This is a genomic window from Lentzea sp. NBRC 105346 (assembly GCF_030269605.1).
Lineage (GTDB): Bacteria > Actinomycetota > Actinomycetes > Mycobacteriales > Pseudonocardiaceae > Lentzea.
In genome coordinates this window covers 1-43,762 of the sequence record NZ_BSTQ01000031.1, presented here as the reverse complement: position 1 = coordinate 43,762, position 43,762 = coordinate 1, and the positions used below count along the sequence as shown (strand labels likewise).

General features: G+C 69.1%; 46 protein-coding genes and 1 pseudogene. 29 read left to right on the top strand and 18 right to left on the bottom strand.

Annotation, left to right across the window (positions count from 1 at the left end; all coding sequences use genetic code 11):
- Window positions 1-441 precede the first annotated feature (441 nt).
- Complete coding sequence (locus QSK35_RS41250) at window positions 442-2,838, bottom strand: ATP-binding protein (RefSeq protein WP_285753700.1); 2,397 nt, start codon at window positions 2,836-2,838, stop codon at window positions 442-444.
- Between the two features lie 123 nt (window positions 2,839-2,961).
- Here QSK35_RS41250 and QSK35_RS41245 point away from each other — a divergent pair, with 123 nt between their 5' ends.
- On the top strand, window positions 2,962-3,174 hold the full coding sequence (locus tag QSK35_RS41245; protein ID WP_285753698.1) for a hypothetical protein: 213 nt from the start codon (window positions 2,962-2,964) through the stop codon (window positions 3,172-3,174).
- Window positions 3,175-3,178: 4 nt separating this feature from the next.
- Here the strand turns inward: QSK35_RS41245 and QSK35_RS41240 are convergent, their stop codons facing one another.
- The gene (locus QSK35_RS41240; RefSeq protein ID WP_285753696.1) at window positions 3,179-6,040 is read right to left on the bottom strand and encodes a CHAT domain-containing protein; all 2,862 of its coding nucleotides are present in this window, start codon (window positions 6,038-6,040) and stop codon (window positions 3,179-3,181) included.
- Window positions 6,033-6,572 carry a hypothetical protein gene (locus QSK35_RS41235; protein ID WP_285753695.1) on the bottom strand — a complete coding sequence of 180 codons (540 nt, stop codon included), beginning with the start codon at window positions 6,570-6,572 and terminating at the stop codon, window positions 6,033-6,035. Before QSK35_RS41235 ends, QSK35_RS41240 begins: the two co-directional genes overlap by 8 nt.
- A gap of 113 nt (window positions 6,573-6,685) precedes the next feature.
- Between QSK35_RS41235 and QSK35_RS41230 the strand changes: the two genes are divergently transcribed.
- The 7 genes from QSK35_RS41230 (at window position 6,686) to QSK35_RS41200 (ending at window position 11,189) form a co-directional block, all read left to right on the top strand.
- Window positions 6,686-6,844 (top strand): hypothetical protein, encoded by a 159-nt coding sequence (locus tag QSK35_RS41230; RefSeq protein WP_285753692.1) that lies wholly within the window; start codon window positions 6,686-6,688, stop codon window positions 6,842-6,844.
- Window positions 6,841-7,332 (top strand): hypothetical protein, encoded by a 492-nt coding sequence (locus QSK35_RS41225; RefSeq protein ID WP_285753690.1) that lies wholly within the window; start codon window positions 6,841-6,843, stop codon window positions 7,330-7,332. Before QSK35_RS41230 ends, QSK35_RS41225 begins: the two co-directional genes overlap by 4 nt.
- Window positions 7,333-7,472: 140 nt before the next feature.
- Window positions 7,473-8,477, top strand: a complete 1,005-nt coding sequence (gap, locus tag QSK35_RS41220; protein ID WP_285753688.1) for a type I glyceraldehyde-3-phosphate dehydrogenase — start codon at window positions 7,473-7,475, stop codon at window positions 8,475-8,477.
- Window positions 8,478-8,488: 11 nt separating this feature from the next.
- Window positions 8,489-9,658: a phosphoglycerate kinase gene (locus tag QSK35_RS41215; protein ID WP_285753686.1), complete on the top strand. Its 1,170-nt coding sequence runs from the start codon at window positions 8,489-8,491 to the stop codon at window positions 9,656-9,658.
- The gene (tpiA, locus tag QSK35_RS41210) at window positions 9,658-10,446 is read left to right on the top strand and encodes a triose-phosphate isomerase (RefSeq protein ID WP_285753684.1); all 789 of its coding nucleotides are present in this window, start codon (window positions 9,658-9,660) and stop codon (window positions 10,444-10,446) included. Before QSK35_RS41215 ends, tpiA begins: the two co-directional genes overlap by 1 nt.
- A gap of 92 nt (window positions 10,447-10,538) precedes the next feature.
- The gene (gene secG, locus QSK35_RS41205; protein WP_285753682.1) at window positions 10,539-10,778 is read left to right on the top strand and encodes a preprotein translocase subunit SecG; all 240 of its coding nucleotides are present in this window, start codon (window positions 10,539-10,541) and stop codon (window positions 10,776-10,778) included.
- A 66-nt stretch (window positions 10,779-10,844) separates the two neighbouring features.
- Window positions 10,845-11,189 carry an RNA polymerase-binding protein RbpA gene (locus tag QSK35_RS41200; protein WP_285753681.1) on the top strand — a complete coding sequence of 115 codons (345 nt, stop codon included), beginning with the start codon at window positions 10,845-10,847 and terminating at the stop codon, window positions 11,187-11,189.
- Between the two features lie 127 nt (window positions 11,190-11,316).
- Here the strand turns inward: QSK35_RS41200 and QSK35_RS41195 are convergent, their stop codons facing one another.
- Window positions 11,317-12,174, bottom strand: a complete 858-nt coding sequence (locus QSK35_RS41195; RefSeq protein ID WP_285753680.1) for a hypothetical protein — start codon at window positions 12,172-12,174, stop codon at window positions 11,317-11,319.
- A gap of 166 nt (window positions 12,175-12,340) precedes the next feature.
- Here QSK35_RS41195 and QSK35_RS41190 point away from each other — a divergent pair, with 166 nt between their 5' ends.
- The 3 genes from QSK35_RS41190 to QSK35_RS41180 are packed head-to-tail and all read left to right on the top strand — an operon-like array spanning window position 12,341 to window position 14,863.
- The gene (locus QSK35_RS41190) at window positions 12,341-13,015 is read left to right on the top strand and encodes a hypothetical protein (RefSeq protein ID WP_285753678.1); all 675 of its coding nucleotides are present in this window, start codon (window positions 12,341-12,343) and stop codon (window positions 13,013-13,015) included.
- Entirely contained in the window at window positions 13,012-14,613 is a 1,602-nt protein-coding gene (locus QSK35_RS41185; protein WP_285753676.1) for a serine/threonine-protein kinase, read from the top strand. The genes QSK35_RS41190 and QSK35_RS41185 overlap by 4 nt, the downstream gene beginning before the upstream one ends.
- 13 nt (window positions 14,614-14,626) lie before the next feature.
- Window positions 14,627-14,863 (top strand): hypothetical protein, encoded by a 237-nt coding sequence (locus QSK35_RS41180; RefSeq protein ID WP_285753674.1) that lies wholly within the window; start codon window positions 14,627-14,629, stop codon window positions 14,861-14,863.
- 264 nt (window positions 14,864-15,127) lie between these two features.
- On the opposite strand, the gene QSK35_RS41175 is transcribed toward QSK35_RS41180, so the two are convergent.
- The 7 genes from QSK35_RS41175 to QSK35_RS41145 all read right to left on the bottom strand — a co-directional run bounded on the left by QSK35_RS41175 (window position 15,128) and on the right by QSK35_RS41145 (window position 22,899).
- Window positions 15,128-16,867, bottom strand: coding sequence for an IucA/IucC family protein (locus QSK35_RS41175; protein ID WP_285753672.1), 1,740 nt, complete (start codon window positions 16,865-16,867; stop codon window positions 15,128-15,130).
- Complete coding sequence (locus tag QSK35_RS41170) at window positions 16,857-18,125, bottom strand: lysine N(6)-hydroxylase/L-ornithine N(5)-oxygenase family protein (RefSeq protein ID WP_285753670.1); 1,269 nt, start codon at window positions 18,123-18,125, stop codon at window positions 16,857-16,859. Before QSK35_RS41170 ends, QSK35_RS41175 begins: the two co-directional genes overlap by 11 nt.
- On the bottom strand, window positions 18,122-18,703 hold the full coding sequence (locus tag QSK35_RS41165; protein ID WP_285753668.1) for a GNAT family N-acetyltransferase: 582 nt from the start codon (window positions 18,701-18,703) through the stop codon (window positions 18,122-18,124). The genes QSK35_RS41170 and QSK35_RS41165 overlap by 4 nt, the downstream gene beginning before the upstream one ends.
- Complete coding sequence (locus QSK35_RS41160) at window positions 18,700-20,280, bottom strand: IucA/IucC family protein (RefSeq protein WP_285753665.1); 1,581 nt, start codon at window positions 20,278-20,280, stop codon at window positions 18,700-18,702. The genes QSK35_RS41165 and QSK35_RS41160 overlap by 4 nt, the downstream gene beginning before the upstream one ends.
- Window positions 20,277-21,650, bottom strand: coding sequence for a pyridoxal phosphate-dependent decarboxylase family protein (locus tag QSK35_RS41155; RefSeq protein WP_285753663.1), 1,374 nt, complete (start codon window positions 21,648-21,650; stop codon window positions 20,277-20,279). Before QSK35_RS41155 ends, QSK35_RS41160 begins: the two co-directional genes overlap by 4 nt.
- A 163-nt stretch (window positions 21,651-21,813) precedes the next feature.
- Window positions 21,814-21,990, bottom strand: a complete 177-nt coding sequence (locus QSK35_RS41150) for a DUF397 domain-containing protein (protein WP_285753661.1) — start codon at window positions 21,988-21,990, stop codon at window positions 21,814-21,816.
- A 6-nt stretch (window positions 21,991-21,996) separates the two neighbouring features.
- On the bottom strand, window positions 21,997-22,899 hold the full coding sequence (locus QSK35_RS41145) for a helix-turn-helix domain-containing protein (protein WP_285753659.1): 903 nt from the start codon (window positions 22,897-22,899) through the stop codon (window positions 21,997-21,999).
- Window positions 22,900-23,049: 150 nt separating this feature from the next.
- Between QSK35_RS41145 and QSK35_RS41140 the strand changes: the two genes are divergently transcribed.
- From QSK35_RS41140 to QSK35_RS41105, 8 genes are all read left to right on the top strand, one after another.
- A complete protein-coding gene (locus QSK35_RS41140) occupies window positions 23,050-23,265 on the top strand; it encodes a hypothetical protein (RefSeq protein ID WP_285753657.1) in 216 nt (71 codons plus the stop codon).
- 172 nt (window positions 23,266-23,437) lie between these two features.
- Window positions 23,438-23,848 carry a DUF948 domain-containing protein gene (locus QSK35_RS41135; protein WP_285753655.1) on the top strand — a complete coding sequence of 137 codons (411 nt, stop codon included), beginning with the start codon at window positions 23,438-23,440 and terminating at the stop codon, window positions 23,846-23,848.
- Window positions 23,845-24,111 carry a hypothetical protein gene (locus QSK35_RS41130; protein WP_285753654.1) on the top strand — a complete coding sequence of 89 codons (267 nt, stop codon included), beginning with the start codon at window positions 23,845-23,847 and terminating at the stop codon, window positions 24,109-24,111. Before QSK35_RS41135 ends, QSK35_RS41130 begins: the two co-directional genes overlap by 4 nt.
- A 54-nt stretch (window positions 24,112-24,165) precedes the next feature.
- A complete protein-coding gene (alaS, locus tag QSK35_RS41125; RefSeq protein WP_285753651.1) occupies window positions 24,166-26,835 on the top strand; it encodes an alanine--tRNA ligase in 2,670 nt (889 codons plus the stop codon).
- Window positions 26,822-27,307 (top strand): Holliday junction resolvase RuvX, encoded by a 486-nt coding sequence (ruvX, locus tag QSK35_RS41120; RefSeq protein WP_285753616.1) that lies wholly within the window; start codon window positions 26,822-26,824, stop codon window positions 27,305-27,307. Before alaS ends, ruvX begins: the two co-directional genes overlap by 14 nt.
- Complete coding sequence (gene mltG, locus QSK35_RS41115) at window positions 27,304-28,530, top strand: endolytic transglycosylase MltG (RefSeq protein WP_285753614.1); 1,227 nt, start codon at window positions 27,304-27,306, stop codon at window positions 28,528-28,530. The genes ruvX and mltG overlap by 4 nt, the downstream gene beginning before the upstream one ends.
- Window positions 28,530-29,339, top strand: coding sequence for a shikimate dehydrogenase (locus QSK35_RS41110; RefSeq protein ID WP_285753612.1), 810 nt, complete (start codon window positions 28,530-28,532; stop codon window positions 29,337-29,339). The genes mltG and QSK35_RS41110 overlap by 1 nt, the downstream gene beginning before the upstream one ends.
- 307 nt (window positions 29,340-29,646) lie before the next feature.
- Window positions 29,647-31,218: an HAL/PAL/TAL family ammonia-lyase gene (locus QSK35_RS41105; RefSeq protein WP_285753610.1), complete on the top strand. Its 1,572-nt coding sequence runs from the start codon at window positions 29,647-29,649 to the stop codon at window positions 31,216-31,218.
- On the opposite strand, the gene QSK35_RS41100 is transcribed toward QSK35_RS41105, so the two are convergent.
- From QSK35_RS41100 to QSK35_RS41090, 3 genes are read right to left on the bottom strand one after another with little or no spacing between them, the layout of a single operon-like run.
- Window positions 31,215-31,580: a hypothetical protein gene (locus QSK35_RS41100; protein WP_285753608.1), complete on the bottom strand. Its 366-nt coding sequence runs from the start codon at window positions 31,578-31,580 to the stop codon at window positions 31,215-31,217. The genes QSK35_RS41105 and QSK35_RS41100 overlap by 4 nt on opposite strands.
- A 17-nt stretch (window positions 31,581-31,597) precedes the next feature.
- Window positions 31,598-32,926, bottom strand: coding sequence for a sensor histidine kinase (locus tag QSK35_RS41095; protein ID WP_285753606.1), 1,329 nt, complete (start codon window positions 32,924-32,926; stop codon window positions 31,598-31,600).
- A gap of 26 nt (window positions 32,927-32,952) precedes the next feature.
- Window positions 32,953-33,621, bottom strand: coding sequence for a response regulator (locus QSK35_RS41090; RefSeq protein WP_502881786.1), 669 nt, complete (start codon window positions 33,619-33,621; stop codon window positions 32,953-32,955).
- A gap of 90 nt (window positions 33,622-33,711) precedes the next feature.
- On the opposite strand from QSK35_RS41090, the pseudogene QSK35_RS41085 reads away from it, so the two are divergent.
- Window positions 33,712-34,221 (top strand): annotated as a pseudogene (locus QSK35_RS41085) (phosphatase PAP2 family protein); the annotation flags it as partial.
- Window positions 34,222-34,392: 171 nt separating this feature from the next.
- Here QSK35_RS41085 and QSK35_RS41080 read toward each other — a convergent pair.
- The 3 genes from QSK35_RS41080 to QSK35_RS41070 are packed head-to-tail and all read right to left on the bottom strand — an operon-like array spanning window position 34,393 to window position 36,722.
- Window positions 34,393-34,656: an HPr family phosphocarrier protein gene (locus QSK35_RS41080; protein WP_285753703.1), complete on the bottom strand. Its 264-nt coding sequence runs from the start codon at window positions 34,654-34,656 to the stop codon at window positions 34,393-34,395.
- Window positions 34,657-34,677: 21 nt separating this feature from the next.
- Window positions 34,678-35,964, bottom strand: coding sequence for a PTS transporter subunit EIIC (locus tag QSK35_RS41075; protein WP_285753603.1), 1,287 nt, complete (start codon window positions 35,962-35,964; stop codon window positions 34,678-34,680).
- On the bottom strand, window positions 35,961-36,722 hold the full coding sequence (locus tag QSK35_RS41070; RefSeq protein WP_285753600.1) for a GntR family transcriptional regulator: 762 nt from the start codon (window positions 36,720-36,722) through the stop codon (window positions 35,961-35,963). Before QSK35_RS41070 ends, QSK35_RS41075 begins: the two co-directional genes overlap by 4 nt.
- A gap of 112 nt (window positions 36,723-36,834) precedes the next feature.
- Between QSK35_RS41070 and QSK35_RS41065 the strand changes: the two genes are divergently transcribed.
- The 9 genes from QSK35_RS41065 to QSK35_RS41025 are packed head-to-tail and all read left to right on the top strand — an operon-like array spanning window position 36,835 to window position 42,873.
- The gene (locus QSK35_RS41065; RefSeq protein ID WP_109641667.1) at window positions 36,835-37,071 is read left to right on the top strand and encodes a PTS sugar transporter subunit IIB; all 237 of its coding nucleotides are present in this window, start codon (window positions 36,835-36,837) and stop codon (window positions 37,069-37,071) included.
- A complete protein-coding gene (locus QSK35_RS41060) occupies window positions 37,068-37,523 on the top strand; it encodes a PTS sugar transporter subunit IIA (RefSeq protein ID WP_285753596.1) in 456 nt (151 codons plus the stop codon). Before QSK35_RS41065 ends, QSK35_RS41060 begins: the two co-directional genes overlap by 4 nt.
- Before the next feature lie 15 nt (window positions 37,524-37,538).
- A complete protein-coding gene (locus tag QSK35_RS41055) occupies window positions 37,539-37,718 on the top strand; it encodes a hypothetical protein (RefSeq protein ID WP_285753595.1) in 180 nt (59 codons plus the stop codon).
- Window positions 37,719-37,768: 50 nt separating this feature from the next.
- Complete coding sequence (gene aroC / locus QSK35_RS41050; protein ID WP_285753594.1) at window positions 37,769-38,965, top strand: chorismate synthase; 1,197 nt, start codon at window positions 37,769-37,771, stop codon at window positions 38,963-38,965.
- Window positions 38,962-39,465, top strand: coding sequence for a shikimate kinase (locus tag QSK35_RS41045; protein WP_285753593.1), 504 nt, complete (start codon window positions 38,962-38,964; stop codon window positions 39,463-39,465). Before aroC ends, QSK35_RS41045 begins: the two co-directional genes overlap by 4 nt.
- Window positions 39,462-40,571: a 3-dehydroquinate synthase gene (aroB, locus tag QSK35_RS41040; protein ID WP_285753592.1), complete on the top strand. Its 1,110-nt coding sequence runs from the start codon at window positions 39,462-39,464 to the stop codon at window positions 40,569-40,571. The genes QSK35_RS41045 and aroB overlap by 4 nt, the downstream gene beginning before the upstream one ends.
- Complete coding sequence (gene aroQ, locus QSK35_RS41035; RefSeq protein WP_285753591.1) at window positions 40,568-40,996, top strand: type II 3-dehydroquinate dehydratase; 429 nt, start codon at window positions 40,568-40,570, stop codon at window positions 40,994-40,996. Before aroB ends, aroQ begins: the two co-directional genes overlap by 4 nt.
- The gene (locus QSK35_RS41030; RefSeq protein WP_285753590.1) at window positions 40,993-41,397 is read left to right on the top strand and encodes a VOC family protein; all 405 of its coding nucleotides are present in this window, start codon (window positions 40,993-40,995) and stop codon (window positions 41,395-41,397) included. The genes aroQ and QSK35_RS41030 overlap by 4 nt, the downstream gene beginning before the upstream one ends.
- A 9-nt stretch (window positions 41,398-41,406) precedes the next feature.
- Window positions 41,407-42,873, top strand: a complete 1,467-nt coding sequence (locus QSK35_RS41025) for a glycoside hydrolase family protein (protein WP_285753588.1) — start codon at window positions 41,407-41,409, stop codon at window positions 42,871-42,873.
- Here QSK35_RS41025 and QSK35_RS41020 read toward each other — a convergent pair.
- Complete coding sequence (locus QSK35_RS41020; protein WP_285753585.1) at window positions 42,837-43,259, bottom strand: B-4DMT family transporter; 423 nt, start codon at window positions 43,257-43,259, stop codon at window positions 42,837-42,839. The two genes, QSK35_RS41025 and QSK35_RS41020, sit on opposite strands and share 37 nt — an antisense overlap.
- Between the last annotated feature and the right edge of the window lie 503 nt (window positions 43,260-43,762).

Here is a 43,762-nt window from a genome sequence, read left to right as displayed (position 1 = left end):
GGCAGCCACATCCGAGACCCCAGGTCAAGCGAAAAGCGTGCTTGACCTGGGGTCTCGGATGCGGCAGGGCTTCGCCTGCGATGCGACGGGAGGGGCCCACCACCGGGTGGTTGCGCGCTGCGCGCGCGGTGTACCTGGCGGTTCCGTGCGTGGTCGCTTCCTTGGCTGGCGGTTCCGTGCGTGGTCGCTTCCTTGGCTGCCGGTTCCGTCGTGGTCCTGGTCCCGTGGCTCGCGCTTCGCGCATCGTGTGGTGCGCGCGAGTCCTACGTTCCCGACCCCCGAGCTGTACGTTCCCGCACCGCGAGTCCACCTTCGAGCGCGCGAGTCCTCAGTTCAGCCAGCCCCGGCGAGTCCTCACTTCACGCTGCGTGTTGCCCACTCCGCCCCTGCGTGTTGCCCACCCAACCCCGCGAGTCGTACGTTCCCGACCCCCGGCCCCGCCTACTGCGTGTTGCGGCCCGCCCACACGGCCAGCTGGGCGCGAGACCCCAGCCCCAGCTTCGTCCGCACGTGCGTGACGTGTCTGGCCACCGTGTGCGGCGAAATCCCCAGCCGCTGCCCGATCTGCCGATAGGTCAGCCCCTCGGCCACCAGAGCGGCGATGTGCCGTTCCCGCTCGGTGATCCGCTCGTCGCGCTCGACGGGACCACCCAGAGGCCGCTCGGTCAGCGCGTAGTCGACTGCCTGGTACATGGTCATCCGGCGACCGCTGGACTCTGCGGCGCGGATTCGTCCGGGGGCCATCCTGGTGCGCAGGATCGACCACCCGGCGTCCAGCTGGTCGCGCCAGTAGGGCTCGGGCAGGTAGTTGAAGCGGTTGCGCACGACTGCGGCCGTCGTTAGGAGGCTGAGGGCGCACACATCGTCGGCGGCCGTGCCGACCAAGGCCAGCGCCAGGCCCTCCAGGTCGTAGAAGAGGTTGGTGGGGTGCTCGGTGCTGCACGCCAGGCTTTCGTGGAACAGCTCCAAAGCGCTCTCGAAGTCGTTGCGCGCCAAGGCGATTGCGCCTGCGGTGTGCAGTTGCGGGTTGAGCATGTGCTGGGGGCCGTGTTCTCGCGTCAGCCAGATGGCCTCGGACACCAGAGGGGCGGCCTCGTCCGCGCCGCCGTGCTGGAGTTTCGTCCACGCCAGGGAGTTCAGGATGACCGCGACCGCTAGTTGGTCGCCGATGCCTCGCACCAGGCCCAGTGCCTCGTCGAAACGGGCGTAGCCGCCTGCCAGGTCGCCGAAGTAGCAGTCGGCGGACGCCAGGACTTCCAAGGCGCGCGCCATGGTCGCTGGACGGTTGAAGGTGCGTTCCAGGTTGTAGGAGATGCTCGCGTAGCGGTGGCACTCCTCCCAGTTGCCGCGCGCGCGGTAGTGGCCGGCGCCTACCTGCGCCAGCAGGCTGCGGTACTGCGGGGGGACCGCTGGTTCGACGAGGGCCTGGTTGAGAAGTTCTACGTGGACGCCTCGTGGTTTTTGGGGCGACGCGGACCACGCGGTGGCTGCCACGGCCAGGGCGTGGTGTGGCCAGTCGCCGGTGGCGGCTGTGCGGGCTATTGCCACGTCCAGGACGCCCAGGTGGCGGTCCAGGCGGGCTACCACCTCGGCCGCGGGATCGAAGCACGTGACCTCTGGCTCGATTACGCGGGTCACCCAGTCGACTATGTGGTCGTGCACGATCGGGACGTCGCCCGCTGCCTCCGCGCGTTCCAGGCAGAACAGGCGGATCGACTCCAGCTGGCGGAACATCGTCGGGCCGCGCGACGTTCGGTCGGCTACCAGTAGGGACTTGGCCTCCAGGGACGCCACCAGGTCGAGGGCGTCGGGTACGCCGATCGCTGACGCGGCCAGGTCCAGGTCGAACGGCACGCCCAGGACCGCGAGTCTGCGGCACGCCTGCTGCTCGGGCGGGGTTAGTAGGTCGTAGCTCCACTCGATGGCCGCGCGCAGGGTGCGGTGGCGGCTGTCCGCCTCGCGCGGGGCCGAGGTGAGCAGATCCAGGCGGTCGCCCAGGCGCGCGAGCATGTCGGCGGGGGAGAGTAGGGCGATCCGGCGCGCGGCCAGTTCTATGGCCAGCGGCATGCCGTCCAACCTGCGGCAGAGCGCGATTACGTCCGCGGCGTTGTGCTCGGTCAGTTCGAAGGTGCGGTCTACGGCGTTGGCGCGGTCGCGGAACAGACGGACCGCGTCGCACCTGGCTGCCAGGGCGGCGTTGACCGGCTCGTCGGCGTCCGGGAGTTCCAGCTCGGTGACCGCGAAGACCTGTTCGGCTGCCAGGTTGAGGCTTTCGCGGGACGTGACCAGCACGCGCAGCCGGGGACACCCGGCGAGCAGTGCGGCTACCAGGTTCGCGACACCTTCCAGTAGGTGTTCGCAGTTGTCGAGCAGCAGCAACATCTTCTGGTTCGCGACGGCCGCGGCTACGCCTTCGGCCACCGGCTGGTTGGACGGCACGCGCACGTCCAGGGCCGATGCGACCACGTGCCCGACGCGGTCCGGGTCGGTCGTCGTCGCCAGACCGACCCACCACACGCCGTCCGGGTAGTCCTTGCGCGCGCGGTCCGCGAACTGGACCGAAAGTCGCGTCTTGCCCGCGCCCGCTGGACCGACGAGGCTGATCAGGCGGTGTTCGGAGCTGAGTCTGGTCAACGCGGTGAGCTCGGCGCGCCTGCCTACGAACGTGTCCAGCGGCGTCGGCAGACCGCCCGTCGCGGCGGCACGGTGCTCGCCGGCGCGCGTGGTCGTGCGTTCGCGGTAAGCGCGCTGGCGGCACGCGTTCGAGCAGTAGCGTCTGCCGCCCGCCGCGTCGCTGATCTGCCTGCCGCACGTCTCACAGGCGGCCGTTGCCGTCATGCGGCTGAACCTACCGTTCGTAACGGGCCGTAACACCCGCTGTTTCGGGGTATTGCCGTCGCGAAAGCCCAGTCGACATGATCGCGGAGAGCTGCCTGCCGCCACCCGAACGGAGGTACGGCGATGACTGTGCAAGCGACAACAGCTGTTCCCTGTGTCGTCCCGGAAGACGATCGCGACGTCGTCAACGAGTGGGTTTCCCGCATTCTGGAAGTCGTCCGGCCCGAGACCGAGGCGGCTGACCCGGCCGAGGCGTGCCGCACCGCGGCGGAGGCCGCGGAGGAGTTGAGCGCCTACCTCTGGATCCTCATTCGCAGGCACCGGCGAACGGCCTGACGCGCTACGGCGCTCCGAAGACGTGGAAGACGTCGGTGTAGAGCCGCGCGTTGAAGGGATGGTCACCCGGTGGCAGCAGCGCGTGCGGCCCGAGCGCGGCGAGCGCCTCTTCCCGGGTGGTCCGGCGGAGCCGGGTGCGCGCCATCGCGAGAACGACGCCCAGATCGGTCTCCTGGCCGAGACCGCCGGCCCACACGTCGTAACAGAACCGCACGAGCAGTGATGCGGCCGCGTCGTCCGCGGGCCACATGCTCGCCATCACCGATCGGCAGCCTGCGACCAGCAGCGCGTTCGGCAGCCCGGTGAGCTCACCGCCCGCGTGCAGGCGCGGAACACCGGACTCGCACGCGGACAGCACGGCCAGCGCGCAGCGCGGCAGGCTGAGCCGGGTGAGGCACTCGGCGACCGTCACCACTCGATGACAGCCGGGCGACGGCTCTGGACCCAGCCTTCCCGTTTCCGACAAGTAGCGGGCGAACAGGCCCCGATCGCTCGTGTCCCGTGTCGCCAGGAAACCCGACCAATACGGGTTGGCCCCGAAAAAGAACCCGTGCCCGCTGACGTGCAGCACCGCGCACTCGCGTGCCTCGGCGAACAGCTCGCTGGTGGACTTCGGTTCCGTCACGCCGCCGCGCGCCGCCCGGACCGCCGCGACCTCACCCGGCGCGAACGTCAGGTCACCGGTTCGGTCGGGCACCACGACGGTCGGGCCGTGCACCGCGCGGTCCCGTTGGACGCACAGCTGGAGCATCGCCACCGAGGGCGCGAGCGTGACGCCGCGGATCGACGGCACCTCGTCGGCGAGCGACCACCACGGCAGGAACACGAGCTCTTCGTGCGGCACGACCGTGAGCCGTTCCGGTGCCACCTCGCGCAGTGCCAGCACGATGCCGCCGAGCTTCGCCCGCGCACCCGCCCACAGCCGATCGACCGCGTCCCGGCCCGCCGCGCCGTCTTCCTCGTCCGCCCACACGGAGTTCGTCACGCCGGCGACGAGCTGGTGACGTTCCTCCGCGGACCACTCGGCGTAGCCGCCGGTGTAGTTCAGGTCGTCAGCGGGGCCGTGCGCCAGCGACCACGATACGTAGTCCGTATCCGCGTAGAGTACGAGCACGGCGGAACCCGCGCGCGCGGTCGCCCGCAGGGCCCGTCTCGTCGTGAGCTCGTAGTTGGTGCCTTCGAGCGTCAAGGACCCGGCCGATGGATCGAGTTCGCGCAGCAGTGCGGACCGTTGCCCTGCCAGCTCGTTCATCCGCGCGCTGGTTAGCGTCCCACCGATGTCCCTCAGCTCCAGCTCGACGTCGACGGCACGCAGCTGCCGCAGCAGGGGCTCGGTCTTCTCGGCGCCGTAATTCAGCTCTTCCAGCACCCATTCGGTGGTGTTCCTGGATCTGGCGAGCTCGGTGACGGCGATGAACGACGGGTGGTCCTCGGCGCGCACCATGGTGTGCGCGTGGAGGTCGAGGAGCCCCGCGAGGCCAGCCAGCATCTCCTGCCGGTGGTGTGACGTCTTCGCGGCGTGCCAGATCTGCGGGATCAGCGCAATCGCGCCATCCAGCACGGTGATCGCGTCGAGGTGGCGGTCGTGGTCGATGTACAGCTGGGCCAGGGTTCGGCACAAGTTGACCGTGAGCCGATAGCGCCGGCCGAGGTTGGCGATCCGGATGGCCTCGATGATGATCGATCTCGCCTCGTCGAACCTGCTCGTGTGGCTGCCCGCGATGGCGAGTGAGTTGGAGACGCTGAGCTCGACGTCGACCTGGCCGGACTCGCGCGCCTCGGCCAGCACCTGGTGCCCCAGCGCCCACACCTGTTCGTACTGGCGTGCAGCCAGGAGCCGCAGCACCTCGTCGTTGGACACGGCCGAGTCCGCTTCCTCGGGCACGTACTGGGCGTCGTCGACGAAGCTGGCGAACAACTCGGCGCGCTTGCGGCTCTTCGCCGCCTCGTCGGTGAGCCCGAGGTGGGGCGCGAGATCAGCCGCCTCCCTTAACCGAGTGATCGCGCGCCGGTCGTCCCCGCTGAGGTGATAGGTCATCGCGAGGTCGCGCAACGCCTCGACGGCGCGGGCGTCACCCGAGGCGAGGAACCGGGTCACGACTTCCAACTGGACGCGTTCGGCATCGGCGTAATGCCCCAGTCGTCCGGCGATCCTGCCGAACGCCTCGAGGTAATTCTCCAACCCGACCAGTCGCTGGCGGCGGTCGCGTTCTTCCTCTTCGGTGAGGGAACGGCGCAGCTCGACGGCGGCGGTCATGGCCCTGATGGCCTCCGTGGCACGGCCGTCGTGTTCGGCGAGCATTCCTTCGAGCAGCAACGCGAACGCTTCGATTCCGCGCAGGCCCGCTTCTGTGGCCACCTGCCGCAGATCGGGCACCCAGCCGCGAAGCTCCTCCCAGTCGCCGTCGGCGCGCAACGCGTACGTCAGCATCTGTACGAGCTCGGCGTCGAGGTCGAGCTCGTGATCGTCCGCTCGACGGCAGTCGGCGATCGCCTTCCGCAAAACGTCGATGGCGTCGAAGTGATCGTCCACCTTGATCAGGACCGAGGCGACTCCGTGATAGCCGGTGGCTCTCGCGAGCGGACCGTCGACCAGGGCGACCACGTCGGCGGTGGCTCGGGCGAGCAGCTGCGCGTGCCACGGATTCTCCGCGGCCGCCTCCATCGCCGTGTCGAGCGCCCGGTTCACCGCCTCCACCAACGCGTTGTGCCGGTCCCGCCAGTCGAAGTAGTGATCAAGGTCGTGGAAGCCCGGCTTGAGATAGGCCTTCACCATGGGCGGGTTCCGGACGCGGTTGCGGAACTCCGAGAGCGTCATAGCGCCTGCTGCCACCGAATCCAACAGCGTCGCTACGTCGTCAGCCACGGTTCTGGAGTTTCTCGAAACAACGTTGGCACATCAGCATATCGCCTGCCGGAATCTGCACTTCTCCGTTGCTGAATACTAGGTTCGAGACCATGTATCCCTCACCGCGGCGCAGGGGATCGGAACAGCCATCACAGATCGCGTCGGCCTCGTCACGATCTCGCCACCAGTCGCGTGCGGCCTGCCGCTCGGCGGCTCCGGCCGGGGCCGCTCGCCGGGGCTGCGGTGCCAGCCGATCGAGGTAGGGGGCGCCGCCGACCTCGTCCGCGCACTTCACCACAATCTCGACGAGGTCGCGGTCACCGGTGGCGAGCTGATGGGCGATGGCGACCACGGCAGCGGGCTGCACGTACCCCGGCATGGCCGCCGCCTTGCGACACGCCAATTCGACGTACTGCCTGCTGTGTTCGGGATTATCCCTGACCAATTCCTGCAGGCGGTCCATATTGAATTCGATGCGGCCATCGTCGTGCCGCTCGCCGAACGAGTACATCGCATCGATGAAGTCCTGGAGACTGCGTTCTGCGGGCATGCGTCCTCCTCGATGGACAGGCCGCCACAGTCGCAGCGGAATCCTATGCCGCCTGCGAAAAAGGGACTAGACTCAGCCGGTCACGGGTTGGCAGCGGGCAATAAGGATTGGCTATGGCCGAGGAACCGAGAAACGTGCCGGAACCGATGTCGGAGCCCGACGAGGAGCAGCCCCTTGACCCGCTGAGCCCGTTCCCCAGGGGAAAGCGCCGCGTGTTCCGCAGGATCTCGCCGATCACCGAGGAGCGCGACACCGCTGGGGAAGCGCCGTGACGGAGCCCGCCGGCAAGGAGTACGCCGTCGCGGTCAAGGAACTCGTCGACACCGAGGCCAAACGTCGCGACTCACTGGAGAGCCGGGCGGTGGCCGTCGTCAGCGTGTCCGGCACGCTGCTGACGTTGCTGCTGGCCTTGTCCGCCGCGACGCGCGGCAAGGACGTTCAGCTCGTCGGCGGCGGCCGTGCGTTTGTCGTCGTCTCGGTGCTGGTCTTCGTCGTGGCCGCCGCGGCGGCGATCGGCGTCTACGCGCCGCGGGTGGCGACGACGATCGACGTCGGCCGGCTGCGGGACGAGGTCCGCGCGCACTGGTCCGATGACAGCGGCTGGGGGTTGAAGCGGGTCACCGGTGAACGGTTGCACCAGCTGGACGAGCTCCAGCGGACCAACGACACGAAGGGCAAGTGGTTGCTGGGTGCCGTGGTCGCTCAGTTCGCTGGGGTCGTGCTCGTGGCCGTGGCGGTCGCGATGACGCTGACCGGCTGAATCACGCTGCTCCGGACGGAGTATCGCAGACCTTGGGGATCTTGCTCGATAAAGAGATTCGCGCGGCCTATGTGACCAGCGCCTCCGTCCGGCAGATAGGGTGAGCTCGTCATCGCCAACGAGCATCAAGGAGACCCGCCGTGACGGTTCGCGTAGGTGTCAACGGCTTCGGCCGCATCGGCCGCAACTTCTTCCGCGCTGTGCGTGCTGGTGGACACGACATCGAGATCGTCGCGTTCAACGACCTCGGTGACGTCGCCACCATGGCGCACCTGCTGAAGTACGACAGCATTCTCGGTCGTCTCGACGCGGACGTGCAGGTGACCGACGAGGGGATCTCCGTCGACGGCAAGGTCATCAAGGCCCTGGCCGAGCGCGACCCCGGCAAGCTGCCCTGGAAGGACCTGGGCGTCGACGTCGTCGTCGAGTCCACCGGCTTCTTCACCGACGCCGCGTCGGCCCGTAAGCACGTCGACGAGGGTGGCGCCAAGAAGGTCATCATCTCCGCGCCCGCCAAGGGCGAGGACCTGACCATCGTGCTCGGTGCCAACGAGGGCGCGTACGACGGCTCGCAGACCGTCATCTCGAACGCCTCCTGCACCACCAACTGCCTCGCCCCGCTGGCCAAGGTGCTGCACGACGCGTTCACCATCGAGCGTGGCCTGATGACCACCATCCACGCGTACACGCAGGACCAGAACCTGCAGGACGCGCCGCACAAGGACCTGCGCCGCGCCCGCGCCGCCGCGCTGAACATCGTGCCGACCAGCACCGGTGCCGCGAAGGCCATCGGCCTCGTGCTGCCCGACCTCAACGGCAAGCTCGACGGCTACGCGCTGCGCGTGCCGATCCCCACCGGCTCCGCGACCGACCTCACCGTCACGCTGAGCCGCGAGGTCACGCTCGACGAGGTCAACGCCGCGTACAAGGCCGCCGCCGAGGGGCCCCTCAAGGGCATCCTGACCTACTCCACCGACCCGATCGTGTCGGCGGACATCGTGACCGACCCGGCGTCCTGCATCTACGACGCGCCGCTGACCAAGGTCAACGGCAACCAGGTCAAGGTCGTCGGCTGGTACGACAACGAGTGGGGCTACTCCAACCGCCTCGCGGACGTGGTCAAGCTCGTCGCGTCCAAGATCTGAGGAAGCAGACGTTGAAGACTCTCAGCGAACTGATCGCCGAGGGTGTCGAAGGTCGGCGCGTGCTCGTGCGCGCCGACCTGAACGTCCCCCTCGACGGTGACAAGATCACCGACGACGGCCGCGTGCGCGCGTCGGTGCCCACCATCAAGAAGCTGGCCGACGCCGGCGCGAAGGTCATCGTCGCCGCGCACCTCGGCCGCCCCAAGGGCGAGCCCGACCCGAAGTTCTCGCTCGCGCCCGTCGCCACCAGGCTCGGTGAGCTGCTCGGCATCGAGGTGCCCCTCGCGCCGGACACCACCCAGCTCACCAACGGCGGTGTCGCGCTGCTGGAGAACATCCGGTTCGACCCGCGTGAGACCAGCAAGGACGACGCCGAGCGCGAGGCGTTCGCGGACGAGCTCGCCGCGCTGGCCGACGCGTTCGTGTCCGACGGCTTCGGTGTCGTGCACCGCAAGCAGGCGTCGGTCTACGACGTCGCGAAGAAGCTCCCGGCGTATGTCGGTGAGCTGGTCGAGGCCGAGCTGAAGGTGCTGCGCAAGCTCACCGACGACCTCGAGCGCCCGTACGTGGTCGTGCTCGGCGGCGCGAAGGTGTCCGACAAGCTCGGCGTCATCGCGAACCTGCTGACCAAGGTCGACCGGTTGCTCATCGGCGGCGGCATGGCGTACACCTTCCTCAAGGCCCAGGGCCACGAGGTCGGCAACTCGTTGCTGCAGGAAGACCAGCTGGAGCAGGTGAAGGGCTTCCTCGCCGAGGCGGACAAGCGCGGCGTCGAGCTCGTGCTGCCGGTCGACGTGCTGGCCGCCACCGAGTTCGCGGCGGACGCGGACTACGCGGACGTCGACGCGGCCGCGATCCCGGCCGACCGGATGGGCCTGGACATCGGCCCGGCCTCGCGCGAGCTGTTCGCCGCGAAGCTGGCCGACGCCAAGACCGTGTTCTGGAACGGCCCGATGGGCGTCTTCGAGTTCGACTCGTTCTCCGGCGGAACCCGCGCGGTCGCCGAGGCGTTGATCAAGAGTGACGCCTTCACCGTCGTCGGCGGTGGCGACTCGGCCGCGGCCGTGCGCGCGCTCGGCCTGCCCGAGGACGGCTTCTCGCACATCTCCACCGGAGGTGGCGCTTCCCTGGAGTTCCTGGAAGGCAAGGAACTCCCCGGCATCAGCGTCTTGGAGTCGTGATGGCGACGCGTCTGCCCCTCATCGCGGGCAACTGGAAGATGAACCTCAACCACCTCGAGGCCATCGCGCTCGTCCAGAAGATCGCCTTCTCGCTGCCGGAGAAGTACTTCGCCAAGGTCGAGGTCGCGGTGATCCCGCCGTTCGTCGACATCCGCAGCATCCAGACGCTGGTCGACGGCGACAAGCTGCTGCTCAAGTACGGCGCGCAGGACCTGTCGCAGCACGACAAGGGTGCCTACACCGGCGACGTGTCCGGCCCGATGCTCGCGAAGCTGGGCTGCCACTACGTCGTCGTCGGGCACTCCGAGCGCCGCGAGTACCACCACGAGGACGACGCGCTCGTCAACGCGAAGGTCAAGGCGGCGCTGCGGCACGGCGTCACGCCGATCTTCTGCCTCGGCGAGAAGCTCGACGTCCGCGAGGCCAAGGGCCACCTGGAGCTGTGCACGTCGCAGCTCGTCGCCGGCCTGGAGGGCCTGAAGGCCGAAGAGGTCGCGAAGGTCGTCATCGCCTACGAGCCCGTCTGGGCGATCGGCACCGGCCGTACGGCCAGCTCGTCCGACGCGCAGGAGGTCTGCGCGGCGCTGCGGGCCAAGCTCGCCGAGCTCTACGGCGAGGACACCGCGTCGACCGTGCGCGTGCTGTACGGCGGCTCGGTGAAGTCGTCGAACATCAGCGAGCTCGTCGCGCAGAAGGACATCGACGGCGCCCTGGTCGGCGGTGCGTCGCTGGAGGCGGACGAGTTCACCAAGCTGTGTGCGCTCGCCGCAGGCGGCCCACTACCCTGACCCGATAGTTTCCCACCCTTTCCCTACGGTTGCACACGTTCGGCAGTCGACCAGGTACTCTATGGCGTCGACTGTCTGACAGCGAGGAAGAAATGATCCTGTTCCTGCAGATCCTGTTGATCGTCTCCAGCCTGCTGCTGGTGCTGCTCGTCCTGCTGCACCGTGGGCGTGGCGGCGGCCTGTCCTCGCTGTTCGGCGGCGGTATGCAGTCGAGTCTGTCCGGATCCAGCGTGGTCGAGAAGAACCTCGACCGCCTGACGCTGTTCACCGGCGCGGTGTGGATCATCGCCATCGTCGGCATCGGACTGCTGGTCAAGCTCCCGACGGTCTGACCAGAGACAACAAAACAGAAGCCCTCCGGGGCTTGGGGTAACCACTTGGTGGGGGTGTAACGGTCGATGGCTGGTGGTAACGCGATTCGCGGTACCCGCGTCGGCGCAGGCCCGATGGGTGAGTCGGAGCGTGGCGAGTCCGCGCCTCGGCGTCGCGTGTCGTACTGGTGCGCGAACGGTCACGAGTCGCGTCCGTCCTTCGCGGTCGACGCGGAAGTGCCGGACAACTGGGACTGCCCGCGCTGCGGGTTGCCCGCCGGACGGGACGAGCAGACCCCGCCCGCGCCTCCGCGCAACGAGCCGTACAAGACGCACCTGGCCTACGTGAAGGAGCGGCGCTCCGACGCCGACGGTGAGGCGATCCTCGAAGAGGCTCTCGCCAAGCTCCGCCGGCAGCGCGAGGAGCCGTAAACCGGATCTCAACGCCACGAAGGGCGCCTTCCCTCGGGGAGGCGCCCTTCGCTATGTCTGCGGTCGAGTGCCGTTATGGCCACCTTTACGGACCTCAGGTCCGTAAAGGTGGCCATAACGGCACTTGTCAGATCGTCCGGCGCAGGCCGGTGAACTGGCGGCGGAGCATGGCGGCTCCGATCAGGATGAAGAACAGCAGCACGACCAGCGTGCTCGTCGTGCCGCCGGTCGAGCTGGACAGCGTGACGTCCACGTTCCCGAGCAGGACGATGCCGCACTCGGCCCGGATCGCGTGCCGGCCCGGCTCGATGGTCGTGAAGCGGACCGGCGCGGTGAAGTCGCCGTTGGTGTCCGCGACGGTCTTTCCGACGTTCTCGCCCATCGCCTTCAACGTCACCGGGGCGCCCGCCGGGCAGCCCTTGCCGGTGGCGGTCAGCGGGTCGCCCGGCTGGATGTTGTCCTTGTCCAGCACCAGGATCCCGTCACCGCCGTTCGGCGTCGACGAGGACGAGGAAGAGGACGACGACGAGCTGTCCGTGGTCGTGGTCGTCGACCCCGTGGTCGTGGTGGTCGTCGTGGTGACGCCGGGCGGGCGCGGGGTAGTGGTCGTGACGACCGGCGGCTTCGTGGTCGTCGTGGTGGTCACCGGCGGGGTGGTCGTCGTGGTCGTCGGCGGCACGATGACGGTGAACCGCGTCGTCGCCTTGCTGCCGGGACAGGGGGAGGCCTGCACGACGATCGGGAACGTGCCCGCGGGCGAGTTGGCCGGAATCGTGACGTTGCGCTGACCGGTCCCGCGCACCGAGGTGCCGGTGCCGAGCGACTGCTGACCGTTCCAGAGAATGACCACACTCGAGTTCGTGCAGTCCGGGTCGAACGTGAAGCCGGACCACGCGACGGTGGCGGTGCTCCCGGGCGCCCCGCTCGCGGGTTTGACCGTCGCCGAAGGCGGGGTCTGCGCGAGGGCGGGTGTGATCGTGAGCACGGTAACACCCGCTACCGTCGCCACGAGTACAGCTAAAGACCGCATACCCTCTCCCCGGATCCGAACGTAAGGTGCGCTAGTGAGACGTCGCGTGACTGGTGCAGGTTTACTGCTGTGCGCCGGAATTATGCTGCTTGCCCCGGCGGCTTTCGCACAGGGCGGGTCCGTGGCGTTGGAAGCCACAGTGGACGGTAAGCCGGTTGGAGCAACGACCCTCGTGCTCGACCCCGCGCAGACCCCCAAGATCTCCGTCACCGTCCGCAACAACACGGACACAGTGCAGCGGATCCGGACGGTCCGGCTGAAGGGCACCGCCCTGGCATTGACGTTCTTCGCTTACGACACAACGGTTCCGTTCGACGTGCCCGCGAAGAGCACCGCGACCCGCGGCTTCCAGCTGGACCTGGCCGACCTCGGCTCGCAGGCCATCGGACTGCTGCCGACGACGGTCCAGGTGATCAACCCGGACCGGGACGTGGTCGCCGAGGTCGAGGCGACCGGAGACGTGCGCGGATCGTTGTGGTCCGTGTACGGGGTGTTCGGACTGGCCGTGCTGGTGCTGACGATCCTGTCGTGGCTGGGCGCGATCATCGCGCTGGCGCGCAGGCGGCTGCCCGCGAACCGGTGGCAGCGCGCGATGCGGTTCCTGCCCGCGGGCATCGGCACCGGACTGGTCGCGGTGATCTCGTTGTCGGTGCTGCGGTTCATCCCGCCGTCGCCGACGGCCGAGGTGCCGTTCATCGTCGGCGCGGCCGGCGCGGCGCTGCTGCTCGGTTACCTCACGCCGCACCCCGGTGACGCACCGTCCGATTCAGACACCACGACCGTGAGGCTGCCGTGACCGCATCACCGAGCGTCGTCGCCGCGCTGCCGCAGTACGACATCGGCGGACAGATCGGCGAGGGCGGGATGGGCGTCGTCTACGGCGGCGTGCACCGTCCGCTCGGCCGTCCGGTGGCGATCAAGCGGCTGCCCCGAGCGGTCGCCGAGGACCAGCGGATGAGCGCCCGGTTCGAGCACGAGGCGCGTCTGCTGGCGCGCCTGGACCACCCGCACATCGTGCCGGTCTACGACTACGTGCGGGACCAGGGCGAGCACCTGCTGGTCATGGAACGCCTCGACGGCGGCACGGTGTGGTCTCGTTTCGCCAGTGAGGGCTACACCGCGCAGCAGTCGTGCGGCATCGTCCTGGCGGCACTGTCCGGTCTGCACGCGGCGCACGAGGCCGGTGTGCTGCACCTGGACGTGAAGCCGAAGAACCTGCTCTTCACCTCGTCCGGTGTGGTGAAGGTGGCCGACTTCGGCATCGCCCAGGTCGTCAGCGAGGGCGCCACCCTCGTCACCCACGCCGGCGCCGTCCTCGGCACGCCCGCGTACATCGCGCCGGAACAGGCGCTGGGCAACGCTTTGACCCCGGCCGCGGACGTCTACGCGACCGGCACGGTCCTGTACGAACTGCTGACGGGCGACCTGCCGTTCGAACGCGGCGGCGGCCCGCTGGCGTTGATCCAGAAGCGGGTGTACCAGGAGCCGCGCCGCATCGAGAACGTCCCGGAGCCGCTGGCCGAGGTCGTCATGCGCAGCCTCGTGCGCGACCCGTCCGGCCGCTACCGCAACGCCGAGACGTTCGCGATGGACCTGGCCGGCGCGGCGGCGCTGGTGTTCGGCCCGGACTGGCTGATGCAGCTCCGCCTGCCGGTACACCTGACGCCGCAGGTCGCGGCCTCCAGCACACACCCCGCGATGCGCCCGTCGCAGCCGCGCGACACCATGTCGATCACGCAGCACCGCATTCGCGCGACGATGGTCGAACCCGCGGCTCCCGCGGTGCATCTGAGCGACACGCTCGTGCCGGCCGCTTCGGTGATCAAGCCTTCTTCGCCGTCGGTGTTGTTCGTGGTCGCTGCTGTGGTTGCGGCTTTGCTGCTGGTTGCGTTGCCGTTTCTGCTGGGGGCGCGGGATTTGCCCGTCGTGCCGCAGGATTTGAGTCAGCCGATCACTTCCATTGGTGGCACGCACCTGAAGGTCACCGCTGCCGGGGTCACGCTCGCCGACGTCGATCGCACGGCTGAGGGGTACGTGTTGCCCGGCGCCGCTCGGTGGATCATCGGGGGAGCGGTCACCGCCACGGCCGACAAGGACTACCTGCTGGAACCCGCGCAGACTCCGATGCTCAGCATCATGGGGGCGGGGAGTGCGGTGCTGTTGTTGTTCACGCTCGCCTACCTGGAGTCCGTGTTGCGGGCGTTGCGGCGTCGGCAGGCTGGGACCGGTGCCGTTGTGCTCGCCGGGCCGCTCGGGTTCGGGCTCGGGGTGGCGGTGTGGCTGCTCGTCACCGTGTTGCTGCGCAACGAACCCACGCTCGGGCTCGCCGTGGCGTGCGGGGTGCTCGGGGCGGTCGCCGGCGTGTGTGCGGCGGTGGCGACAAAGCCATCGTGACGGGCGCGGGCCTGTGGCCATCGTGACGGGCGCGGGCCTGTGCGGGATGTGCGACCAGGCCGTCGTGGGTGCCGCCGGGCGCGTGCGCGGGCGGCGGCCGGGCCGTCGTGAGGATCACGGGCGGGCGCGCGTGTCCGTGGGCGTGTGCGCCGCTGCGGAGGCCGTTGTCAGTACCCGCGGGCGTGTGCGCCGCACTGGCTGCGAGCCCATCGCGAGTCTCGCGGGCGCGTGCGCGGGCGACGCGTCGTGAGGTCTCGCGGGCGCGTGCACTGCGGTGGTTGCGAGGCCGTCCTCAGTACACGCGGCGCGTGCGCCGCACTGGCTGCGAGACCGTCGTGAGGGGTCCAGGCCGTGGAGGCTGCTGTGTTGACGCAACGCTGCCCCCGCGCGCTTCCTTTTACGCTCAAGCGTACCGCCGGGGTCTGACAATTTTCGTGCATCGGGCCTGGATGCGGGTCCGGCACCCCCCGAACTGCACCCGAAACTGCACCCGAACGGCCTAGCGACCATCGACCTACCAGCCGTCGAGAGGTGCGACGGCCGGCGCCGTGTGCATCGGGTTGGGGACCTCGCCCGCCGACGGGATCGGCGGGCGTTGCGCCAGGTCACGGTACCCGAGCGTGAGCCGATAGCCATTCAGCGGGAATCGCGTGAACGTCGGACCGAGCAACGTGCCCGCATCCATGCGCGCGGCGAGGTGTGGGTGGCGCTTGCGGTAGGCCTCGATCTCGCCGCGGACCATGCCCCAGAAGTTGGCCTGACCAGTTAGAAGTTCTAACGGGCGGAAGACCCCTACAAGTAATGCGTCGACCAGGTACTGGCGCAAGACGTTCCAGTGTTTGCGGGGCAGCACCCGGTCGTGCGAGTCGGGTTCGAGACCGCGTTCGGGGATCCGTTCGACCGACACGTTGACGTCATCGACCAGGTCGTGGATCACCGCACGGACCGGCACACCGTCCGAGCAGACGATCGTGACGTTCTCGCCGTGCGGGTTCACCGTGATGCCGTACGTGTAGAGCACGTGCAGCAACGGCCGGAGCAGAACCCGCAGCAGAGCGGCCAGCCACTCCGATGTGGACAGTCCGGAGAGCCTGATGAACTCGCCGACCAGCGGAGCACCCGAGGGATCGGTGTGCAGCACGGCGGCCAGCGACCAAGCGGTGTTGCCCGGACCGATGTGCGGAGCGAGTGGTTCGCGCCAGATGCAGCCGAGCGTCTCCAGCCATTGGTACGGCACGTCGCCCGCCCGCGACAGGTGCGGGTGCCGCACGGTCACCGAGGCGTACTCGCCCAGCAGTCCGGTGCCCCACTCGGTGAGCAGCTTGTCGTTGGACCACAGGCCCTGCATCCATTGCGTCACAACGGGTGCGGACAGGCTGCAGTGTGGCGGGATGCCGCGGTACACGGCCGTGTTGAGGATTCGTAGCGGCAGCTTCACCTGCGCCGCCGAAGGACGATCCACATTGGACATGGTGCGCACGGACTGGGTCGGCAGGTACCGATCCGGCGACGAGCCCAGCTCGACCAGCCCAAAAGAAGCCAGCTGTGGCGCCCACAAAGTGCGGACCACGTGGTCGAGCTGCCACGGATGCACGGGGAGCCACACGTATGCGGCCGGATCGCGGCCGGCCTCGCGTAGCGTCTCGGTGAACCGGTGCCGCGTCGCCTCGTCGAGTTCCTCGGAAACGACTGACTGCTCGGACGAAGAAGACGTGCCCCGGAACTCGGCCAGGCCCCGATGTGCGGCCAGCCACGAAAGGCGGATCGGTGTCCGGGACTCCGGGGCGTAGCGCGAAACGTCCGAAGCAGAGAAACCGACGCGGCCCTTGTTCGCTACCAGCCACGGGTGGCCGGTGAGGTGGCCGTCCAACTCGATGTGCGACAACGACGTCAGCTCGGCGACCGAGATCGCGGTGGACGCCATGGCCACGTCCGCGGCCAGCGTGGACGTGATCTCGGACAGCCACCCGGCCGTCGTCTGACCGTCGATGCCCATGTGCCGGCACGCGTCCACTACGAACTGCTGCACGTCGTCGCATGGTTCCTCGACGTCGTCGCCGAGGATGCCGGAGGCCGCGCGGAACACCGAGCCGGGCTCGACCACCCAGCCGTCGAACGCCGTTCGCGAAGCAGAGAAACGATAGACGGAGTCGGAGAAACGCAACACGTAGCCCGGTTCCGGGACCAGGCGCTGTTCGAAGCAGAGTTCACCGATGATCTTCGCGAGCAACGCCTGTGAGCACTCACTCCACATTCGAGCCCTCCGGCGCGCCGAAACTGGTGAAAGCGGTTCGCTTGGGCAGCGGGTACACCTCGCGGCCGGTGATCGCGTTGAGGATTGCCGCGTTGCGCACGGCCCCGATGCCCAGGTCGGGCGCTGCTACGCCGTGGCTGTGCAGGTCGGCGTTCGCCACGAAGATCCGGCCGGTGACGGACGGGTCCAAATCGATGGAGTGGTCCAGCCCGACGACGAACCGGCCAAGCGAGTCGCGCTTGATCAGGTGCTCGATCGGTTGCAGGAACACGGGTTCGCGCTGCCGGTAGCCGGTGGCGGCGACCACCAGGTCGGTCGTGTGCTCGAACAAACGACCGGTGTCGCGATGTGTGCACGTCAGGACGACCTTGTGAGAGGAGACTCCGGCCGCGGTGACGGCCGTGCCCTGGCGTAGCTCGACATCGTTGAGATCGGTCAGCTCGCGCCGGTACAGCAGGTCGTGCAGCTCCTCGATGGTCTCCGAGGAGATCGCCTTGTAGTGCCGCCACTGCTCGGCGACCAGCGAGTCGCGGGTCGATTGCGGCAACGAGTGGAAGTGCCGCACGTACCCGGGCGTGGTCATCTCCAGCACCAGCTTCGTGTAGTCCAGCGGCGCGAACACCGGGCTGCGGGTCAGCCAGCTCACCCCAGGGGCGTTGCGGCGCAACAGGTCCAGCACCACCTCGGCGCCCGACTGGCCCGAACCCACCACCGTCACATGCCCCACGGACGGAACGCGATCCAGGTATGAGGCGCTGTGCAACAACCTCTCGGGCGGGAGTTCCTGCAACGCGGGAGGTATCCACGGCGTGGTGCCGATACCCAGCACCAGGTCGTGGGCGTGGAACGTGACGTCCTTGCCGTCGCCGCGGACAGCGGAAACGACGAAACCAACGCCGTCCCAGTGCACCGACGAGACGCGGTGCGAGAACCGCACGGGCAGCCGCGACGCCGCCCAGCGCAGGTAGTCCTCGTACTCACGACGCGTGGGGTGGAAGCGTTCGCGCACGTAGAACGGGTAGAGCCGGTCGGCGTCCTGCAGGTACGCCAGGAACGACAGCGGGTGCGTGGGCGCCACCATGGTGACCAGGTCGGCGAGGAAGCTGACCTGCAACGTCGCGTCGTCGAACATCAGTCCCGGATGCCAGCGCAGCTCCCGCGACGCCTCCAGCACCTCGACGGACACGTCGTCCACAGTGGACGCGAGTGCGGCCAGGCCGAGGTTGAACGGCCCGCAACCGATGGCCAGGACGCTCATCGCTTGCACACCATCAGGGCGGCGACCTTGTCCGGCAACAGGATCTCGTCCGCGATCACGAACCCGCCCGCCTGGAACGACTTGATGGCACGGGTGTTGCGCACGTCCGGCTCCAGGATCACCCGCGTGCAGTGCGGGTCGGCGTCGAACAACGCCTTGGTGAGCACGGGCAGCAACGCGCGCACGAGCCCGCGGTCGGTCATCGCCAGCTCGCCGATCGCGACGTGCAGGCCGATGTCGTGCGGCCGCGCCTGGTAGCACTGCGCGACGCGGTCGCGGGCCGCGCGGTAGACCTCCAGGTAGATGACCGGGTGACCGTCGCGCGCCACCAGGAACGGCCGGATGTCGTTGCCCGCCAGGTGTCCGCGCAGCTCCTGCTCCCACCGGTCCCGCGGCCACGCCTGCCGCCAGAACGCCGCGACGTGCGGTTTCTGCATCCAGCCGTGGATCAGGTCGAGGTGGAAGCCGTCGGGATCGACGAGCTTGGCGTCCCACGGCTTGGGCAACAGCAACGGCGCGGGCGGTGCGGGGGCCTCGACGCGGTTGCGGTACGAGTCGAGGTGGCTGACCGGCTTCACCTGGCCTCCAGGAGCGGGTTCGGGGTGTCCAGGTAGACCGACTGCGCGTCGAGCGGCGCCAGCACCTCGTCGATGCCCTGCAGCCGGGTGAGCAGGTTTCCCTTGCACGGCAACGTGGTCGCGCTCAGCCAGCGGCGGGCCAGGCGGTCGCCGTCGGGGCCGGCCTTCGCCAGCGCGGGCAGCGCATCCTCCAGCCGCGCCTTCAGAACACCGATCAGCTCGCGTTCGTCCGCCGCGCCGAACGCGCCGAAGCAGCCGATCGGTGCCAGCGCCTGGTTGCGCAGCAGGTAGTACGTGAGCCGGTCGTCGACGATCGCGTCGTCCACGACCGCGAGCTTCGAGTGGTCGGTGCCGAGGTGCGCCAACAGGCGGGGCAGGTGCGACGACGCGAGGTAGTAGCCCTGGTTGTCGCGGTACGCGCCGCCGGACGCGTCCTCGCGCACGAGCGTGTTCTGCTGGTGCGCCTCCAGCCCGATGCCGGTCTCCGCGTACAGCATCAGCATCGGCACGAGCACGTGGTCGGTGTAGTCCGAGATCCACCGCGCCGGATCCTCGACGATCCGCACGAGTTTGGGCGGTCCGGGTTGCGGCGCGACCAGCCCGGCCAGGCATCGCAGGTCGGTCAGCCCCGCGGGCACGTCGCGCACCGCGACGTCGAGCCCGGTGACGTCGCCGTGCTCGTCGACCGCGATCCACGACGGGTCGCGCACGATCTGGAACTCGGGGTGCGCGAGCATCGTGTCGGCGGCGTACCCGGTGTTCAGCAGCTCGTCGATCTCCATGCCGCGGCGCAGTTCGGTGGCCGTGGACTCACGGCGCGAGTTGGTGATCCGCAGGCCCAGCGACAGCTTCAGCATCACCGGCGCGCCCGGCCGGTACACCGTGCGCAGCGACGACGTCGGGAACCACTCGGGCCCGAACTCGCCGAGCGACTCGAGCAGGCCGTGTTCCAGCAACGACCTGATGCGCGGGCGCTGCACGAGGTCGTGCGCCTGCCACGGGTGCGCGGGCACCAGCACGCGCCCGTCGATGTGCCGCCCGGCGAGGGTGTCCATCAGCTTGTCCGCGCCACCGCCGAACGACACCACCGACGGGTCCGCGGCGAACCAGTGCAACGGGAACGACCCGCGCAGCTCCGGCGCGAACCGCGCGTTGTCGCGGTCGGAGATCCCGTCGCGGCTCTTCGGTGCCGGGTGGTGCAGGTGGCCCAGCAGCAGGCTCTGTTCGGCGTCGAGGAAGCCGTCCGCCGGTGGGGGAGCGGTGCGTTCCAGGAAGCCCGTGACGCGCCGGACCGACTCGGCCGTGCGTTCGACGAGATCCGCGGTCTCGCCGCCGAGTTCCTGTGCCACCAGGGCTATGGCCAGTACGGGATCCGCGGGTAAGTCGCCGATGCTGACTGGACCGAAGCGGTGCCAGCCCGTGGGGGACGAGTGCAGCACCTCGCTGTGCAGCGCCAATCCCGTCGACGGCAGCGCGACGGTGATCGGGCCGAGCGGCGCGGGTGTGTTCGTCTCCCGGACCCAGGCTCGGAGCAGGGCTTCCAGGTGCGCGTGTTCCGCATCGGCGCGCGGGGTCATGCGAGGCCCTCCTGTCGCAGCATGTCCTCCGAAACGGCGCCCGCGTGGCGCACCAGGCCGAGCAGCCGGACGAGGTCGTCGAAGGTCGTCGTGGGGTTGAGCAGGGTGAACTTCAGGCACGTCGCCTTGCCGACGTCGGTGCGGCCGACCAGCGCGACGCCGGTGCGCATGAGGTGGCGCCGCAGCTCGGCGTTCACCTCGTCGACGAGCTCGGGATCCGTTGCCACATAACGGAACACGACCGTCGTGAGGACGACCTCGCCGATCAGCTCGAACACCGGGTCGCCCGCGATCAGCTCGGCGGCGTGCCGCGCGAGCGCGTGGCAGTGGTCGACGAGCCCGCCGAGCCCCTGCCTGCCGTACGCGAGCAGCGACGCGGCCACCTTCACCGCGTCCGGGCGCCGCGTGGTCTGCAGCGTCCGGCCGAGCAGCCCGTCGTAGCCGGCGATCCGGTCGTCCTCCGGGTTGAGGTAGGCGACCGAGCGGTCCAGCGAGCTGAACGCCTCCGCCGTGCGCACCAGCAGGACCGACGCTGATGCGGGCTGCCAGCCGATCTTGTGCAGGTCCGCGGTGACCGAGTCGGCGCGCACCAGCCCGTCGAGCAGCCCGCTCAGCCGGTCCGAGAACAACGCGCCGAACCCGTAGGCGGCGTCGACGTGCAGCCAGGCGCCGTGCCGCTCGGCGATGTCGGCGATGGCGGGCAACGGGTCGATCGACCCGAAGTCCGTGGTGCCCGCCGTCGCCACGACGGCCACCGGCGTGACCGCGTGGTTGAGCGCGCGTTGCAACGAGTCCGTGCGCATGCGGCGGTCGTCGTCGACCTCGATGGGACGCACGGCGTTCTCACCGAGGCCGAGGGCCGCGCACGCGCGTTGCACCGAGAAGTGCGCGAGCTCGGAACAGTAGACGGTCGGCTCCGGGAGCGCGTGCACGCCGGAAAGCCTTGCGTTGACACCTCTTCTGGCCGCCGCCGCGTCGCGGGCCAGCATCAGCGCGGTGAGGTTCGACATCGTGCCGCCCGGCGTGAAGACGCCGTCGCCGTCCGCGTATCCGGCCAGCTCCGCCAGCTTCGTCACGACCCAGCGCTCGACCGCGATCGTCGCCGGCCCGGAGTCGTAGGTGTCGAGCGAGGCGTTCGACGCGCTCGCCAGCGCGTCCGCCTTGACCGCGACCGCGAGCGGCGGCGGCTGGAGGTGCGCCGCGCAGAACGCGTCCCGGAGGTTGACGCCGTAGTCGGTCAGCAGCCCGTCGATCCGCTGCAGCGCCTCGTCCGGCCCGATGCCCTCCTCGGGCAGCGCGTCTCCGAGTCTGGAGAAGGCAGCCGCGAGCACCTGGGTCGGTCGTCCAGGGGGCAGGGACCTGGGGTGCACGACACCTCCGAAGCGATCAATTAAGGCTAGGCTAACCTCATCTACTCAGAGTTGCACATGGCAAGCCAGGTGTGACGATCACTGCACGGCCGGTGACGACGCTAGTCGTTCAGAGGCGATCATCGGCGCGGCCGTTCGGGGGACTGTCGGGTGTCCCGTGTGGTCACCCGCTGCGTCCGGCCGTTTGCAGAAATTGGTTGAATACGCCGCTTTCGAACGCGAGCTCGGGGCCGGTTCGGTTCTTGGAGTCGCGCACTCTCACGACGCCGACGGTCCGGGCGACCTCGACACAATTGTCGGCACCGTTCTGACTGCGGCTGCTCCTGCGCCAATTGGTCACGTAGTTCTACTCCAATTGCTTGAGTTCACCGACCAGCTGATCGAGCACGGCGAGGGACTCGGGTGCGGGCAGTGCGGCCCGTTGGGCCCGGTCGAACGCAAGTGTATAGACCTCGGTGTGCGGTGGGCGATCATAGAAGTCGGAATCGGTCAACGCCTCGACGTAGACGAACGTGACCAGCGGATCGCCCAGTGGAATCAGGGTGAAAGAGGTTCCGAGGGCCAGATGTGCACCGGCGCCGAATGGGAGCACCTGGAATGCGACATTCGGTCGCTGGGCCAGTTCGACGATGTGTTCCAGCTGTCTGCGCATGATCGTCGGCCCGCCTACCTGCCTGCGCAGCCCGGACTCGCTCAGCACCGCGGTCAGCCGGGTCTCCTCAAGACGTTTCTGCCGTTCAGCGCGTTGTTCGACGGCACGATCGATCTCGTGGGGCAGCAGGACGCCGCCCTCCAGGAGGACCACCCGCGCGTAGTCCTCGGTTTGCAGCAAGCCCGGCAGCAGTTCTTCGGCGTACACCTTCAGCTGCGTCGCCGCCGTTTCCAGCGCGATGTACGTTTGGGCCCAGTCCGCGGCGAAAACCGGCCCCGGATCCCGTTTCCTCGCGTCCCGGCCGAGCGCGACCACCTTGTCCCGCTCTTCGGCGGAGAGTTCGAACAGCTCGGCGAGCACGGTCACTTCGGCCGGGGCGAGCCGCCGCTTCCCGCCTTCGACGAGCCCAACTTTCTGGACATACGACCATCCGAGTGCGCCGGCGACCTCGGCGACGTCGAGACCGGCGCGTTCCCGGTAGGTTCGTAACAGTGCGCCCAGCTCGATCCGCCGGGCCAGCGGTGGCGGTGGATTGGCCATTGATGAATCCCCTCTTCGGATTAGCGTCAATGCGTACCTTCGGTCAGTCGTTCGCACAATACGAAAATTGGCCTCTTTCCACTGTCACGTCATGTTTGTAACGTGACGACGGGGCCAACATCTCGCAGCGTTCGAGCAGCGGGGCCGATGGACGTGACCCCGACCGGCTCATCGGCTCCGCGTCCCTGCCTCCCCCGGAGGATCGGCGTGGTCGAAGACATTCGAATCCCGGTGACCCGGCAGTACTGGTACGTGGCGTCGTGCATGGACGGCGACGCCCACCTGGCGGCCTCGATCAACGCCGGGATCGTGACGCCGCTCTGCGGCGGCCGGTCGTTCCGGCCGTTCACCGCGCTGGCGCGGCCCGCGGATCCGGAGCAGGGCTGCCCACGCTGCGTCGCAGTCCGCGCCCGCGGCGGGTGAGGTTCGTGAGGACCATCCTCATGCGCCTCACGCTCGCGAGGGTCACCCTCACCAACCTCTGGCCGGTGGGGGTGACCCTCGCGGAGGCCCGCAGGCGGGTGATCGAGGAGCGTGAGGTGCGGCACGGTAGCCTGAGCGGCACTTCCGCCAGTCGCTCCCACCAGGAGGATCCGTGTCGCCAGGGCAGATCGCCGCACTGGTCGCAGCCGGTGCGTTCGTACTGCTTGTGCTCCTGCTGGCGATCCCGTTGATCAAGCTGGGGCGCACCCTCGACGAGGCCACGATCGCGATCCGCAAGGCGCACCAGAACAGCGACCCGCTGTTCGACGAGGCCAACGTGACGCTGACGCACGTGAACACCCAGCTCGAGCGGGTCGACGGCATCACCGCCAACGCGAAGGCCGTCACCGGCAACGTCTCCGCGCTCACGAGCCTGTTCACCGCCACCCTCGGCAGCCCGCTGATCAAGGCCGCCGCGGTGTCCTACGGCGTCAGCAAGGCCGTGAAGGCGCGCAAGGCCGCCAAGCAGCAGCCCAACAAGCACGAACGCCCCAAGAGGGATCGAAACAGGGGTAAGCGATGAGCAGGCTCTTCTGGTTCGGGCTCGGCGCCGCCGCCGGCGTCTTCGTGGCGCGCAAGGCCGCCGAGGTCACAAAGCAGGCGACGCCCGCGGGCATCGGCGCTAACGTGGGTGAAGGCCTGCGTGAACTGGCCGGCGCGATCGGCTCCTTCGGGGCCGAGGTGCGGGCCGGGATGGCCGAGCGGGAGCAGGAGTTGCAAGAGACCGTGGAACGTCAGACGGGCTACACGCCGGGGCGTCGAGCGCCCAGGGCGAACGATCGCTAGTCGTTCGCCTTACCAAGCGCGCCCTCGACACCACCAGTAGAAAGAACCACTCCCGTGCAGACCCACGAGATCATCAAGCGTTTCCGCGAGCATTTCGAGAACGCCGGGCACAAGTACATCCCGAGCGCCTCGCTGCTGCTGGACGACCCGAACCTGCTGTTCGTCAACGCCGGCATGGTGCCGTTCAAGCCGTACTTCCTCGGCGAGGCCCCGCCGCCCGCCCCGCGGATGACGAGCATCCAGAAGTGTGTGCGCACGCCGGACATCGACGAGGTCGGCAAGACCACCCGGCATCTCACGTTCTTCCAGATGGCCGGCAACTTCTCGCTCGGCGACTACTTCAAGGAAGACGCCATCCGGCTCGCCTGGGAGCTCGTCACCAAGTCGCAGGACGAGGGCGGCTACGGCTTCGACCCCGAGCGGATCTGGGTGACCGTCTACCTGGACGACGACGAGGCCATCGAGCTGTGGCAGAAGGTCGCCGGGCTGCCGCTGGAGCGCATCCAGCGCCGGGACATGGAGGACAACTTCTGGTCCATGGGCGTGCCCGGCCCGTGCGGCCCGTGCTCGGAGATCTACTACGACCGCGGCCCCGAGTACGGCAAGGAGGGCGGCCCGGTTGTTGACGAGGACAGGTACCTGGAGATCTGGAACCTCGTCTTCATGCAGAACATCCGCGGCGAGGGTGGCGGCAAGAAGGACTACCCGATCCTCGGTGAGCTGCCCGCCAAGAACATCGACACCGGCATGGGCGTCGAGCGTGTCGCCTACCTGCTGCAGGGCGTCGACAACGTCTACGAGACCGACCTGGTCCGCGCTGTCATCAACAAGGCTGAGGAGCTGTCCGGCCGCAAGTACGGCGACAGCGAGGTCGACGACGTCCGGTTCCGTGTCATCGCCGACCACGCCCGCAGCGGTGTGCTGCTCGTCGGCGACGGTGTCACGCCCGGCAACGAGGCCCGCGGCTACGTGCTGCGCCGCCTGCTGCGCCGCATCATCCGGTCCAGCCGCCTGCTCGGCGTCACCGAGCCGGTGCTGCAGCAGTACGCCGAGGTCGTCCGCGACTCCATGGGGCCGATGTACCCCGAGCTGGTCAGCGGCTTCGCCCGCATCCAGCAGGTGCTCAAGGCCGAGGAGGACACGTTCCTCCGCACGCTCGACGCCGGTTCCCGGATCTTCGAGAACGCCGCCAACGAGGTGAAGGCCGACGGCCGCGCCACGCTGCCCGGCGACAAGGCCTTCCAGCTGCACGACACCTACGGCTTCCCGATCGACCTCACGCTGGAGATGGCCTCCGAGGCCGGCCTGAGCGTGGACGAGGACGGCTTCCGGAAGCTGATGGCCGAGCAGCGCGCCCGCGCCAAGGCCGACGCCGCCGGCAAGAAGACCGGCCACGGCGACCAGACCGTGTACCGGCAGCTGCTCGAGCTCGGCGCCACCGAGTTCACCGGCTACCAGGAGATGGCCTCCGAGGCCACGCTGCGCGGCATCGTCCTCGACGGCAAGCGCATCAAGTCGGCCAAGGAAGGCGACATCGTCGAGGTCGTTCTCGACCGCACGCCGCTCTACGCCGAGTCCGGTGGCCAGGAGTCCGACGCCGGCACCATCGTGAGCGGCAACGCCGAGCTCGAGGTGCTCGACGTGCAGAAGGTCGCCCGCAAGCTGTGGGTGCACCAGGTGCGCGTGACCAGCGGCGAGATCGCCGAGGGCGAGCACGTCGAGGCCCGCGTCGACCCGGAGTGGCGTACCGGTGCCCGCCAGGGGCACTCGGGCACGCACGTCGTGCACGCCGCCCTGCGTCAGGTGCTCGGCCCGTCCGCCCTGCAGAGCGGCTCGTACAACAAGCCCGGCTACCTGCGCCTGGACTTCGCCTGGACCGGCGGTCTGTCGGACGAGGCCAAGAGCGAGATCGAGGACGTCTCGAACCTCGCCGTGCGCAAGGACCTCCCGGTCCGCGTCGTGTACACCGACATGGGCGGGGCCCAGGAAATGGGCGCCGTCGCCCTGTTCGGCGAGACCTACGACGAGACCGTGCGCGTCGTCGAGATCGGCGGCCCCTGGTCGCGCGAGCTCTGCGGTGGCACGCACGTCGAGCACTCGTCGCAGATCGGCCCGATCACCCTGCTCGGTGAATCGTCGGTCGGCTCGGGCGTGCGCCGGCTCGAGGCCTACGTGGGCATCGAGGCCATGCGTTTCCTCGCCCGCGAGCGCGCCATCGTGGCCAACCTCAGCGACATGCTGAAGGTGTCGTCGGACAACCTGCCCGGCCGCATCGAGGCCCTGATGGACCGGCTGAAGAACGCCGAGAAGGAGCTCGAGAAGGTCCGCGCCGCCCAGCTGCTCGGCTCGGCCGGCGAGCTGGCCGCCAAGGCCCTGGACATCCGCGGGCTGTCGCTGGTGACGCACGTGGCCGAGGGCGTGTCGGGTAACGACCTGCGCACCCTGGGTGGCGAGATCCGCAACCGCCTGGGCAACAAGCCCGGTGTGGTCGCCCTGTTCGCCCCGGACGGCGACAAGGTCAGCTTCGTCGTCGCCACCACGGCCGCCGCCCGCGACCTCGGCCTCGCCGCCGGGAAGCTGGTGCCGGTGTTCGGCCCGGCCATCGCCGCCCGCGGCGGCGGCAAGCCGGATCTGGCCCAGGGTGGCGGCACGAATCCGGCTGGTATCCCAGACGCCGTCGCCGCCCTGTCCGCCGAGCTGGACAAGGTACTTGAGCAGCGCTGATGTAGCCGGCGTCGACGATCCGGGCCTCGGTAGAAGGCTCGGCGTCGACGTCGGATCGGTGCGCGTGGGGGTATCTCTCAGCGATCCGACAGCGTTTTTGGCGACTCCGCTGGTTACCCTGCAGCGTGACGAGAAGGGTGGTTCGGACCTTTCCGAGCTCGCCCGGCTCGTTACCGAGCACGACGTAGTCGAGGTCGTGGTCGGTTTGCCCAAGACCCTGGCCGGGCGACACGGCACAGCGGCCGACGCGGCGACGGCGTACGCTGCCGCCTTGGCCGAGCGAGTCGCCCCCGTGCCGGTCCGGCTCAGCGACGAGCGGCTGACGACCGTCGTCGTGAGCCGGGTGCTGGCGCAACGGGGCGTGAAGGGCAAGAAACAGCGCGCCGTGGTCGACCAGGCCGCTGCAGTGGAGATCCTGCAGTCCTGGCTGGACGCCCGAGCGCGTTCGGTTGCCCGAAAGGATGAGCCTTGAGCGACGATCTCGGGTTGTTCACCGACCCCGACGTGGACGTCGAGCGTGAACAGCGGCGCAGGCCCGTGAAGCGGGAGAGCGCGGCCGCCCGGAAGGCGAAGAAGCGCAAGAAGACCATCCTCTGGATCGTGGTGGGCCTCGTGCTCACGCTCGGTATGGGCGGCGCCTACTACGGCTACCGCGAGCTGCGCGGCATCGGCTCGTGGGACGACTACTCGGGCGCCGGCGAGACCGACGTGATCATCGAGGTCAAGGACGGCGACCCGGTCAGCGAGATCGCCTCCACCCTGCAGAAGAACAACGTCGTGGCGAGCGCCCGCGCGTTCACCGAGGCCAGCAAGACCGACCAGCGCGTCACGCAGATCCAGCCCGGCTTCTACGTGATGAAGACGAAGATGTCCGGCGCGAACGCCGTCCTGCGCATGGTCGACCCGAAGAGCAAGGTCGGCGCGCTGCAGGTCGTCGGCGGCACCATCCTGCGCGACCTGACCGGCCAGGACGGCAAGGTCGTCCCGGGCATCTACACCCAGCTCTCCCAGGCCAGCTGCACGGACAAGAACGGCACGAAGACGTGCGTGCCGGTTGAGGAGATCAAGGCCGCCGCCGAGACGGCCGACCCCGTGGCCCTGGGCGTGCCGGAGTGGGCGATCGCCGACGTGAAGGCCGCTCCCGCCGAGTTCCGCCTCGAAGGCCTGATCATGCGCGGCGTGTACCAGGTCAACCCCGGTCTGAGCGCGACCGAGCTGCTGCGCAGCGTCATCACGTCGTCCGCGCAGAAGCTGCAGGGCTTCGGTATCCCAAGCGGCACCGCCGACACGGGCTTCCGCCCGTACGAGGTGCTGATCATGTCCTCCCTCGTCGAGAAGGAAGGCATCACGAAGGACTTCGGCAAGGTCTCGCGGGTCATCTACAACCGCCTGAAGACGCCGATGAAGCTGCAGTTCGACTCGACGGTCAACTACAAGCTGCTGCAGCCGCACATCCGGACGTCCGACGAGAACCGCAACGCCGCCGGCCCGTACAACACCTACGCCACCAGCGGTCTGCCGCCGACGCCGATCGGCTCGCCGTCACGTGAGGCCATCGAGGCCGCGCTGAAGCCCGAGGCCGGCGAGTGGATGTACTTCGTGAAGTGTCAGAAGGACGGCACGTCCTGCTTCGCGGTCAGCAAGGAAGAGCACGACAAGAACGACCTGAAGGCACGGCAGGAAGGCGTCTTCTAGTGAAGGCAGCGGTGATCGGTTCGCCGATCGCGCACTCGTTGTCCCCTGTTCTGCACAATGCCGGTTACGCGGCGCTCGGGTTGTCCGACTGGACGTTCTCGCGCATCGAGTGCGTTGCCGCGGAGGTGCCTGGTCTGTTGGCGGGGTTCGGCCCTGAGTGGGCCGGGCTGGCCTGCACCATGCCGAACAAGCACGCCGCGCTGGCCGTGGCTTCTTCCGCTACGCCTCGTGCTCTTGCTGTTGGTGCCGCGAACACGTTGGTGCGGTCTGGAGATGGCTGGCACGCCGACTGCACCGATGTGGACGGTGTCGTGGGTGCCTTGCGTGGTGCCGGTTTTGTTGAGGGTGGGCGGGGCGTGCTGCTCGGTGCCGGGGGTACCGCGAATGCCGCGCTGGCCGGGTTGGCTGAGCTCGGCGTGAAGGAGGTTTCCCTTGTGGTGCGGGAACCTTCGCGTGCATCTGAGGCCGTGGAGTGTGCTGCGCGCGTCGGCGTTGAGGTGACGGTGGAGCGGTTCGATTCGGTGGACCTGGTTTCACTGGCGTCCACTTCGGACGTTCTTGTCAGCACTGTGCCCGCGGCGGCTACGTCACCGATCGCGGACGTGCTGGCCCTGGCGCCGGTCGTGCTGGACGTGATCTACCACCCTTGGCCCACGCCGGTGGCGGTCGCGGTCGAGCGGTCGGGGGCTCGGCTGGCTACCGGGCTCGACATGCTGCTGCACCAGGCGTTCGGGCAGTTCGAGCAGATCACCGGGCGCGAGGCGCCACGTGACGTGATGACTGCGGCGCTGCGCGAAGCCACCGCCTGAATCTTTCGTCTACACGCGAACTAGCCCACTTCCTTCGAAACGTAACGCCTGGTTAGGCTGCCCGCGACCAAACTCGTTTGGGTCCGGACGAGCCCGCCGGACCCCGCATGACCGGCGCTGCGGCTGTGCCGGTCGAGTGGCCGCGCAGGTGGTGAGGTGGGCCGGGGGCTCCGCGTGGGCGCGGGGTGCTCCAGGCGAGTGGAACGCCACCTGCGCGGCCCTCCCGTACGTGCAAGCCGCGTAACCTTCCGCCACATCATCGGCCGATGGATTCTGCCGCCCCGAGCGGATGTGCTTGCCTTCGGCGGTGCGGTTTCTGGAACTGGGCTCGGATGAACTGACCGTCACGGCCGCGGCCGAGGTCGCGCGCGAGCCCGGAGTCGACGTGTGCGTCAGTCCCGCGGCGGAGCTGCGGATGAACGAGTCCGTGAAGCTGATGCGCGACCTGGTGGCGACCGGACGGCCGATGTACGGCATCACCACCGGGTTCGGCGACAGCTGTATCCGGCAGGTCAGCCCGGACAAGGTCGTCGCGTTGCAGCGCAACCTGATCCGCTACCACCTCAACGGCACCGGGCCGGCCGCCGCGCCGGACGTTGTGCGCGCGACGATGCTCGTGCGGGCGAACTGCCTGGCGCGCGGGCATTCCGGCGTGCGGCCCGAGGTGGTGCAGCTGCTGATCGAGCTGCTGCGCAACGACATCGTGCCGGTCATTCCCGAACGCGGGTCGGTCGGCGCGAGCGGTGACCTCGTTCCGTTGTGCTACTTGGCATCGGTGTTGACCGGTGAGGGGGACGTCCGGTTCCGCCAAACCGTCGTGCCCGCCGCCGACGCGCTCGCCGCGTGCGGGCTGGAGCCGGTGGTGCTGGGGCCCAAGGAAGGCCTCGCGCTGATCAACGGCACGTCGTTCATGTCCGGGTTCGCCGTGCTGGCGTGTGCCGACGCCGCCGAACTGGCCTACACCGCGGACGTCTGCACGGCGCTCGGCATGGAGGCGATGCTGGGCAACCGGGGGCACTTCGACCCGTTCATCCACGCCCAGAAGCCGCACGCGGGCCAGGTGCGCAGCGCCGCGCTGATCCGGTCGCTCCTGGAGGGCTCCACGTTGACCAGGGATGACTCGCAAGTAGTCAAAGCGAACCGCGCGCTCGGCGACAACGGGTTCCTCACGCTGGAACATCCGATCCAGAACCGGTATTCGCTGCGGTGCGCCCCGCACGTGACCGGCGTGCTGCACGACACCGGGGACTGGGCCCGCGGCTTGCTCGAGACCGAGATCAACTCGACCAACGACAACCCGTTGTTCGACTCGGACACGGGCACGATCCTCAACGGCGGCAACTTCTACGGCGGTCACGTCGCCATGGCGATGGACGCGCTGAAGATCGCGGTCGCGTCCGTCGGCGACCTGCTGGACCGCCAGCTCGCGATGGTGGTGGACGAGAAGTTCAACAACGGGCTGACGCCGAACCTGATCCCGGTGCTGCCCGAGGACGACGCCGAGGCCGGCCTGCACCACGGGTTCAAGGGCGCCCAGATCGCGGCGTCCGCGCTGGCCGCGGAAGCGTTGAAGCTGACGATGCCCGCGACCTCGTTCTCCCGTTCGACCGAGGCGCACAACCAGGACAAGGTCAGCATGGGCACGATCGCCGCGCGTGACTGCCGGTCGGCGGTGGAGCTGGTCCGCGAGGTCGCCGCGATTCTGTTGATGGCGCACTGCCAGGCCATCGACCTGCGCGGCGCTGAGGGGCTGGGCGAGGGTACGCGCGCGGTGTACGAGGTGGTGCGGTCGAAGGTGGCGTTCCTCGACCGGGACCGGCGCCTGGACCACGACATCGCCGCGGTGGTCGAGCTCATCGCGACCGGCGCCCTGCACTAGGGGCAGGCGGCGAAGGCCTTGATGCCGGCGACGGACAGGCCGGTGGTCATGGCCGTGCAGCCGAGCTGGGCGTGCGCGACGCCGGGCAACGTCCCAGTGTCGATCGGCAGGATCAGCGTGTTGCCCGTGCGGATGATGACCGCGCCCGTCGTGACCGGCACCTCGCTGGTCAGCCCTTCCTTGCGTTCGGCGTCGGTCGGCCCGGCGAGCAGCGTCTGCAGGGGAGTGGCCGCGGTGGTCTCGCCGGTGAGCACGCGGGTGCGCCGCACGAGCCCGCCGTCGGGGCCGACGAGGTAGATGGTCACGTCGGTCGAGGTGATCGTCGGTGCCGGGCCGCCGGGGATCACGCCGGTGGGACGCACTCCGCACCCGGCGAGCATCACCAGGGCAAGCGCAAGGTGAAGACCGCACCACCCTCGGGCCGGTTGGCGGCCTCGATCGTGCCGCCGTGCAGGCGCGCGTTCTCCCATGCGATGGCCAATCCCAGCCCGCTGCCCTCGGATCGGGCGCGGGCCGTGTCCGCTTTGTAGAACCGGTCGAAGACGTGGGGGAGCACCTCGGGTGCGATGCCGGGACCGTTGTCGCTGACCTCCAGGTACGACGGACGCAGCACTACGCACACTGGCGAGGCGCCGTGCCGCAACGCGTTGCCCACCAGGTTCGCCACGATCACGTCGAGCCGCCGCCGGTCGACGCGGCCGGTGATCCCCTCGGGCAGGTCGGTGTCCACTGTGGACGTCCAGCCGCGGGCCGCGAGGCTGTCGCGCACGGCCTGACCGATGTCCCACTCGTCGAGCTCCAGGACGTTGCGCGCCTCGTCGAACCGCGAGATCTCGATGAGGTCCTGCACCAGCTTGGTGAGCTTGCGCGTCTCGGTGGACACCAGGCGCGCGGCGACGGCCGTGTCCGGCGGCAGCTGTGGCGCGTCCTCGTCGAGCACGGCGGTGACGGCGTTCATGGCGGTCAACGGCGTGCGCAGCTCGTGCGACACGTCCGCGACGAACCGGCGTGAGGCGGCCTGGCTCGCCTCCAGCGCCTCCGCGGCGCTGTTGAACGTGCGGGCGAGCTCGGCCAGCTCGTCCGAGCCGCGCGGGTCGATCCGGGTGTCGAGCTTGCCCGCGCCCAGCGCTCGGGCCGCCGCGCCGAGCCGGCGCACGGGGCGCAGCACGCCGCGGGCCGCGAACAACGCCAGTGCCAGCGCCAGCGGGAGCACCAGGGCGACGCCGATCCAGGCCGCCTGCGCCAGGCCGGTGATCGCGCGTTCCGGTTGCGTCAGCGGCGCGGTTGCGTAGACCTCGACGCCGCTCGCGGTGAGCGTGCCCTTGTCGTCGGGCCGGTACAGCACCGGGATGCCGACCACGAGCATGGGCGTGTTCTGGACGATCGTCCGCTGGAACAGGAACGTCTGGCTGGTCCGCATCGCGGTGCGCAGCTCGGCCGGGACGATCGTGCTCGGGTCGAAGCCGGACCTCGACCGCTTGTCCTGATAGACGACGACTGCGTTGGCCTGCAGCGTGCTCTGGAACTCGTCGAGCGCCTCCTGGGTCGGCGGCAGCTCGAGCCGGGGCACGAAGGCCTCGACGCGGCGTTTGAGCGGGTCCATGACCTGGTTCTGCGCGTCGTCGAGCAACGTGTTGCGGGCCGTCGCGTAGCTGGCGCCGGTGGCCGCGACCGCGCCCAGCAGCGTGACCGCGGCGAACGCGGCCATCAACCTCGGGCGGAGTCCCGACAAGATCATTTCGGGCCGAACCGGTAGCCGAACCCGCGCACGGTGTGCACGTACTTCGGCTCACCCGGCACGTCCTCGATCTTCGCGCGCAGCCGCTGCACGCACGCGTCGACCAGGCGTGAGTCGCCGAGGTAGTCGTGCTCCCACACGGCTTCCAGGATCTGCTGCCGGCTCAGCACGCGGCCGGGTGTGCGGGACAGCTCCAGCAGCAGCTTCAGCTCGGTGGGGGTGAGGCCGACCTTGGTCTCGTTCTTGGTGACCTCCAGGCCCGCCCGGTCGATCACCAGGTCGCCGAACCGTTCGCTGCTCGACGGTTCGCTGACCGTGCGGCGCAGCACGGCCCGGATGCGCGCGTCGAGCACACGCGGTTCGACCGGCTTGACCACGTAGTCGTCCGCGCCCGCCTCGAGCCCGGCGACGACGTCGAAGTCGTCACCGCGGGCGGTCAGCATGATGATCGGTACCTCAACGAGTGCGCGCATCCGGCGGCACGTCTCGAAGCCGTCGATCCCGGGCAGCATGATGTCGAGCACGACGATGTCCGGCCTTCTGCTGCGCAGCTGTTCGACGCCTTCCTCACCGGTTCCGGCGGCGTGCACGTCGTGACCCTGGCGGCGCAGCGCGAGCTGGAGCCCTTCGCGTACGGCGGGGTCGTCCTCGACCAGCAGAACCATCACCACCCGGCCCATTATTCGGACGGGCCGGTGATCGCGCCCGCTCTGTAGCAGAACCATGACATCGCGTGCACGGACTCGGGACGTCCCATGCGGACAGTCGAAGTCATGATTGGTTCCGTCGCCGCGTTCCTGCTCGCGTACTTCGCCCTGGTCCGGACCTCGTTCGGCCAGCGGATGGAGAACGACGCCCTGCCCGAGATCTCCCTGCAGCACTCGTGGCTCGGGTACCTCGACATCATCGTGGTCGTCGTCGCGGTGCTGGTCGTGGTGCTCGGACGACGGAAGTGCCTGCCCGCGCTGGGCGTGCTGGGCGGCTCGGTGGTCCTGTCGCAGGTGCTGAAGTCCGCATTGGACCGCCCGGAGCTCGACTTCGGCGCCATGGCGCGGCACAACAGCTTTCCTAGCGGGCACGTGACGGCCGCGGTGGCGTGCGTGGTCGCGCTGGCGATGGTCCTGCCGCGCCGGTTCGTGTGGCTGACACTGCCGATGGCGGTCTTTCCGGCGCTGGTCGCGGCCGAGACGGTGACGCTCGGATGGCACCGGTTCAGCGACGCGCTCGGTGCGGCCCTGCTCGTCGCCACGCTGTGCGGCCTGGCCCTGCGGGCGTGGACGAAGGCGTTCCTGGTGCCGATCGCGGTGTCCGCGTTCGGCACCTACCTGATGGCGTTCAGCTCGGTGGAGACCCGCTGGCTCGCGGGGGCCTGCGTGTTCGCGATCGCTTGCTATTGCGTTGGGGTCGTGCGGGCGCACGACCCCAACGCGAGCGGATCAGTCGAGGTCGGTCGCGATGACCGCCGCGACGGCGTCGAGAGCGGCATCCGCTCCGTCCCCGTCGGCGGCCAGCACCACCTCGTCACCGTGCATTGCCCCGAGCGTCATGAGTCCGAGCACGCTCGCGGCTTCCACGGGGTCGCCGCCGTCCTTTCGGATGGTGACCTGCACCGGCTGGTCGGCGGCGGCCTTCGCCAGCAGTGCGGCCGGCCGGGCGTGCAGCCCGACCTTGCTGGCCACGGTGACCCGTCGCTCCGGCATGATCCGTCCTCTTCTCGCTAGTTACTTTTCGTTCTTCGCCGCGCGGGCGCGGGCCGGCTTGTCGTCCGAAGCCGAACCGACAACGCTTTCGTCGGCTTCGGGCGACTCGTCGTCCTCCCGGCCCGGTGTGGCGAGGTTCCACTTCGTGATGACCCATCGGAACGTGAAGTAGTAGATCACCGCGTACACGAGGCCGATGATGATGAGTAGCCACGGCTTCGTCGCGATGTTCCAGTTGAGCGCGAAGTCGATCACGCCGGCGGAGAACGAGAAGCCGTCGTGGGCGCCCAGCGCGTTGGAGATCGCGAGCGAGGTGCCGGTCAGGATCGCGTGGATGATGTACAGCGGCCACGCGACGAACATGAAGGCGAACTCCAGCGGCTCCGTCACACCGGTGATGAACGCGGTGAGCGCGGCGGAGCCCATGATGCCGCCGATGATCTTCTTCTGCGACGGGCGCGCCGTGTGCACGATCGCCAGCGCGGCGGCGGGCAGGGCGAACATGAAGATCGGGAAGAAGCCCGTCTGGAAGGTGCCCGCGGACGGGTCGCCGGCCAGGAAGCGCGGGATGTCACCGGTCTTGCCGTTGAAGTCGCCGAACTGGAACCACACGACGTTGTTGATGATGTGGTGCAGACCCATCGGGATGAGCAAGCGGTTGATCGCACCGTAGAGACCCGCGCCGATGATCGTGCTGCCGGTGACCCACTCGCCCAGGTTGGTGATCCCGGCGAGGAACCAGGGGTACACGAGGCCCAGCAGCACGCCGACGATCACCATCACGCCGGCGACGATGATCGGCACGAACCGGCGACCGCCGAAGAACGCGAGGTAGGGAGGCAGCTTGATGCGGTGGTACTTCTGCCACAGCAACGCCGTGATGATGCCGACGACGATGCCGCCGAGGACCTTGTAGTCGATCAGCACCGGCTTCGCGGCCGGGTCCGTCGGCTGGTCGAGCACCAGCGGGGACATGGCCTTGAACACGCTCGTCAGCACCGTGTAGCCGACCACGGCCGCGAGCCCGGTGGACCCGTCGCCACGGCGGGCGAACCCGACCGCGATGCCCACCGCGAACAGCAGCGGCAGGTTCGCGAACAATGCGTCACCAGCGGCGCCGATGACCGCGGCGACCTTGTTCCAGCCGAGCCCGTCCTTGCCGAGGATGTCGTCTTGACCGAATCGGAGCAGGAGACCTGCCGCGGGCAGCACAGCGATCGGCAGCATGAGGCTGCGACCGAAGCGTTGCAACGTGGCGAGGCCCTTGATTTCGCGACCGCCGGTGGCCTGTGGGGCGCTGGCGCTCATCGGGTACCTCCCTTGGCGGAGTAAGGGCCGGATCCCGGGACGGTCCGGTCCAGCTGCATGGTCACCTGGTAGAGATCGCCCCGGTACCAGGAAGTCATGTCCTCGACCGGCCGGCCAGCGGTGCTGGCGACGCGGCGGAAGACGAGGAGCGGGCTGCCCTTGCGGATCTCGAGCAGCTTCGCGGTCTCCGGGTCGGCGGACTCCGCCCAGAGGGTTTGGTGCGCATGGTCCAGCTGCACGCCGTACTTCTCGGCGATCAGCGAGTACAGCGACCGCCCGAGGTCGTGCCGGTCGAGATCGGGCAGCTCACGGGGGCTGTACCAGCCCCGTTCGACGGCCAGGGGCACGCCGTCGGCCCGCCGCAGCCGCATGACGCGGAAGGCGGGTTCCTGCGGACCCAGATCCAGTGCGGCCGCCGCTGCCGTGCCCGGCACCGCGCGTTCGCAGCTGAGCAGGTCTGTGCTCGGGGTGAGTCCCCGGTGCACCATGTCGTCCGTGAACGACTCGAGGTACAGCTGGGCGTCGAGCCTCCGCCTCGCGGTGAAGGTGCCACGCCCCTTTGCCCTGGTCAGGAGTCCTTCACTCACCAGCTGCCCGACCGCGGCGCGCACGGTGATGCGGCTGACGCCGTACCGCTCGGCCAGGTCCCGCTCGGACGGGATGGGTGAGCCGGGAGCGAGCTCGTCCTCGGCGAGGCGGCGCAGGATCTCGCGGAGTTGCGCGTGCTTGGGCTTCGGCCCGTCCACGATCTCGCTCATCCGTCCATCACCGCCTCAGTGGTACTTTCCGGTCTAGACCAGTTGGTGCGGGAGAATGCTCCCCGCACATCGCGGGTGTCAACCGCTGTTACGGGAACGAGAGGTACGTCAGGTGGCCGACGACAAAGCTCAGAAGATCATTGACGCACTTGGCGGTGCATCGAACATCGTTGAGATCGAGCCCTGCATCACCCGCCTGCGGTGTGAGCTGGAGGACGGTTCCGTCGTCGACGAGAAGGCGCTGAAAGCGCTGGGAGCGCACGGAGTCATGCGTTCGGGCAACGTCGTCCAGGTCGTCGTCGGCCCGGAGGCGGACACGATCGCGTCCGACATCGAGGACCTCCTGTGAGCCTCCGCGTCGGCAGCCCCGTGGCGGGCCGGGTGGTCGCGCTCTCAGAGGTGCCGGACCCCGTCTTCTCGCAGGCGATGGTCGGGCCCGGTGTCGCTGTCGAGCCGCTCCGGGAGAAGGCCGACGTGGTCTCCCCGGTCGACGGGACGATCGTGACGCTGCACCCGCACGCGTTCGTCGTCGCCACGGGTGACGGGGCCGCTGTTCTGGTGCACCTCGGCATCGACACCGTGAAGCGCAAGGGCGAGGGGTTCACCCTGCACGTGGTGAAGGGCGAGACCGTGCGCGCGGGCCAGCCCGTTGTCACTTGGGATCCCGCCGAGGTCGAGGGCGCCGGGTTCGCGCCCATCTGCCCGGTGATCGCGCTGGACGCTTCGGCGGACGCGCTCGGTGATCTGGCGGGTTCGGTGGACGTGGCGGCGGGGGACGTCCTGTTCGACTGGTCGAGGTAGGTGTTCGGGGTCCCTTTGTCGCGTGCTGTGGCGCGCGGCATGGGCCTCGTGCCGGTGGGGCGGCCGGGTTCGCGCGGATGTGCATCCCGTGCCTGCCGGGTGATCGCGTTGGACGCTTCGGCGGACGCGCTCGGTGATCTGGCGGGTTCGGTGGACGTGGCGGCGGGCGACGTCCTGTTCGACTGGTCACGGTAGTTCCTGCAGCGCACACGGGCCCGGACCTGGGCTGTGGAAGGATTGGGCCCGTGCTGCGCTGGATTACCGCTGGAGAGTCACACGGGCCCGCCCTGGTCGCCGTGCTGGAGGGCATGCCCGCCGGGGTCGAGGTCACGACCGAGCTGCTGAACACCCAACTCGAACGCCGAAGGCTCGGGTTCGGGCGCAGCCCGCGGATGAGCTTCGAGTCCGACGAGCTGGAGATCCTCGGCGGCGTCCGGCACGGGAGGACGCAGGGCGGCCCCGTCGCCGTGCGCATCGGCAACACCGAGTGGCCCAAGTGGCAGAAGGTGATGTCGCCCGACCCGGTCGACCCCGGTGAGCTCAAGCCGACCGGCCGCAACGAGGCGCTCACGCGGCCGCGGCCCGGTCACGCGGACCTGCCCGGCATGCAGAAGTTCGGCTTCGACGAGGCACGGCCCGTGCTGGAGCGCGCCAGCGCCCGCGAGACCGCCGCCCGCACCGCGCTCGGCACCGTCGCGCGGGAGTTCCTGCGGCAGCTGCTCGGCGTCGAGGTGATCAGCCACGTCGTGTCGATCGGCAAGGCGAAGTCCCCGGAGACCGTGCACCCCGGTCCGGACGACCTCGCCGCGGTCGACGAGAGCCCGGTGCGCTGCTTCGACCCCGAGGGCACCAAGGCGATGATGGCCGAGGTCGAGGCCGTGCAGAAGGCGGGCGACACCGTCGGTGGCGTCATCGAGGTCGTCGCCTACAACCTGCCGCCGGGCCTCGGCTCGCACGTGCACTGGGACCGCCGCCTCGACGCCCGCCTCGCGGCCGCGTGCATGGGCGTGCAGGCGATGAAGGGCGTCGAGATCGGCGACGGGTTCACCACCGCCGAGCGCTGGGGCAGCGAGGCGCACGACGAGATCGACCGCGGCAGCGGGCCCGTTGGTGTGACGCGTCGGAGTAACCGCGCGGGTGGTCTCGAAGGTGGCATCACCAACGGCGAGCCGCTGCGTGTTCGTGTTGCCATGAAGCCGATTTCGACCGTGCCGCGCGCACTGGCCACTGTGGACGTTCGCACTGGCGAGGCGGCCACGGCGATCCACCAGCGCTCGGACGTGTGCGCCGTGCCCCGCGCGGGCGTGGTGCTCGAATCCGTTGTGGCGCTTGTGCTTGCGGAAGCCGCGCTGGAGAAGTTCGGCGGCGACTCGCTCGACGAGACGCGCCGCAACGCCCACGCGTACCTGAAGGCGCTCGAGGCCCGTTGGGAGGGGCTGTGAGCCCTCGCCTCGTGGTTCTGGGGCCGCCCGGAGCCGGTAAGACGACGGTCGGCGAGCTGCTCGCGGCAAAGCTCGGCGTGACCTTCCGGGACGTCGACGCGGACATCGTCGAGTCCGCGGGCAAGCCGATCTCGGACATCTTCACGCAGGACGGCGAGCCGGTTTTCCGTGCCATGGAAGAGGAAGCCGTCCTGAAGGGGCTCACCGAGCACGACGGCGTGCTCGCGCTGGGCGGCGGCGCGGTGCTGTCCGCGCGCACCCGCGAGAACCTCAAGGGCCACACCGTGGTGTTCCTCAACGTGGGCATGGCCGAGGGGGTGCGGCGCACCGGGCTGTCGTCCGCGCGGCCGCTGCTCACCGGCGTGAACCCGCGGGCCACGTTCAAGGCGCTGCTCGACGCGCGGCTGCCGCTGTACCGGGAGGTCGCGACGGTCGAGGTGCTGACCGACGACCTCGACCCGGAGCAGGTGGCCGACGCGGTGATCAAGGGAGTCGAATGACCGAGCCCGTTCGCATCAGGGTCGCGACGGCGCAGCCGTACGACGTCGTCGTCGGGCGTGGCCTGCTCGGTGACATCGTCGAACATCTCAAGGGCACCGCGAAGGCGGCGATCGTCCACCCGCCGACGTTGACCGCGACCGCGGACGCCGTGCGCGACGAGCTCATCGCGGCCGGCGTGGACGCGCACCGCGTGGAGATCCCGGACGCCGAGGACGGCAAGGACCTCGCGGTCGCCGGGTTCTGCTGGGACGTGTTCGGGCGCATCGGCCTGGGCCGCCAGGACGTGGTCGTCGGTCTCGGCGGCGGCGCGGTGACCGACCTCGCCGGGTTCGTCGCGTCCACCTGGATGCGCGGCGTGCGGCTGGTGAACGTCCCGACGACGCTGCTCGGCATGGTCGACGCGGCGGTCGGCGGCAAGACCGGCATCAACACCGACGCGGGCAAGAACCTGGTCGGCACGTTCTACGAGCCGGACGCGGTGTTCGTCGACCTCGCGACGCTGGAGACGTTGCCGCGCAACGAGCTCGTCGCCGGCATGGCGGAGATCGTCAAGGGCGGTTTCATCGCCGACCCGGTGATCCTCGACCTGATCGAGGCCGATCCGGAGAAGGCGTTGGACCCGACCGGCGACGTGCTCGCCGAGCTGGTCCGGCGCAAGATCCAGATCAAGGCCGACGTGGTCGCGGCCGACCTGAAGGAATCGTCGCTGCGCGAGATCCTCAACTACGGCCACACGCTCGGCCACGCGATCGAGCGGCGTGAGCGGTACCGGTGGCGGCACGGCGCGGCGATCAGCGTCGGCCTGGTGTTCGCCGCGGAGTTGGCGCGCGCGGCCGGGCGGCTCGACGACGAGACCGCGGACCGGCACAGGTCGGTGCTGAAGCTGCTCGGCCTGCCGACTTCGTACGACCCGGACGCCCTCCCGCAGCTGATGGAGGGCATGAAGGTCGACAAGAAGAACAAGTCCGGGGTGCTGCGGTTCGTCGTGCTCGACGGGCTCGCCAAGCCGGGCCGGCTCGAAGGCCCCGACCCGTCGCTGATCGCCGCCGCGTACTCCGCCGTCGCCGCCGAGGACACCAAGGGAACCGGGAGCGTGCTGCTGTGAAGGTGCTCGTCCTGAACGGCCCGAACCTCGGCCGCCTCGGCATGCGCGAGCCGGAGATCTACGGCTCCACGACGCACGCCGACCTCGTCGAACTGTGTGTCAGGTCGGGCAAGGAGCTCGGTCTGGACGTGGAGGTCCGGCAGACGGACTTCGAGGGCGAGATGGTCACGTGGCTGCACGAGGCCGCGGACAACGCGATCCCGGTCGTGCTGAACGGCGCCGCGTGGACGCACTACTCGGTGGCCGTGCGCGACGCGTGCTCGCAGCTCACCGCGCCGCTCGTCGAGGTGCACATCTCGAACGTCCACAAGCGTGAGGAGTTCCGGCAGCACAGCCTGATCTCGGCGGTGGCGTCCGGCGTGATCGTCGGGCTCGGGGTCGACGGGTACGTCCTGGCGCTGCAGTGGATCTCCCGCAACCGATGACGCTGCACCACGTCGAGCTGTGGGTGCCTTCGCTGGAACGAGCGGAGGCCTCGCTCGGCTGGTTGCTCTCGTCGCTGGGCTGGACCGAGTATCAGCGTTGGTCAGCAGGGGTGAGCTGGAAGCTCGGACCGACCTACATCGTGGTCGAGCAGTCGCCCGCGCTGACCGGCGGGCACGATCGGCTGCGGGCCGGGCTGAACCACCTCGCCCTGCACGCCGGGTCCCGTTCGGACGTTGACGCCCTCGTCGCGTCCTCGCTGGAGCATGGCTGGACGCTGATGTTCCTGGACCGCCATCCGTACGCCGGTGGCGATGATCACTACGCCGCGTACCTGGAAAACTCGGACGGGTTCGAGGTCGAGTTGGTCGCAGCTCACCCGAACGGGCGAGTTGATCACTAGAGTGGTGGAATGCGGTTCCTCGTTGTGGTGATGCTCGCCGGTGTGCTGACGGGGTGCAGCGAGGCCGACGGCTCGGTCGGTGTCCCTTCCCGGCCCAGTTCCACGGCCGCCACGACGTCCGAACCGCCGGCTCCGCCGAAGACGCTGAAGCTGGCCCTGGACAAGGGGCGCCAGAGCGGCGGGACCGTGGTGGAGGGCGGCGCCAATGCGCCGTACAACTACGCGCCCGCGGTGCTCGCCGACGGCGGCCGCATCCGCACCTGGTGGTGCAGCCAGCTCCAGTTCGCCGGGCCTCCGGGCGACGACATCCTGCTCAGCGAGGGGCCCACGTTCGACGGGCCGTTCGGTGGCGCCAGCGCCGTGTTCACCGGGGCTCCCGGCGGGTTCGACGGGATGCACGTGTGCGACCCGTCCGTGCTGAAGGTGCACGACCAGTACTACCTGTACTACACGGGCGCGGCGGGCGATCACGCGCACGGCAACGCGATCGGTGTCGCGAGCAGCCCCGACGGCGTCTCGTGGACGCGTCTGAACAACGGCACGCCCATCGTCGGGCCGTCCTACGACACGACCCGCGACAACACCTACGGCGCCGGGCAGCCGTCGGTGGTGTTCGTGGACGGCTGGTTCTACCTGATGTTCACCGACACCACCGGGCGTGGGGCCGCTCCCAACGGTGCCGGCCAGTTCGTGTTGCGGGCTCGGAATGCTGTTTTCACGGAGAGCCTGCAGATGTTGGGGGAGACCGGGTTTGTGGCCGCCAAGGCCAACGGGCCGCGTACCCGGTCCGTGGTGGAGGCGTTCAGCGCGGACTGGATGTGGATCGACGCGGCCAACGCGTTCGCCATCGCTCACGAGACGGACGCCGGGACCACTGTCACCTTCTGGGACAAAGACTTCACCCGCCACCCGTACGAGCCGGTGCTGATTCCCGGGGTGTGGCGGGAAGGGCCTGGACTGGTGCGTACCGGGTCAGGGCATGCCGCGTTGGACGCTGGGGATCCTTGCGGCCGGGTGTCTCTTGACGTTCTCCGCGCTACCGCTATCGGGGCTGCTGGGGCGCCCACGGGCATTAGCCACTTCGGGCTGGATGCTGTGGGGATGCAGGGGTGTACGTCGCTCGACTCGGCTTCGGCGTTGGACGGGCTTGCCATGCCTTCGCCTGAGCGGACTGTTGATCTTGTCCTTGGTGGCAAGGTTGTTCGGTTCGAGCGGCGGTCCGTCGCCGAGAAGTTCGCCCGCGGGGTGTTGGGGGATCGGCCGCCTGTTGCGGATTCCTTGCCTGTTATGGCTCGGGTGCCTGCTGGGGTTCAGGCTGTGCAGGGGCCTGATGGGCAGGTCGGGTTGGTGCTCGACGGGAAGCTCTGGGTGGTTTCTGCTGAAGTCGCTGCTTTGAACTCGTCCACTCCCGTGCCGGTGTCCTCGGCGGAGTGGGATCGCTATGAGCGGCGTGGGGATTTGACGTCTCGGCGTTGATCGTCTGGTAGGGCGTTGCCTGCTACCAGGCCGATTGCGGCTGGGGCGAGGATTAGTAGGGCGGTGAAGGCTGCTCCGCCCGTCAGGGCTACCCATAGGGCTTCCTGGCCCGTCTGGTCTACCAGCAGTGCTGCGCCGATTACTCCTAGGGCGCCGGCGAAGGGGCCGGCGATCAGGGCGGCTATGAACCACTGCATGCCGCGGTCCGGGAGTTGGCGGTAGCCGTCGACTGTGCCCCAGAGGAGGGCGGCGATGATCAGTAGGCCGATCGCTATGGGGCGGATGCTGGTGGCTTCCGGGCTGCGGACGCTGACCGCTGCTACTCCGGTCTGGACTGCTCCGTGGAGGAGTCCCATCCACAGTGCTCTGGTGAACCACGGCCGCATGGGGGTCACTGTAGTTCGTCTCTTGTGGGCCGTTCGGGTGTAGGTGTTCCTCGGGTGGGTTTGCGGTCTCCGGCTTCCGCCGTCCTTCGGTTCGCTGTTCCGATCCTGGCGCCTTCGGCCCGCTGTTCCGATCTTGTCGCCTTCGATCGGCTGTTCCGATCTTGTCGGTGGGGCGTGCTTGGATATTCGCAAGGGGTGCTTCGCGCGGGGGGACCCTTGGCTGGCCCTTGTCGGCCTCTCGCCTCTCGCCTCTCGCCGCGCTCCTCCTGCCTCCGCCCCTCGGCGCCGCCTGCCGGTTTCGTGCGTGGTCGCGTTTTCCTGCTCGGGGCTCCGCCCCGGACCCCGGCTCAGCTCAAAGAGGGGCCCTTGGGTGGTGTCGTTTCGTAGTGGGTTGCGTTGGGGTGGTGGGCCCCTCCCGTCGCATCGCACCTGAGGCAGCCGCATCCGAGACCCCAGGTCAAGCGAAAAGCGTGCTTGACCTGGGGTCTCGGATGCGGCAGGGC

What these genes read in the sequence shown, in the direction of transcription:
- QSK35_RS41090 (WP_502881786.1), bottom strand. Translation starts at nt 33,621, where the DNA reads ATGGTTCTGCTGGTCGAGGACGACCCCGCCGTACGCGAAGGGCTCCAG.
- aroB (WP_285753592.1), top strand. Translation starts at nt 39,462, where the DNA reads ATGACCGAGCCCGTTCGCATCAGGGTCGCGACGGCGCAGCCGTACGAC.
- QSK35_RS41200 (WP_285753681.1), top strand. Translation starts at nt 10,845, where the DNA reads ATGGCTGGTGGTAACGCGATTCGCGGTACCCGCGTCGGCGCAGGCCCG.
- tpiA (WP_285753684.1), top strand. Translation starts at nt 9,658, where the DNA reads ATGGCGACGCGTCTGCCCCTCATCGCGGGCAACTGGAAGATGAACCTC.
- QSK35_RS41020 (WP_285753585.1), bottom strand. Translation starts at nt 43,259, where the DNA reads ATGCGGCCGTGGTTCACCAGAGCACTGTGGATGGGACTCCTCCACGGA.
- QSK35_RS41070 (WP_285753600.1), bottom strand. Translation starts at nt 36,722, where the DNA reads ATGAGCGAGATCGTGGACGGGCCGAAGCCCAAGCACGCGCAACTCCGC.
- QSK35_RS41175 (WP_285753672.1), bottom strand. Translation starts at nt 16,867, where the DNA reads ATGTGGAGTGAGTGCTCACAGGCGTTGCTCGCGAAGATCATCGGTGAA.
- secG (WP_285753682.1), top strand. Translation starts at nt 10,539, where the DNA reads ATGATCCTGTTCCTGCAGATCCTGTTGATCGTCTCCAGCCTGCTGCTG.
- QSK35_RS41250 (WP_285753700.1), bottom strand. Translation starts at nt 2,838, where the DNA reads ATGACGGCAACGGCCGCCTGTGAGACGTGCGGCAGGCAGATCAGCGAC.
- QSK35_RS41230 (WP_285753692.1), top strand. Translation starts at nt 6,686, where the DNA reads ATGGCCGAGGAACCGAGAAACGTGCCGGAACCGATGTCGGAGCCCGAC.
- QSK35_RS41030 (WP_285753590.1), top strand. Translation starts at nt 40,993, where the DNA reads ATGACGCTGCACCACGTCGAGCTGTGGGTGCCTTCGCTGGAACGAGCG.
- QSK35_RS41130 (WP_285753654.1), top strand. Translation starts at nt 23,845, where the DNA reads ATGAGCAGGCTCTTCTGGTTCGGGCTCGGCGCCGCCGCCGGCGTCTTC.
- QSK35_RS41095 (WP_285753606.1), bottom strand. Translation starts at nt 32,926, where the DNA reads ATGGCCGCGTTCGCCGCGGTCACGCTGCTGGGCGCGGTCGCGGCCACC.
- QSK35_RS41160 (WP_285753665.1), bottom strand. Translation starts at nt 20,280, where the DNA reads ATGACCCCGCGCGCCGATGCGGAACACGCGCACCTGGAAGCCCTGCTC.
- QSK35_RS41075 (WP_285753603.1), bottom strand. Translation starts at nt 35,964, where the DNA reads ATGAGCGCCAGCGCCCCACAGGCCACCGGCGGTCGCGAAATCAAGGGC.
- QSK35_RS41235 (WP_285753695.1), bottom strand. Translation starts at nt 6,572, where the DNA reads ATGCCCGCAGAACGCAGTCTCCAGGACTTCATCGATGCGATGTACTCG.
- QSK35_RS41245 (WP_285753698.1), top strand. Translation starts at nt 2,962, where the DNA reads ATGACTGTGCAAGCGACAACAGCTGTTCCCTGTGTCGTCCCGGAAGAC.
- QSK35_RS41025 (WP_285753588.1), top strand. Translation starts at nt 41,407, where the DNA reads ATGCGGTTCCTCGTTGTGGTGATGCTCGCCGGTGTGCTGACGGGGTGC.
- QSK35_RS41170 (WP_285753670.1), bottom strand. Translation starts at nt 18,125, where the DNA reads ATGAGCGTCCTGGCCATCGGTTGCGGGCCGTTCAACCTCGGCCTGGCC.
- QSK35_RS41080 (WP_285753703.1), bottom strand. Translation starts at nt 34,656, where the DNA reads ATGCCGGAGCGACGGGTCACCGTGGCCAGCAAGGTCGGGCTGCACGCC.